Origin of the sequence: Kitasatospora sp. CB01950, assembly GCF_001905465.1 — a bacterium.
Taxonomy (GTDB): domain Bacteria; phylum Actinomycetota; class Actinomycetes; order Streptomycetales; family Streptomycetaceae; genus Kitasatospora.
This window is the reverse complement of the sequence record NZ_LISX01000009.1, coordinates 36,731-94,138: the sequence shown is the minus strand read 5'-3', so window position 1 is coordinate 94,138 and position 57,408 is coordinate 36,731. Positions and strand designations below refer to the sequence as shown.

The 57,408-nt window shown below is 73.3% G+C and carries 48 protein-coding genes and 1 riboswitch (1 of these 49 running past the window's edge); of the genes, 26 read left to right on the top strand and 22 right to left on the bottom strand.

All coding sequences use genetic code 11. The features are described 5' to 3' along the window. Positions 1-1,003: the 3' portion of a DUF4190 domain-containing protein gene (locus AMK19_RS22650; RefSeq protein ID WP_073814737.1), read on the top strand. Its footprint begins 497 nt before the window's first position; only the last 1,003 of its 1,500 coding nucleotides appear in the window; its start codon lies beyond the left edge, outside the window; its stop codon occupies positions 1,001-1,003. 82 nt (positions 1,004-1,085) lie between these two features. On the opposite strand, the gene AMK19_RS22645 is transcribed toward AMK19_RS22650, so the two are convergent. The 5 genes from AMK19_RS22645 to AMK19_RS22625 form a co-directional block, all read right to left on the bottom strand. Then, positions 1,086-2,462, bottom strand: coding sequence for a cobyrinate a,c-diamide synthase (locus tag AMK19_RS22645; RefSeq protein ID WP_073814736.1), 1,377 nt, complete (start codon positions 2,460-2,462; stop codon positions 1,086-1,088). A gap of 4 nt (positions 2,463-2,466) precedes the next feature. Then, entirely contained in the window at positions 2,467-3,063 is a 597-nt protein-coding gene (cobO, locus tag AMK19_RS22640) for a cob(I)yrinic acid a,c-diamide adenosyltransferase (protein WP_073814734.1), read from the bottom strand. A gap of 6 nt (positions 3,064-3,069) precedes the next feature. Next, the gene (locus AMK19_RS22635) at positions 3,070-5,076 is read right to left on the bottom strand and encodes a putative cobaltochelatase (RefSeq protein WP_241844539.1); all 2,007 of its coding nucleotides are present in this window, start codon (positions 5,074-5,076) and stop codon (positions 3,070-3,072) included. 44 nt (positions 5,077-5,120) lie between these two features. Next, positions 5,121-6,668 (bottom strand): cobyric acid synthase, encoded by a 1,548-nt coding sequence (locus tag AMK19_RS22630; protein WP_073814732.1) that lies wholly within the window; start codon positions 6,666-6,668, stop codon positions 5,121-5,123. An 82-nt stretch (positions 6,669-6,750) separates the two neighbouring features. Next, positions 6,751-7,695: a cobalamin biosynthesis protein gene (locus tag AMK19_RS22625; protein WP_073814731.1), complete on the bottom strand. Its 945-nt coding sequence runs from the start codon at positions 7,693-7,695 to the stop codon at positions 6,751-6,753. A 31-nt stretch (positions 7,696-7,726) separates the two neighbouring features. Further along, a riboswitch (cobalamin riboswitch) is annotated at positions 7,727-7,856 on the bottom strand. Between the two features lie 173 nt (positions 7,857-8,029). Between AMK19_RS22625 and AMK19_RS22620 the strand changes: the two genes are divergently transcribed. The 5 genes from AMK19_RS22620 (at position 8,030) to AMK19_RS22600 (ending at position 13,407) form a co-directional block, all read left to right on the top strand. After that, positions 8,030-8,539, top strand: a complete 510-nt coding sequence (locus tag AMK19_RS22620) for a hypothetical protein (protein WP_241844526.1) — start codon at positions 8,030-8,032, stop codon at positions 8,537-8,539. Positions 8,540-8,697: 158 nt separating this feature from the next. After that, positions 8,698-9,333 carry an RNA polymerase sigma factor gene (locus AMK19_RS22615; RefSeq protein WP_073814729.1) on the top strand — a complete coding sequence of 212 codons (636 nt, stop codon included), beginning with the start codon at positions 8,698-8,700 and terminating at the stop codon, positions 9,331-9,333. Then, positions 9,330-10,385 carry a CU044_5270 family protein gene (locus tag AMK19_RS22610; RefSeq protein ID WP_073814728.1) on the top strand — a complete coding sequence of 352 codons (1,056 nt, stop codon included), beginning with the start codon at positions 9,330-9,332 and terminating at the stop codon, positions 10,383-10,385. The genes AMK19_RS22615 and AMK19_RS22610 overlap by 4 nt, the downstream gene beginning before the upstream one ends. A gap of 192 nt (positions 10,386-10,577) precedes the next feature. Next, the gene (locus AMK19_RS22605; protein ID WP_073814726.1) at positions 10,578-11,690 is read left to right on the top strand and encodes an alpha/beta fold hydrolase; all 1,113 of its coding nucleotides are present in this window, start codon (positions 10,578-10,580) and stop codon (positions 11,688-11,690) included. 217 nt (positions 11,691-11,907) lie between these two features. Further along, a complete protein-coding gene (locus AMK19_RS22600) occupies positions 11,908-13,407 on the top strand; it encodes a hypothetical protein (RefSeq protein ID WP_241844525.1) in 1,500 nt (499 codons plus the stop codon). Positions 13,408-13,559: 152 nt separating this feature from the next. Here AMK19_RS22600 and AMK19_RS22595 read toward each other — a convergent pair whose 3' ends face one another. From AMK19_RS22595 to AMK19_RS22545, 11 genes are all read right to left on the bottom strand, one after another. Continuing rightward, positions 13,560-14,438: a CDP-alcohol phosphatidyltransferase family protein gene (locus AMK19_RS22595; RefSeq protein WP_380474399.1), complete on the bottom strand. Its 879-nt coding sequence runs from the start codon at positions 14,436-14,438 to the stop codon at positions 13,560-13,562. Next, entirely contained in the window at positions 14,425-15,102 is a 678-nt protein-coding gene (locus tag AMK19_RS22590) for a phosphatidylserine decarboxylase (protein ID WP_073814721.1), read from the bottom strand. The genes AMK19_RS22595 and AMK19_RS22590 overlap by 14 nt, the downstream gene beginning before the upstream one ends. Before the next feature lie 437 nt (positions 15,103-15,539). Then, positions 15,540-16,742 (bottom strand): acyl-CoA dehydrogenase family protein, encoded by a 1,203-nt coding sequence (locus AMK19_RS22585; RefSeq protein WP_073814719.1) that lies wholly within the window; start codon positions 16,740-16,742, stop codon positions 15,540-15,542. 136 nt (positions 16,743-16,878) lie between these two features. After that, on the bottom strand, positions 16,879-17,376 hold the full coding sequence (locus tag AMK19_RS22580; RefSeq protein ID WP_073814717.1) for a MaoC family dehydratase: 498 nt from the start codon (positions 17,374-17,376) through the stop codon (positions 16,879-16,881). Positions 17,377-17,380: 4 nt separating this feature from the next. Beyond that, the gene (locus AMK19_RS22575; protein ID WP_073815101.1) at positions 17,381-18,364 is read right to left on the bottom strand and encodes an HpcH/HpaI aldolase/citrate lyase family protein; all 984 of its coding nucleotides are present in this window, start codon (positions 18,362-18,364) and stop codon (positions 17,381-17,383) included. Between the two features lie 20 nt (positions 18,365-18,384). Next, complete coding sequence (locus AMK19_RS22570; protein WP_073814715.1) at positions 18,385-20,409, bottom strand: protein meaA; 2,025 nt, start codon at positions 20,407-20,409, stop codon at positions 18,385-18,387. After that, complete coding sequence (gene ccrA / locus AMK19_RS22565) at positions 20,409-21,746, bottom strand: crotonyl-CoA carboxylase/reductase (RefSeq protein ID WP_073814713.1); 1,338 nt, start codon at positions 21,744-21,746, stop codon at positions 20,409-20,411. The genes AMK19_RS22570 and ccrA overlap by 1 nt, the downstream gene beginning before the upstream one ends. Positions 21,747-22,118: 372 nt before the next feature. Further along, the gene (locus tag AMK19_RS22560; RefSeq protein WP_073814711.1) at positions 22,119-23,030 is read right to left on the bottom strand and encodes a TetR family transcriptional regulator; all 912 of its coding nucleotides are present in this window, start codon (positions 23,028-23,030) and stop codon (positions 22,119-22,121) included. A gap of 194 nt (positions 23,031-23,224) precedes the next feature. Continuing rightward, positions 23,225-25,009: a 3-hydroxyacyl-CoA dehydrogenase family protein gene (locus tag AMK19_RS22555; RefSeq protein WP_073814709.1), complete on the bottom strand. Its 1,785-nt coding sequence runs from the start codon at positions 25,007-25,009 to the stop codon at positions 23,225-23,227. Between the two features lie 440 nt (positions 25,010-25,449). Next, a complete protein-coding gene (locus tag AMK19_RS22550; protein ID WP_073814707.1) occupies positions 25,450-26,943 on the bottom strand; it encodes an MFS transporter in 1,494 nt (497 codons plus the stop codon). A gap of 117 nt (positions 26,944-27,060) precedes the next feature. After that, positions 27,061-27,693 (bottom strand): TetR/AcrR family transcriptional regulator, encoded by a 633-nt coding sequence (locus AMK19_RS22545; protein WP_073814705.1) that lies wholly within the window; start codon positions 27,691-27,693, stop codon positions 27,061-27,063. A 206-nt stretch (positions 27,694-27,899) separates the two neighbouring features. On the opposite strand from AMK19_RS22545, the gene AMK19_RS22540 reads away from it, so the two are divergent. After that, positions 27,900-29,210, top strand: coding sequence for a glutamine synthetase family protein (locus AMK19_RS22540; RefSeq protein WP_083647213.1), 1,311 nt, complete (start codon positions 27,900-27,902; stop codon positions 29,208-29,210). 66 nt (positions 29,211-29,276) lie between these two features. Here AMK19_RS22540 and AMK19_RS22535 read toward each other — a convergent pair whose 3' ends face one another. The 3 genes from AMK19_RS22535 to AMK19_RS22525 all read right to left on the bottom strand — a co-directional run bounded on the left by AMK19_RS22535 (position 29,277) and on the right by AMK19_RS22525 (position 31,922). Further along, entirely contained in the window at positions 29,277-30,473 is a 1,197-nt protein-coding gene (locus AMK19_RS22535; RefSeq protein WP_073814703.1) for a hypothetical protein, read from the bottom strand. A 55-nt stretch (positions 30,474-30,528) separates the two neighbouring features. Then, positions 30,529-31,065 carry a SigE family RNA polymerase sigma factor gene (locus tag AMK19_RS22530; RefSeq protein ID WP_073814701.1) on the bottom strand — a complete coding sequence of 179 codons (537 nt, stop codon included), beginning with the start codon at positions 31,063-31,065 and terminating at the stop codon, positions 30,529-30,531. 98 nt (positions 31,066-31,163) lie between these two features. Then, positions 31,164-31,922, bottom strand: a complete 759-nt coding sequence (locus tag AMK19_RS22525; protein WP_073814700.1) for a DeoR/GlpR family DNA-binding transcription regulator — start codon at positions 31,920-31,922, stop codon at positions 31,164-31,166. A gap of 50 nt (positions 31,923-31,972) precedes the next feature. On the opposite strand from AMK19_RS22525, the gene AMK19_RS22520 reads away from it, so the two are divergent. The 6 genes from AMK19_RS22520 to AMK19_RS22495 all read left to right on the top strand — a co-directional run bounded on the left by AMK19_RS22520 (position 31,973) and on the right by AMK19_RS22495 (position 39,163). Continuing rightward, positions 31,973-32,362: a DUF4406 domain-containing protein gene (locus AMK19_RS22520; protein WP_241844524.1), complete on the top strand. Its 390-nt coding sequence runs from the start codon at positions 31,973-31,975 to the stop codon at positions 32,360-32,362. Next, the gene (locus AMK19_RS22515; RefSeq protein ID WP_073814696.1) at positions 32,359-33,027 is read left to right on the top strand and encodes an NUDIX domain-containing protein; all 669 of its coding nucleotides are present in this window, start codon (positions 32,359-32,361) and stop codon (positions 33,025-33,027) included. Before AMK19_RS22520 ends, AMK19_RS22515 begins: the two co-directional genes overlap by 4 nt. A gap of 137 nt (positions 33,028-33,164) precedes the next feature. Next, the gene (locus tag AMK19_RS22510; RefSeq protein WP_073814694.1) at positions 33,165-33,794 is read left to right on the top strand and encodes a hypothetical protein; all 630 of its coding nucleotides are present in this window, start codon (positions 33,165-33,167) and stop codon (positions 33,792-33,794) included. Between the two features lie 131 nt (positions 33,795-33,925). After that, on the top strand, positions 33,926-34,348 hold the full coding sequence (locus AMK19_RS22505; RefSeq protein WP_073814692.1) for a hypothetical protein: 423 nt from the start codon (positions 33,926-33,928) through the stop codon (positions 34,346-34,348). A 200-nt stretch (positions 34,349-34,548) separates the two neighbouring features. Beyond that, entirely contained in the window at positions 34,549-37,458 is a 2,910-nt protein-coding gene (locus AMK19_RS22500) for a glycoside hydrolase family 48 protein (RefSeq protein WP_073814690.1), read from the top strand. Between the two features lie 226 nt (positions 37,459-37,684). Next, complete coding sequence (locus AMK19_RS22495) at positions 37,685-39,163, top strand: S8 family peptidase (protein ID WP_073814688.1); 1,479 nt, start codon at positions 37,685-37,687, stop codon at positions 39,161-39,163. A gap of 111 nt (positions 39,164-39,274) precedes the next feature. Here the strand turns inward: AMK19_RS22495 and AMK19_RS22490 are convergent, their stop codons facing one another. Next, positions 39,275-40,177, bottom strand: a complete 903-nt coding sequence (locus tag AMK19_RS22490; protein WP_073814687.1) for a HipA family kinase — start codon at positions 40,175-40,177, stop codon at positions 39,275-39,277. Positions 40,178-40,293: 116 nt separating this feature from the next. Between AMK19_RS22490 and AMK19_RS22485 the strand changes: the two genes are divergently transcribed. From AMK19_RS22485 to AMK19_RS22445, 9 genes are all read left to right on the top strand, one after another. Further along, positions 40,294-40,734 (top strand): SRPBCC family protein, encoded by a 441-nt coding sequence (locus AMK19_RS22485; protein ID WP_073814685.1) that lies wholly within the window; start codon positions 40,294-40,296, stop codon positions 40,732-40,734. A gap of 119 nt (positions 40,735-40,853) precedes the next feature. Then, on the top strand, positions 40,854-42,017 hold the full coding sequence (locus tag AMK19_RS22480) for a glycosyltransferase (protein WP_073814683.1): 1,164 nt from the start codon (positions 40,854-40,856) through the stop codon (positions 42,015-42,017). A 234-nt stretch (positions 42,018-42,251) separates the two neighbouring features. Next, positions 42,252-43,760: a sugar transferase gene (locus AMK19_RS22475; protein WP_073814681.1), complete on the top strand. Its 1,509-nt coding sequence runs from the start codon at positions 42,252-42,254 to the stop codon at positions 43,758-43,760. Between the two features lie 2 nt (positions 43,761-43,762). Continuing rightward, positions 43,763-45,094, top strand: a complete 1,332-nt coding sequence (locus AMK19_RS22470; protein WP_083647210.1) for an O-antigen ligase family protein — start codon at positions 43,763-43,765, stop codon at positions 45,092-45,094. After that, positions 45,091-46,797 carry a lipid II flippase MurJ gene (locus AMK19_RS22465; RefSeq protein ID WP_073814679.1) on the top strand — a complete coding sequence of 569 codons (1,707 nt, stop codon included), beginning with the start codon at positions 45,091-45,093 and terminating at the stop codon, positions 46,795-46,797. The genes AMK19_RS22470 and AMK19_RS22465 overlap by 4 nt, the downstream gene beginning before the upstream one ends. After that, entirely contained in the window at positions 46,787-47,575 is a 789-nt protein-coding gene (locus tag AMK19_RS22460; RefSeq protein ID WP_073814676.1) for a polysaccharide deacetylase family protein, read from the top strand. Before AMK19_RS22465 ends, AMK19_RS22460 begins: the two co-directional genes overlap by 11 nt. Further along, positions 47,572-48,825, top strand: a complete 1,254-nt coding sequence (locus AMK19_RS22455) for a glycosyltransferase (protein ID WP_073814673.1) — start codon at positions 47,572-47,574, stop codon at positions 48,823-48,825. The genes AMK19_RS22460 and AMK19_RS22455 overlap by 4 nt, the downstream gene beginning before the upstream one ends. Positions 48,826-48,906: 81 nt before the next feature. Further along, the gene (locus AMK19_RS22450; RefSeq protein ID WP_073814671.1) at positions 48,907-49,545 is read left to right on the top strand and encodes a Wzz/FepE/Etk N-terminal domain-containing protein; all 639 of its coding nucleotides are present in this window, start codon (positions 48,907-48,909) and stop codon (positions 49,543-49,545) included. Next, positions 49,542-50,720, top strand: coding sequence for a GNAT family N-acetyltransferase (locus AMK19_RS22445; RefSeq protein ID WP_073814669.1), 1,179 nt, complete (start codon positions 49,542-49,544; stop codon positions 50,718-50,720). The genes AMK19_RS22450 and AMK19_RS22445 overlap by 4 nt, the downstream gene beginning before the upstream one ends. Here the strand turns inward: AMK19_RS22445 and AMK19_RS22440 are convergent. Both AMK19_RS22440 and ypfJ read right to left on the bottom strand, forming a co-directional pair. Then, a complete protein-coding gene (locus AMK19_RS22440) occupies positions 50,697-51,791 on the bottom strand; it encodes a glycoside hydrolase family 26 protein (RefSeq protein ID WP_073814667.1) in 1,095 nt (364 codons plus the stop codon). The two genes, AMK19_RS22445 and AMK19_RS22440, sit on opposite strands and share 24 nt — an antisense overlap. Before the next feature lie 122 nt (positions 51,792-51,913). Continuing rightward, positions 51,914-52,804, bottom strand: a complete 891-nt coding sequence (gene ypfJ, locus AMK19_RS22435) for a KPN_02809 family neutral zinc metallopeptidase (protein WP_073814664.1) — start codon at positions 52,802-52,804, stop codon at positions 51,914-51,916. Positions 52,805-52,993: 189 nt separating this feature from the next. On the opposite strand from ypfJ, the gene AMK19_RS22430 reads away from it, so the two are divergent. The 4 genes from AMK19_RS22430 (at position 52,994) to AMK19_RS22415 (ending at position 57,383) form a co-directional block, all read left to right on the top strand. Then, entirely contained in the window at positions 52,994-53,905 is a 912-nt protein-coding gene (locus AMK19_RS22430) for a hypothetical protein (RefSeq protein WP_073814662.1), read from the top strand. Between the two features lie 262 nt (positions 53,906-54,167). Beyond that, positions 54,168-55,766: a ribosomal protection-like ABC-F family protein gene (gene abc-f / locus AMK19_RS22425; protein ID WP_073814659.1), complete on the top strand. Its 1,599-nt coding sequence runs from the start codon at positions 54,168-54,170 to the stop codon at positions 55,764-55,766. 319 nt (positions 55,767-56,085) lie between these two features. Further along, on the top strand, positions 56,086-56,319 hold the full coding sequence (locus AMK19_RS22420) for a helix-turn-helix domain-containing protein (RefSeq protein WP_043912348.1): 234 nt from the start codon (positions 56,086-56,088) through the stop codon (positions 56,317-56,319). A 263-nt stretch (positions 56,320-56,582) separates the two neighbouring features. Beyond that, positions 56,583-57,383 (top strand): enoyl-CoA hydratase/isomerase family protein, encoded by an 801-nt coding sequence (locus AMK19_RS22415; protein ID WP_073814655.1) that lies wholly within the window; start codon positions 56,583-56,585, stop codon positions 57,381-57,383. Positions 57,384-57,408: the final 25 nt, after the last annotated feature.

The following is a 57,408-nucleotide window of genomic DNA, read 5'->3' as shown; positions in this document are numbered from 1 at the left end:
CTGCTACTTCGGCTTCATCGCCATCGGCCTGGGCGTCGGCGCGCTGCGCCAGATCAAGCGGACCGGCGAGCGCGGCAAGGGCCTGGCGGTCACCGGCATCGTGGCCGGCAGCCTCGGCATGGTGCTGTTCGTCCTCGCGGTCCTCGGCGGCCTCTTCAGCGCCGACGACTTCTCGGACGACTCGGACCGGACTCCCTCGCACACGTCGGAGACCTCGAACACGGGCAGCCTCTCGGCGAACTCGCCGTTCCGGCTGAACGTCGGCCAGTGCTTCAACAAGACCACGCCGGGCATGGTCCGGGCCACCGACTGCACGTCCACGCACTTCGGCGAGACCTACGCGACCAAGCCCACCAAGCTGCAGAGCGGCGACTACCCGGGCGAGGACGCGCTGCGGGCGGAGGCCGAGGACACCTGCCTGGACGCCGTGGACAGCTACGTGGCCGACACCTGGTCGATCCCGGAGCAGGTCAGCACCTTCTTCTTCTACCCGGACAAGGCGGCCTGGAAGATCTCCTCCGCCCACCGCGTCGTCTGCTTCCTGGGCAACCAGGACAAGTCCGAGCGCAGCGGCTCGCTGCAGAAGATGCCCAGCAGCCTGTCCAACAACCAGCGCGACCTGCTCGACGCCACCAACCAGTTCGACAAGGTCTGGGCCAAGGGCCCGGACGAGGACGTCGAGATCGAGGACGACCCGCAGGCGTTCCGCAGCTGGGCGAAGGAGATGAACGCCGCCGCGAGCAAGCAGGCGAGCATGCTCTCCTCCGCCCACCTGGCCGGCGTCGACAAGGCGACCGTCGACCGCCTGATCGGCAAGTCCAAGACCGCCGCGGACCACTACCTGGCGGCCTCCAAGTCCACCGACAACGCCACGCTCCGCCGTGAACTGGACGCCGCCTACGACAACTTGGGCGACGACGAGATCATCTCGCTGCGCCGCTCACTGGGCCTGGCCACCCAGCAGGAGGAACCCGCCAAGCACCCGAACAGCAAGGCCGTCTGACCGACCGCCCGGCCGCGCGAGCACCCCGCCCGCGCGGCCGACGCCGTCAGAAGCCCAATGCCGTCGGCGCGCGGCCGCCCAGTCAGCGCCCGGCCGCCCAGTCGGCGGCGTGCCGGACCAGCCGGGCCGGCAGCGCCGGGGCGCCCGTCCAGTGCAGGTGCAGGTAGGAGGCGTGCACCGAGCCGTGCAGGTGGCCCTCGGTGTGCGGTCCGGCGGGCGTGCGCCAGCCCCAGGCGGGGGACGGCCCGGCCACCGGGTCGGTGACGGTGCGGTGGAACTCGTGCCCGCGCACCCGGGACCCGGCCGCCGCCAGCGGGGAGTCCGCGAGCGCCACCGCCTCCCGGTAGCCGAGGGTGAGCCGGGACGTCATCCGGGCCGTCGCGTCCAGCACCCCGCACATCGGCAGGCCGTCCAACTCCCGCCCCAGGTACAGCAGTCCGGCGCACTCGCCGATCACCGGCGCGCCGGTCGCGGCCAGTTCGGCCACCGCCGTGCGCAGCGACGCGTTCGCGCTCAACTCGGCGACGTACACCTCCGGGAAGCCGCCGCCTATCACCAACCCCGCCGTCCGCTCCGGCAGTTGCTCGTCGTGCAGCGGGTCGAACGGCACCACCTCGGCCCCGGCGGCGGCCAGCAGTTCGGCGTTCTCCGCGTACGAGAAGGAGAACGCCGCCCCGCCCGCCAGTGCGATCCTCGGCCGGGGCCCGGCGAACCGCTCGACCTCGTCCGCCGCGTCCCACGGCTGCGCGTTCAGCGGCGGCGCGGAGCGGGCCAGGGCCAGGACGGCGTCCAGGTCGACGGAGGCGGCGACGAGTTCGCCCATCTCGTGGACCGCCCGCAGGGCCTCCGCCGAACGCTCCACGGCCGGCACCAGGCCCAGGTGCCGGGACGGCGTGTCCACCGCCCGGGCCCGCCGCACCGCGCCGAGCACCGGCACCCCGGAGCCCTCCTCCAGGGCCTCCCGCAGCAGCGTCTCGTGCCGGTCCGAGGCGACCTTGTTGAGGATCACCCCGGCGAGGCGCACCTGCGGGTCCCAGGACGCGAAGCCGTGCACCAGCGCCGCCACCGACCGCGACTGCGAGGAGGCGTCCACCACCAGCACCACCGGTGCCCGCAGCAGCTTCGCCACCTGCGCCGTCGACGCCAACTCGCCCTGCCCGGCCGCCCCGTCGTACAGGCCCATCACGCCCTCGACCACCGCGACGTCCGCCCCGGCCGCGCCGTGCGCGAACAGCGGCGCGATGCGGTCCGGGCCGCTCATCCAGGCGTCCAGGTTGCGGCCCGGACGCCCGGCGGCCAGCGCGTGGTAGCCGGGGTCGATGTAGTCCGGGCCGACCTTGTGCGGGGACACCTTCAGCCCGCGCGCCGCCAGTGCCGCGATCAGGCCGGTCGCCACCGTGGTCTTGCCCGAGCCGGAGGACGGGGCGGCCACCACCAGCCGAGGAATGCTGTCGTTCAACGATCTACCACTCAATACCGCGCTGGCCCTTGCGGCCCGCGTCCATCGGATGCTTCAGCTTGGTCATCTCGGTGACCAGATCGGCCAGTTCGAGCAGCTCGGCGGGCGCGTTGCGGCCCGTCACCACCACGTGCTGACTGCCCGGCCGCTCCCGCAGCACCTCGACCACCTCCGCCACGTCGATCCACCCCCAGTGCAGCGGGTAGGTGAACTCGTCCAGCACGTAGAACCGGTACGTCTCGGCCGCCAGGTCGCGCTTGACCTGCTCCCAGCCCTCCCGGGCCGCCTCCTCCGAGGACTCGATGTCGCGCTGCACCCAGGACCAGCCCGAACCCATCTTGTGCCACGCCACCGTGCCGCCCTGCCCGGACTCGCCGAGCACCCGCAGCGCGTTCTCCTCGCCGACCTTCCACTTCGCCGACTTGACGAACTGGAACACCCCGATCGGCCAGCCCTGGTTCCACGCCCGCAACGCCATCCCGAACGCCGCCGTCGACTTCCCCTTGCCGGGGCCGGTGTGCACCGCCGTGATCGGCAGCGTCCGCCGTTGACGGGTCGTCAGACCGTCGTCCGGAACGTTCTCCGCAACTCCCTTGGGCATGTTCGCTCACGCCGCCTTTCGCATCATCGTCGTCCGGGTCTCGCGCACCAGCGAGGCCACCCCTTCGGCCCGCAACTCGTCCAGGCTCACCGCGTCGCCGTTCAGGTGCGCCGCCAACTCCCGTGCCAGGCCCAGCCGGACGGGGCCCGACTCGCAGTCCAGCACCACCGCGGCCACGCCCTGGCCGGCCAGCAGTCCCGCCGCCCGGTGCGAACGCGCCACCGCGTCGCGCGCGCCCGTCGCCCGGCCGTCGGTCACCACCACCAGCAGCGCCCGCCGGTCCGGGTCGCGCAGCCGCTCCACCCGCAGCACCTCGTGCGCCCGCAACAGGCCCGCCTCCAGCGGCGTCCGGCCGCCCGTCGGCAGCTGCTCCAGCCGGGCCGCGCCCACCTCCACCGAGGAGGTCGGCGGCAGCGCCAGCTCCGCGCCGGAGCCCCGGAACGTCACCATGCCGATCTTGTCGCGCCGCTGGTACGCGTCCATCAGCAGTGACAGCACCGCGCCCTTGACGGCGGTCATCCGCTGCCGGGCCGCCATCGACCCCGAGGCGTCCACCACGAACAGCACGAGGTTCGACTCCCGCCCCCGGCGCACCTGTTCGCGCAGATCGTCCCGCCGCAGCACCAGCGCCCGGCCCGCGCGCCCGCGCGCCACCTGGTGCGGCGCGGCCGCGCGCAGCGTCGCGCTCAGGTGCAGCCGCGCCAGCCGCCCCTGCGGCCGGCGCGCCCGCACGGTGTGCCCGGCGTCCGTCTCGGCCGCCGAACGCCGACCCTGCGCACCGCGGCCGGTGCCGTCCACCTTGAACAGCCGCGTCCGGTAAGGGTGTTCGGACGCCACCGGCGACGACTCCCGGCCCGGGCCGGGCCGTTGCTGCGGCGGCGCGGGCGTCTCCGTCGAACCCTCCGCCGAACTCTCCGCCGAACTGTCCGACGCGGCAGGCCCGTCGGGCTCGGACGGTGCGGGCGAGCCACCGCCGCCCGGGCCGCCGCCGGGGCCGTCGTCGTCCGGGCCCTCGCCGTTGTCCTCCGGCTCCTGGGGTTCCTGGTGCTCCGCGAGGGTCCGGTCCAGCTGCTCCTGGTCCAGGCCCGGCGCGTCGAACGGGTTGCGCCGCCGCCGGTGCGGCAGCGCCAACCGGGCGGCCGTCCGGACGTCCTCCTCCAGCACGTCGGTGCGCTCCGCCCACGCGGCCAGCGCCACCGCCGTGCGCGCCATCACGATGTCCGCCCGCAGGCCGTCCACCTCGAACGCCGCGCACACCGCCGTGATCTGTCGGAGCGCGAGGTCCGACAGCTCGACCGTCGGCAGCAACTCCCGTGCGGCGCCGATCCGTTCGGCGAGGGCGAGCTCCTCGCCGGCCCAACTCGTCGCGAAGGCGGCCGGATCGGCGTCGTAGGCGAGCCGGCGGCGCACCACCTCGGCGCGCTCGTCCGCGTCCCGGGTGGCGGCGATCTCCACCGTCAGGCCGAACCGGTCCAGCAGCTGCGGCCGCAGTTCGCCCTCCTCCGGGTTCATCGTCCCCACCAGCAGGAACCGCGCGGCGTGCCGCACCGAGACGCCCTCGCGCTCCACGTACGAACGCCCCATCGCCGCCGCGTCCAGCAGCAGGTCCACCAGGTGGTCCTGGAGCAGGTTCACCTCGTCGATGTACAGCACGCCGCGGTGCGCCTTGGCCAACAGCCCGGGCTCGTACGCCTTCACGCCCTCGGCGAGCGCCCGCTCCAGGTCCAGTGACCCGACCACCCGGTCCTCGGTGACGCCCACCGGCAGCTCCACCAGGAACGCCGGACGCTCCGCCGTGCCCCGGTCGGAGTGCGGCCCGTCCGGGCACTGCGGGTCCGGCGACGCCGGGTCGCAGGCGAAACGGCAGCCCGCCACCGTCGCGATCGACGGCAGCAGTCCCGCCAGGGCGCGCACCATCGTCGACTTCGCGGTGCCCTTCTCGCCGCGCACCAGCACGCCGCCCACCGCCGGGGACACCGCGTTCAGCAGCAGCCCCAGCCGCAGGTCGTCCATGCCGACGATCGCCGTGAACGGGTAACGGACATCGGTCAGTTCACTCACTTCGAACCCTCCATCTCCACCGGGGCCGGAGCCCCGGGAGGCACGAACGGCAGACCCGCCGGCGCCCCGTTCTCGATCAGCTTCCACAGCGCGTCCGTGTCGGCGTGCTCCGCCACCAAGTCGCCCAGCGCGTCCAGTTGTTGCTCGCGCGCCGCCGCGAACGAGGTGTCCGGGGCCGGCACGAACGCCCGCCCCGCGGCGTCGGCGACCGCGGCCAGGAATCTCCGGCGGAAGGCGTCGTTCTCCAGCACCCCGTGCCAGGTCGTCCCCCACACCGGCCCGACCCGGCAGCCGTCCAGCGCGTCGCCCGCCCCGTCCGTGACGAACGCCCCGCCGCCCTCCACCGTCACCACGCCGTGGTGGATCTCGTACCCCGCCACCCGCTCACCGAGCGCCACGCCCGTCGGACGGGCCAGCACCTTCTCCGCACCGAACACCACCCGGGTCGGGAGCAGCCCCAGACCGTCCACGGCGCCGGACCCGGACTCCACCTCGTCGACGATCTCCCGGCCCAGCATCTGGTAGCCGCCGCACACCCCGAGCACCGGCAGCCCCGCGGCGACACGCCGGCGCAGCGGCTCCACCAGGCCCCGGCCGCGCAGCCAGTCGAGGTCCGCGACGGTCGCGCGCGTCCCCGGCAGCACCACCAGGTCCGCGTCCGCCAGTTCCTCCGGACGGGTCGCCCAGCGCACCAGCACGCCCGGTTCCTGCGCCAGCGCGTCCACGTCCGTGAAGTTCGACAACCGGGGGAACCGCACCACCGCGACCCGCAGCACCTCCGCGCCCACCGGGCCGCCCGCCGCCGGACGCGCCGCCACCGAGGCCAGATCCAGCGAGTCCTCCGCGTCCAGCCACAGCCCCTCCAGCATCGGGAACGTCCCCAGCACCGGACGCCCCGTCAACTCCCGCAGCATCTCCAACCCGGGCGCGAGCAGCCGGGCGTCACCGCGGAACTTGTTCACGAACCAGCCCGCGACGAGGGACTGGTCGTCCGCCGAGAGCAGCGCGAGCGTCCCGAACATCGACGCGAACACCCCGCCGCGGTCGATGTCCCCGACCACCACGACCGGCAGCCGGGCCGCCGACGCCAGGCCCATGTTCGCGATGTCCCGGTCCCGCAGGTTGATCTCCGCCGGAGAGCCCGCGCCCTCGCACACCACCACGTCGAACCGCGACCGCAGATCCGCCAGACACTCCAACGAGCGCTCCAGCAGCACCGGCTTCCGGTCCCGGTAGTCCAGCGCCCCGACCTCCGCCACGGCCCGCCCCATCAGCACCACCTGGCTCCGGCCGCCCGCACCCGGCTTCAACAGCACCGGATTCATCGCCGCCTCCGGCTCCACCCCCGCCGCCTGCGCCTGCATCGCCTGCGCCCGCCCGATCTCCGCCCCGTCGGCCGTCACGAACGAGTTCAGCGACATGTTCTGCGCCTTGAACGGAGCCACCCGCACGCCCTGCCGCCACAGCCACCGACAGATCCCGGCCGTCACCACGCTCTTCCCGGCATCCGAGGTCGTCCCGGCCACCAACAACGCACCGCTCACGGACGGCCTCCTTCGGAGGAGAGAGGAAAGGAAGGGAGAACACGCCGGGCGACCGGCGCGGTGCGAGGACGCGACGGCGCGGTCACCTGCGTCCGGCCCGGGCGAGGGCCAGGCAGCGTGCGCCGGCGGTGACGGCGAGGGCGAGCACGCCCACGCGGCGGGAGAGACGGCAGGCGCGTTCGATGTCCGGGACGGCCACCGGGGGGCGGCCCGCGCCCAGGACCGGTCGGTGCTCGACGCGCTCGCCGTAGCGGAGGGTGCCGCCCAACCGGACGTCGAGGGCGCCGGCGAACGCGGCCTCGGCCTGGCCGGCGTTCGGGCTGGGGTGGGCGGAGCCGTCCCGCCGCCAGACCCGCCAGGTCCGTGCGGGGGAGTCGGACGCGGCGACGGTGAGCAGCGCCGTGAGCCGGGCCCCCGGCCACCCGGCGACGTCGTCGAGGCGGGCGGCGGCCCAGCCGAAACGGCGGTGGCGCGGGGACTTGTGGCCGACCATCGCGTCCAGGGTGTTCACGGCCCGGAACGCCAGCAGCCCCGGAACGCCCGCGATCCCGCCCCACACCAGCGCGTTGACGACCGCGTCGGCGGTGTTCTCCGCGACGGACTCCACCACCGCCCGCGCGATCTGCTGCTCGTCCAGCCCGGACGGGTCGCGCCCGCACAGGTGCGGCAGCCGTTCCCGCGCGGCCGTCAGGTCACCGGCGGCGAGCGACCGTTCGATCGTCCGGGCCTCCCGGGTGAGCGACGTCCCGCCGAGGACGGTGAACGTCGCGGCGGCCGTCAACGCGGCCTCGGCGAGCGGGGCGCGACGGGCGGCCCCGGCGGCGAGCGCTGCTCCGCCCGCGACGGCGCCGACGGCGAGCGCGGTGTGCAGCGCGCCCGCCCCGCGGTGGTCGCGCCACAGCCGGCCCTCCAGCCGGGCCGCGGCGGTGCCGAACAGGGCGACGGGGTGTCCGCGCCGGGGGTCTCCGAGCCGGGCGTCCGCGAGATACCCCGCGACCGCGCCCACCAGGTACGGGGCAGCCCGCATGGCGTTGTGTCCTCACTCAGGGTCCGCGCCCTGGATCGACGGAACGAAGGCCGGAGTCTCCTGACTTCCGGTCACCCCCGCGCGGGGTGAACGGTCACAGTGGCGGGACCGCGCCGGACTCGCACCGGCTTCCTCTGCTTGCCTCCGTTTGGCCCGAAGATCCCACCACGCCCGCTTCGGGCCAGTCAACCGAGGCCCCGGAGGGTTTGGTCACACCCCGACAGCCGGCCGCCCGCCGCCGGGGCCGAGGTCAGGCACCGGCCGACGGGCCCAGGGCAGGCCCTAGGATGCAGCCACATTCGCTGCCCGGACGGGCGGGACAAGGGGAGGAAACGTGCGACAGGCAGTCCGGCGCGCCGCGCAGGGCGCCGCGGTGCTGGCCGCTGTGGCGGCGGTCTCGGGGTGCGCGGTGCAGAGCGACGCCGTCGCCGGGATCTCCGTGACCGAGGACGGCCGCCCGCTGGGCGTCCTGCTGGTCTGCGGCCACCGGATCGACGGAGCCACCCTCTCCACCAGCGAGGGCAGCCACGAGGAGACGATCGGGAACTGGACCGCCCACGCCGCCCTCGGTCCCGGGCTGAGCACCTGGACCCTGGACGCGCCCGCCGAGGGCTGGGAGACGGGCAGGTCGGCCACCCCGCTCGACGCCGGGACCACCTACCACCTCCGAGGCTGGACCAAGGACAACTCCCGGTCGTCGACCGCCACCGCCTTCACCCCGGAGGACCTGAAGCAGCTCACTCCGGGAACCGTCCGCTACGACGGCACCGCCTCCGACGGCAGCGGCACCACCCGCACCGTCCCCGTCGAGGAGTTCCGCGCCACGGCCTGCGCGAAGCGCTGACCCCGCACCCCCACCCGGCCGCCCGCGTTGCGCCGCGAACTCCCGGAAGCAGTCGCCGAGTTCGCTCTCCGACTGCTCCTCGGCCCGGAACGCCGCCGGCCCCCCGGACGGTGACCTGCGTCACGGGAACCGGCGCCCCGGTCCGGACAAGGCATGACGTGAACCATCCACACTCCCGGCTGCGGGCCGGGAATCCCGAAGCGTTCCGCGACCTGTTCCGGGACCACTCCTCGCTGGTGTACCGCCACGCCGTACGCGTGACCGGGAACTGGGCCCTGGCCGAGGACGTGGTCTCGCTGACCTTCCTGGAGGCCTGGCGCCTGCGCGGGAAGCTCCGCGACGAGGGCGACAGCCCGCGCCCCTGGCTGATGGGCATCGCCGTGAACGTACTGCGCAACACGACGCGCGCCGCCCGCCGCCACAGCGCGGCCATGGCCCGGATGCCCGCCGCCGATGTCGTCCCCGACTTCGCGGACGAACTCGTCGGCCGGATGGCCGACTCCGAGGAACTCGCGGCCGCCCGCAAGGCCCTGGCCCGACTGCGGCGCTCCGAACGCGAGGTCTTCGCGCTGTGCGTCTGGTCCGGGCTCGGCTACGCCGAAGCGGCAGCCACCCTCGGCGTGCCCGTCGGCACCGTGCGCTCACGCCTGTCCCGCGCCCGCACCCGACTGCGCAGACTCGCGGACGAGGAACTTCGCGCCGCGAAGAAAAAGCTGGAACCCCTCCCGATCCCCGGACAAGTACAGGGCAGCCGCGACACCGCGGCCCGGCCGTACAAGGAGACGCACCGATGATCCGCACCCCGCGGCGGCGCAACGAACCGCTCGACCACGCGGAACTGGCCCGCCTCCTGCCCGCACCGGCCGACCCCCGCCTGGCGGACGACCGCCGGCACCTGCTCGAGGAGCACCTGATGAACGAGATCCACCGGTCCGACCCGGCCTCCGCGCCCGCCCCGGCACGGCGCTCGCTGCGCCGCACCGTCCTGATCGCGACGCCGGTCGCCGCGGCCGCGGCCCTCGCCCTGGTCGTCGCCCTGTCCGGCGCGCCCGGCGGCTCCGCGGTCGCGGCTCCGCGGCCGGTCCAGGCGCCCGTCGTGCAGATCGAGGAGGGCAGCACCGTCCAACTCGCCTCGACCGTCCAGGAGATCGCCGCCGCCGCGACGGCGAACCCCACGCCCAAGCCCGGACCGGGCCAGTACATCTACATCAAGAGCCGGGTCTCCTTCCAGGCCTCCAGCTACAACGGCGACACCGGGGAGTCCGCCACCTGGGTCCAGCCGCTGCACGACCGCGAGGTGTGGAAGTCCCCCGACGGCACCAAGGGCCGGCTGGACGAGCCGGGCTACCAGGACAAGGGCGGCATCCCGCTGGGCAGCAACGATCCCCGCAAGCAGCAGACCTACAAGTGGCTCGCCGCCCAGCCCGCCGACCCCGACGCGCTGCTGAAGTTCGCCTACTCGACGGCGAGCGGCACCCGGGACCGCGACCAGCAGGCGTTCAGCGAGATCGGCTCCATCATCCGCGAGCAGCTCGTGCCCTCCGACCTCGCCGCCGCCCTCTACGAGGCGGCCGGCAAGATCCCGGGCGTCGTGGTGGTCGAGCACGCGAAGGACGCCTCCGACCGCGACGGGATCGCGCTGGCGCGCCTGGACCCGCAGACCGGCGAGCGGTCGGAGTGGATCTTCGACCGGCAGACCCACCAGTACATCGGCAGCCGCGGCGTGCAGGTCCGGGAGGTCAACGGCATCAAGCCCGGCACCGTCGTGGAGCGCACGGCCATCGTCACCCGCGCGATCGTCGACGCCGACAAGCAGCGCCCCGGCGCCGGGCAGCCCAAGGCCTGACGACCCCGCAGGCGGCGACCGGACCCGCGCCGGCCGCCGCCCACCGCCCCGCCCCGGACGTCCGCGGCGGGGCGCCCGCGTTCCGCCCCGACGGGGGCCGGGCGTCACCCCCAGCGGGTCCCCGGCTCGCCGGACCGCGCGCGGGCGGGTGGACTGGGGTGGCACAGGACCGTCAGCACCCGGGAGACCGCCATGCGTTGGGGAACCGCCGCCGTTGTCGCAGCCGCTGCCGCAGGGACCGGGGTCGCGGCGTTCCTGCTGGTCGGCCGGAAGGTGTCGGACCGGGTGGTGCAGCCGGGAACGGCGGAGCCGCCGCCCGCGGTGAAAGTGGTGGAGCTCGGCCCCGGCCGGGTCGCACTGACGGCCACGGCGGACACGCTGCGGCGCGGCCACTACGCGCTGGAGTGGGGCGAGCGCGGCCACGCGGTGGTCGGCGAGGTGCTGGGCTCGGGGCACGGGCGGGTCACGCGGCGGCTGGAACGGGCGGAGAGCGGGACGCTGGCGGTCGGGACGGAGGTCCGGCTGACACCGCGGGTGCTGGTCGGCGACCCGCGGACCTCGCTCGGTCTGGACTTCGCCGAGACCGCCGTGGCCGGCGAGCTCGGCGCGTTCCCGGCGTGGCGCACCCCCGGCATCCGCGGCACCTGGGCGGTGCTGATCCACGGCGCGGCCGCGGACCGTTCGCAGGCGCTGCCCGTGCTGCCGCTGCTGCACACCCTGCGGATGCCGTCCCTGACGATCACCTACCGGGGCGACGCCGGCGCCCCGGCCTCGCCGGACGGCCTGGGCCACTTCGGCGAGACCGAGTGGCAGGACGTCGACGCGGCGATCCGCGCCGCGCTGGACCACGGCGCGGGGCGGGTCGTGCTGTGCGGCTGGTCGATGGGCGCGACGATCGCGCTGTCCACCGCGGCCCGCTCCGCGTGGCGGGAGCGGATCGCGGGCCTGGTGCTGGACTCCCCGGTGCTGGACTGGTCGGAGTCGGTGCGCCGGGCCGCCGCCCACGCCGGCGCCTCCCCGATGCTCGCCGAGCTCGGCGCCCTCTCCGCGCAGGGCCGCACCGGCGTGGACCTGGCCGGATTCGCCCGGATCGGGTCCGGCGCCGACCTGCCCGCGCCCGCGCTGCTGCTGCAGAGCCCGGACGACCCGATCAGCCCCTGGGCGGCCGCGCAGCGGCTCGCCGAGGAGCGCCCGGACCTGGTCAGCCTGCACGCGGTGCCACACGCGCAGCACGCCGCGCTGTGGAATGCCGACCCGGCGCGGTACACCGAGGCGCTGCGCCGCTTCCTCGTCCCGCTGCTGTGAACCGCCGGAGGCCGGTCGGCGGGAACCGGAACCGGTCCCGCCGCGTCCTCATTTCGGAGTGATCACGGTTCCCGCCATGTCCATGCAGAGAAGCGGAGTGGTTCGCCCCGCTTTGACACCACTTGTCCGTCCACCGTTCGAACGGTTCGGACAATGCGTCGAGACAGCCCGGCAGTCGATGTGACAGAAGGCCCGTGCAAGGGGAAGACTGCACGGCGTGACGTCTCGGAACCCGCGCGACCGTGATGCCCCGCACCCGCCCCGCCGCATCGGTGCGACGGTGACCCGTCTGCCCGGAACGGCCGTCGGGCGTGCGGAGGGCAACGTACCCGCAGCCAACCGCCGCCGGGTACCCGCCAAGCCCGGACGGGGCCGAGTGCCCGTCCCGGACGGCTTCCCCGCACCCGCCGAACTCGCCCCGCTGGCCCGTCGGATGCTCGCCGACGCGGTCCGCGTCGCCCGCTGGGCCGGCGAGCTCACCGAGGTCGACAAGCGCGGCGAACTCCTCCCCGAGGACGCCCGCGCCGCCGGCCGCGCCCTCGCCATGACGGTCGGCGCCGCCGCCAACGCCTGGGGCCAGGCACTGCTGGTCGGCCTGGTCGAGCTCCGCGACGGCGGCGCCGGTCCGGGCTGGCGGCTGCACGCCTGGGAACGCGACGACGAGGCGGTGATCCGCGGCTGGTCCGCGCTGTTCGACGCCTGGACGCTGCTCGCCCCGGTGCCGCCCGCCGTGCTGCGCGGCGTGTTCGCCCAGCTGGCCGGCCAGGCCGTCGACCAGGCCCCGCAGCTGCTGTCCTTCCTGCACCTGGTGGACGGGCCGGTCGCCGACAGCGAACTGCTCGAACTGCTGCGCCGCGGCCTGGACGAGCGCCGCCTCGGCACCGGCGACAGCAGCACCTTCCCGCTCTCCCCGGTCCCGCACGCCGCCTCCGCGGTCTCGGCGGTCCGCGGCACCTGCCGGGAGCCGCAGATCGACACCCCGCACGCGCCCGCCGACGTGGCCGCCGTCCTGGACTGGATGCTCGACGGCCTGGCCGCCGTCGGCGCGCTCGGTCGCCAGGACGAGGCCGCCGAGCTCTCCCCGCTCGGCCACTGGGCGGTGCGCGCCAAGCTGGAGGAGATCTGCACCGTCGCGCAGACCGCCGCCGGGCACATCGAACAGAGCGCTCTCGAACTGCTCAGCGCCTGCGCCGACTACAGCCCGGGCCCGGCCCGCGCCGAGTTCCGCGCCTGGGTCGCCGCCCGCCCCGCCGACCGGGCCGTCGCCGAACTCCTGGAGGCCGCCCGCGGCGAGGACGCGCTGGTCCGCGGCCTCGCCTTCGAAGCGCTGCGGGTGGTGGCCGGCTCCACCGCCGAGCAGGGCGTCCGGGCCGCCGTCGAGGAGGCCGTGCTGCGGCCCTACGCGCTGCTCTGGCTGGCCGAACAGCTGGACGAGGGGGGCGCCTCCCCGGCCGACGTGCTGGGCGCGGAGGACGCCGCCTGGCTCTGGGTGGACACCGCGGCCGCCGTGCTCGACCACGGCGAGACCGACCTGCTGGTCGGCCACGTCGAGGGCGCGTCGGCGGGCGAGCCCGTCCGGCTGTTCCACCGCGCCCGCCAGTCCGGCCACCCGCGCGCCGCGAGCGTCCTGACGGCCGTCGCCTCCGTCCACCCCGACCCGGCCGTGGCCCGCGCCGCCCGCCGCAGCGCCTTCTCGGTCCACACCGGCGGCGCGTAGGCGCGCTCTGCGCTCCGCGCTGTCGAGAATCGCCGGTGTCCTGCGCCCCGGCAGGGGCGCGGGGAACTGCGCGAAGCGGAACACGGCAATCAGAAAGCCGCCCTCCCGGAGAATCTCCAGGAGGGCGGCTTCATGCGTATCGGGTTCCGGGGCTAGCCCCGGTTCTCGGCGCGGCGGGCGCGGACCACGCCCACCTTCTCGCCGACCTTGCGGCGGATGACCAGCAGCGGCGCCATCGCGGCCAGCGCGATCTGGGCGAGCGCGCCGATGTGCATCAGGGTGTCGCCGCCGGGCAGGCCCGCGGCCCAGGCAGCCAGGCAGCCGATGGAGACCACGATCCAGGCCACCGTCGCGGTGGCCAGCACGCCCTGCGGCTTCGGGTACTCGATCCGGCTGACCATCAGGTAGGCCACGCCGAAGATCAGCAGCAGGCCGGGCAGGAACGGCGGGTCGAGCAGCACGATCGCGATGACGGTCATCGCGCCCATCGGGCAGGGCATGCCCTGGAAGATCCCCGGCCGCATCTTCACGGCCGAGAACCGGGCGAGCCGCAGCACCACCGCCAGCAGGACGGTCAGCGCGATGAACGCCGACAGCTGCTGGTTGGAGCCGGAGGAGACCAGGCCCCACACCGCGACGAAGTACGCCGGCGCGATGCCGAAGCTGATCAGGTCGGCCAGGTTGTCGAGCTCGGCGCCGAGCGCCGAGGAGCGCAGCTTGCGCGCGACCAGGCCGTCGAAGAGGTCGCACATCGCGCCGATCAGCAGCAGCGTGACGACGGTGGCCGCACTGTGCTTGACGGGCGCGTTCGACTCACCGGTGAGGTGCGGCATCAGGATGCCGGTGGTGGTCGAGTAGATGGCCAGGAAGCCGCAGACGGCGTTGCCCAGCGTCAGGAAGTCGGCGGTGGACAGGTGCTGGGGGGAGCGGGGCGCGCGGAGTTCGCGGTCCCGCGCCCAGCGGCGGCGGCGCAGGTCGGTGGATTCCTCGTCACCGAGGCCCACTAGGGTTTCCGGATCAGTCACGGTCAAGGCGAGTCACCCCGGCGGTGGTCTTCTGGCCGACCGTGACGCCGACCTCGACGCCCGCCGGCAGGTAGGTGTCGACGCGGGAGCCGAAGCGGATCAGACCGACCCGCTCGCCCTGCTCGACCTTGGTGCCGGCGTCCATGTAGGGGACGATGCGGCGGGCCACGGCACCCGCGATCTGCACCATCTCGATGTCGCCGAGCTCGGTGTCGAAGTGCCACACGACGCGCTCGTTGCGGTCGCTGTCCTTGTTGAACGCCGGGACGAATCCACCGGCGATGTGCTCGACGGACGTCACGGTGCCGGGCAGCGGCGCGCGGTTGACGTGGACGTTGAGCGGGCTCATGAAGATCGCGACCCGGGTGCGGCCGTCCGGCCACTCGTCGATGGACTGGACCACGCCGTCGGCCGGGGAGATCACTCTGCCGGCGCCGATCTCACGCTCGGGGTCGCGGAAGAACCACAGCATGCCCGCGCTGAGCGCGCAGGCCGGCACGGCCGCCAGGGCCCACTTGCCGGAACGCCGGGTGAGGGCGGTCGTCACGGCGGCGGTGGCCAGCGTGGGAACGAACCAGGGGGTGGCACCGCGCGCGATGGTGACGCGGGGACGCCGACCCTCGGGGGCGAAACCCTGGGCGGAGGAGTGAGGGGACGGGCTGATGGGCATCGAGGACCTTTAGTCGCGGGCCCCGCGCGGGGACACAGAATGGCCCCTGGACGGGGGCCACCGCGGGGATCGAGTTGTCTGGGACGGCTGCTGTCCCGGTGGATGCTATCGGGACCTGCCGGTATCTGGGCAAGCCGCCTGCTAGTGGAACTACGCCTGCCTGCCGAGTCGTGCACCTGCTATGTGTACGACCGTAACCGGACCGAGTCCGGTTCCCCAAGAGGTCCCGGGTCACGGGTGATTCACGTCTCAGCGACACGCCGGTCACGGGCAGTGCGCGGAAGCGGCCGTCCGGCGCGTACCTGGGGAAACGCGCCGGACGACCGCGTCGAGTGCCGTGCCCGCCCCGGTCCGGCCGACCGGGCCGGGGGGACGGGCGCGGCGGGGCCGGCGGCAGGCCCGCACGCCTGCCTCGCGGCCCGTTGCGGGGGACTGCCTCAGTCGGCGAGCCGGTACTCCTCCAGCAGGCGACGTCCCACGATCATCTTCTGGATCTCCGCCGTACCTTCACCGATCAGCAGCATCGGGGCCTCCCGGTACAGCCGCTCGATCTCGTACTCCTTGGAGAATCCGTAGCCGCCGTGGATCCGGAAGGAGTCCTCGACGACCTCCTTGCAGTACTCGGAGGCCAGGTACTTGGCCATGCCGGCCTCCAGGTCGTTGCGCTGCCCGCTGTCCTTCTTACGGGCGGCCATCACCATCATCTGGTGCGCGGCCTCGACCTTGGTGGCCATCTCGGCGAGCTTGAACTGGATCGCCTGGTGCTCGGCGATCTTCTTGCCGAAGGTGGTGCGCTGCTGCGCGTAGGCGATGCCCAGCTCGAACGCCCGGCGGGCCACGCCGCAGCCGCGGGCGGCCACGTTGACGCGGCCGACCTCGACGCCGTCCATCATCTGGTAGAAGCCCTTGCCGGGGACGCCGCCGAGGATCCGGTCCGCCGGGATGCGGACGTCCTGCAGCACCAGCTCGGTGGTGTCGACGCCCTTGTAGCCCATCTTCTCGATCTTGCCGGGGACGGTGAGGCCGGGGACGGTCTCGTTCGGCCCGAAGCCCGGGGTCTTCTCGATCAGGAAGGTGGTCATGTTCTTGTAGGGCGTGTTGCCGCCCTCGTCCGTCTTGCAGAGCACCGCGACGACGGACGAGGTGCCGCCGTTGGTCAGCCACATCTTCTGGCCGTTCAGGACGTAGAACTCCCCGTCCTTCACACCCTTGGTGGAGATCGCCGAGACGTCGGAGCCGAGGCCCGGCTCGGACATCGAGAAGGCGCCGCGCAGTTCGCCGGCGGCCATCTTCGGCAGGAAGTGGTCCTTCTGCTCCTGGGTGCCGTGCGCGTTGATCATGTGCGCCACGATGAAGTGGGTGTTGACGATGCCCGAGACGGACATCCAGCCGCGGGCGATCTCTTCCACCACCAGGGCGTAGGTGAGCAGCGATTCGCCGAGGCCGCCGAACTCCTCGGGGATGGTCAGCCCGAACAGGCCGAGCTGCTTCATGCCCTCGACGATGGCGGTCGGGTACTCGTCCTTGTGCTCCAGCTCGGTCGCGACCGGGATGATCTCCTTGTCGACGAACTCCCGCACGGTGGCGAGGATGTCCCGCTGGATCTCGGTCAGGCCGTCGGTCTGTGCGAGGCGTCCCATCGTGCGGCTCCGTGAATGCTCAGAGGGTTGGGGTGGTGAGGGGGCCCCGCGGCGCGTGGCTGCCGCAGGGCCCCCGGGACCGGGTAGGGGCTGGGCCGATGACGGCGGCCCGCCCTTCCGGGGTCTGGAGTGGGCGTCAGGCGAGCGGCTCGGGGCGGCCGGGCTGGTCGCCGCCGCGCTCCTTCAGGTACTGCTCGGTCGGCACCATCACCTTGCGGCGGAAGACGCAGACGACCGTGCCGTCCTGCTTGTAGCCCTTGGTCTCGACGTGGACGATGCCGCGGTCGGGCTTCGAGGTGGGGTTCTTGTCGAGCACGGTGGTCTCGCCGTAGATGGTGTCGCCGTGGAAGGTCGGCGCGATGTGGCGCAGCGACTCGACCTCCAGGTTGGCGAGCGCCTTCCCGGAGACGTCCTCGACGCTCATGCCCAGCAGCAGCGAGTAGATGTAGTTGCCGACCACCACGTTCTTGCCCTGCACGGTGGTGGTCGCGTAGTTGGCGTCCAGGTGCAGCGGGTGGTGGTTCATGGTCAGCAGGCAGAAGAGATGGTCGTCGTACTCGGTGACGGTCTTCCCGGGCCAGTGCTTGTAGACCGCGCCGACCTCGAACTCCTCGTAGGTGCGTCCGAACTGCATCGCGTCACGCTCCAGCCGTCTTGGTCTTGTCGGAAACGGGCTGTTCGAACTTGGTGGTGCGCTGCATGCCCGCGGCGCGGCCCTTGCCGGCGATGACCAGGGCCATCTTGCGGCTGGCCTCGTCGATCATCTCGTCGCCGAGCATCGCCGAGCCCTTGGCGCCGCCGGCCTCGGAGGTGCACCAGTCGTAGGCGTCGAGGATCAGCTCGGCGTGGTCGTAGTCCTCCTGGCCGGGCGAGTAGATCTCGTTGGCGGCGGCGACCTGGTCCGGGTGCAGCACCCACTTGCCGTCGAAGCCGAGGGCGGCGGAGCGGCGGGCGACCTCGCGGTAGCCCTCCTGGTTGCGGATCTGCAGGTAGGGGCCGTCGATGGCCTGCAGGTCGTTGGCGCGGGCGGCCATCAGGATGCGCATCAGGATGTAGTGGTAGGCGTCGGCGCCGTAGCCGGGCGGCTGCTCGCCGACCACCAGGGACTTCATGTTGATGGAGGCCATGAAGTCGGCCGGGCCGAAGATGATGGTCTCCAGGCGCGGCGAGGCGGCGGCGATCGCGTCGACGTTGATCAGGCCCTTGGCGTTCTCGATCTGCGCCTCGATGCCGATCTTGCCGACCTCCAGGCCGACGGTCTTCTCGATCTGGGTGAGCAGCAGGTCCAGGGCGATCACCTGCTGGGCGTCCTGCACCTTGGGCAGCATGATGCAGTCCAGGTTGTGGCCGGCGCCCTCGACGACGGTGATGACGTCGCGGTAGGTCCAGTGCGTGGTCCAGTCGTTGACCCGGACGACGCGGGTCTTGCCGCCCCAGTCGCCGTTGTTGAGGGCGTCCACGATGGTGTGGCGGGCGCTCTCCTTGACCAGCGGGGCGCAGGCGTCCTCCAGGTCCAGGAAGACCTGGTCGGCGGGCAGGCCCTGGGCCTTCTCCAGGAAGCGCGGGTTGCTGCCCGGTACGGCCAGGCAGGAACGGCGCGGACGGAGACGGTTCACAGTCATTGAGGGGAGTTCCTTCCGGGTCAGCTGGTCGCGGCGGTGGTCGCGGCCCACGGCTGAAGCCTGTTGGCCAGCCGGATCTCGTCCACGATCCGGCCGATGATGGTGGTGATGCCGAAGTCCTTGGGTGTGAACACGGCGGCGACTCCGACGGCCTTGAGAGCCTCGGCGTCCGCTGCCGGGATGATTCCACCCACGATCACCGGCACATCCTCCACCCCGGCCCGGTCCAACCGCTGTATGACGTCGGGCACAAGCTCCGGGTGCGCGCCGGACAGGATGGACAGGCCCACGCAGTGCACGTCCTCGGCGACGGCGGCCGAGACGATCTGCTCGGGTGTCAGACGGATGCCCTGGTAGACCACCTCGAAGCCGGCGTCGCGCGCCCGCACGGCGATCTGTTCGGCGCCGTTGGAGTGCCCGTCCAGGCCGGGCTTGCCGACCAGCAGGCGGAGCTTGCCGGCGCCGAGTTCGGCGGCGGTGGCGGCCACGGCCTCGCGGACGGCGGCGAGTTCGCCGCCCGGCTCGGCGGCGACCGCGACCGGCGCGCCGCCGACCCCGGTGGGGGCCCGGTACTCGCCGAACACCTCGCGCAGCGCGAACGACCACTCGCCGGTGGTGGCGCCGGCCCGGGCGCAGGCCAGGGTGGCGGCCATCAGGTTCTCCTCGGTGGCGGCCACCTCCTTCAGGCGGGCCAGCGCGACCTGCACCGCGGCCTCGTCCCGACGGCCGCGCCAGGCCTCCAGGTTGGCCAGCACGGAACGCTCGGAGGCCGGGTCGACCACCATGATGGCGGTGTCCAGATCGGCGGTGAGCGGGCTGTCCTCGGTGGTGTCGAAGCAGTTGACGCCGATGATCCGGTCCTCGCCGGCCTCGATCCGGGCCCGCCGGGCGGCGTGCGAGGACACCAGGTTGGACTTCAGGTAGCCGGACTCGACGGCCGGGATCACCCCGCCCATCCCCAGCACCTTGGCGATCTCCGCCTCGGCGCCGGCCAGCAGTTCCTCGGTCTTCGCCTCGACCACGTGCGAGCCGTTGAACAGGTCGCCGTACTCCAGCAGGTCCGACTCGTACGCCAGCACCTGCTGGATCCGCAGCGACCACTGCTGGTCCCACGGCCGCGGCAGGCCCAACGCCTCGTTCCAGGCCGGGAGTTGGACGGCCCGCGCGCGGGCGTCCTTGGACAGCGTGACGGCCAGCATCTCCAGCACGATGCGCTGGACGTTGTTCTCCGGCTGCGCCTCGGTCAGGCCCAGCGAGTTGACCTGCACGCCGTAGCGGAACCGCCGCTGCTTGGCGTCCTCGATGCCGTAGCGCTCCCGGGTGACCTTCTCCCAGAGCCGGGTGAAGGCCCGCATCTTGCACATCTCCTCGACGAAGCGGACGCCCGCGTTGACGAAGAAGGAGATCCGGCCGACCACCTCGCCCATCCGCTCGGCCGGGACCTGCCCGGAGTCGCGGACGGCGTCCAGGACGGCGATCGCGGTGCACATCGAGTACGCGATCTCCTGGACCGGAGTGGCCCCGGCCTCCTGCAGGTGGTAGCTGCAGATGTTGATCGGGTTCCACTTCGGGAGGTGCGCCACCGTGTAGGCGATCATGTCGGTGATCAGCCGCACGGACGGGCCGGGCGGGAAGACGTGCGTCCCGCGCGACAGGTACTCCTTGACGATGTCGTTCTGGGTGGTGCCGGTGAGCTTGGCGATGTCCGCGCCCTGCTCCTCGGCGACCACCTGGTACAGCGCCAGCAGCCACATGGCGGTGGCGTTGATGGTCATCGAGGTGTTGGTGCGCTCCAGCGGGATCCCGTCGAACAGGGTCCGCATGTCGCCCAGGTGCCCGACCGGCACGCCGACCCGGCCGACCTCGCCGCGGGCGAGGACGTGGTCGGAGTCGTAGCCGGTCTGGGTCGGCAGGTCGAAGGCCACCGACAGGCCGGTCTGCCCCTTGGCGAGGTTGCGCCGGTACAGCGCGTTGGAGTCGCTCGCGGTGGAGTGGCCGGCGTAGGTGCGCATCAGCCAGGGGCGGTCGCGTTCCTGAGCGGCCATCAGATGTTCCGGAAGCGGTTGATCGCGGGCAGGTGCTTCGCGCGCAGCTCGTGGTCGCGCACGCCCAGGCCCTCCTGCGGGGCCAGGCAGAGGACGCCGACCTTGCCCTGGTGCTTGTTGTGGTGCACGTCCAGGGCGGCCTGGCCGGTCTCCTCCAGCGAGTAGACCTTGGAGACGGTCGGGTGGATCTTGCCCTTGGCGATCAGGCGGTTGGCCTCGAACGCCTCGCGGTAGTTGGCGAAGTGCGAGCCGACGATGCGCTTCAGCGACATCCACAGGTAGCGGTTGTCGTACTGGTGCATGAAGCCGGAGGTGGAGGCGCAGGTGACGATGGTGCCGCCCTTGCGGGTGACGTAGACCGACGCGCCGAAGGTCTCCCGGCCGGGGTGCTCGAAGACGATGTCGACGTCCTCGCCGCCGGTGAACTCGCGGATCTTCGCGCCCAGGCGCTTCCACTCGCGCGGGTCCTGGTTGTTCTCGTCCTTCCAGAACTTGTAGCCCTCGGCGGACCGGTCGATGATCGCCTCGGCGCCCATGGCCCGGCAGACGTCGGCCTTGGCGTCGTTGGAGACCACGCAGATCGGGGTGGCGCCGCCGGCCAGCGCGTACTGGGTGGCGTACGAGCCGAGGCCGCCGCTGGCGCCCCAGATCAGCACGTTGTCCCCCTGCTTCATGCCGGCGCCGTTGCGGCTGACCAGCTGACGGTACGCGGTGGAGTTGACCAGGCCCGGGGAGGCGGCCTCCTCCCAGGTGAGGTGCTTGGGCTTGGGCAGCAGCTGGTTGGTCTTCACCAGCGCGAGCTGGGCCAGGCCGCCGAAGTTGGTCTCGAAGCCCCAGATGCGCTGCTCCGGGTCCATCATCGTGTCGTTGTGGCCGTCGGGGGACTCCAGCTCGACCGACAGGCAGTGCGCGACGACCTCGTCGCCGGGCCGCCAGGCGTTGACGCCGGCGCCGGTGCGCAGCACCACGCCCGCCAGGTCGGAGCCGACCACGTGGTACGGCAGGTCGTGGCGCTTCGTCAGCGGGGAGAGCCGGCCGTAGCGCTCCAGGAAGGAGAAGGTGGAGACCGGCTCGAAGATCGAGCTCCACACGGTGTTGTAGTTGACGGCGCTGGCCATCACGGCGACCAGGGCCTCGCCCGGGCCGACCTCGGGCAGCGCGACGTCGTCCAGGTGGAGCGACTTGCGCGGGTCCTTGTCCCGGCTGGCGAGGCCGGCGAACATCTGCTCCTCGTCCTTGTGGAGCGTCACGGCCCGGTAGGACTCGGGCAGCGCGAGGCCCGCGTAGTCGGCGGACGTGGCGTTGCCGCTGAGGATCGCGTCGAGAATTTCCTGCATGGCTGCCTCCGAAGGCGTACCTGTGCGAGGGACACAGGGCGTCTGGGGGAGCCGGGAGCGGACACCGGCTTCGCTGAGGGTCTGAGGGGTGGGGTACTGCGGTGGTGCGACGGATCGGGTGGAGTCGCAGGTACACGTCCCCCGGGTCGGAGGGACACCGGACGACGGCGCGCCGAGGTGGGGAGCCGCGGCGCCGCGACCGGTGGCAACAAGGTAGTGGCACCCTGTGCCACTCGTAAAGACACGGGGTGCCAACTTCTTGCGTGAGCCAGAACACGCCGGCCGGGGGTTTCCCGGAACGCCCGAAGGCCCGTTCCCGAAATGCGGGAACGGGCCTTCGATTCTGCCTTCGACCTGCGGAAACTGCCTTGATTACACGGGGCTTCGGCCCGCCAGGGCGGCCCGAATCGAATCCACCACGGTCTCCAGCGGGGCGTCCGTGCGGGCCACTGTGATCAGTACCTCACCACTCGGGCTGGCACTGAGTGCGCTCAGGGCCGGGGAGTCCTCCGGCACCACTCCGTCACCACTGGCACCGGGTGCCACAGTGGTGCCGCGGCGGCGGGCACCGCTCGGCGGGGTCGGCCAGAACGTCCCCCGGATCACCTCGAAGGAGTGGTCGAGCTGCGCCTCCACATCGCCGTGCCCGCCGGCCCGCAGCCAGCGCCGCAGCACGTGGTTGTGCGCCGCGACCACCGCCGCCGCCGACACCTCGGCCAGCATCGAGTCGTCGTCCCCGCCGCGCTGCCAGCTCGGCGGGGTCTGCTCGGCCGCGTCGAACCGGCCCAGCAGGTACCGGGTGAACAGCCGCTCGTACCGGGAGACCACCGCGATCTCCCGCTCGCGCAGCGCCGACACCTGGCGGATCAGCTGGTAGCGGGCCACCGACATGTCCGGGGTGGAGGCGTACATCCGCAGCACCTCCTTGATGCCCCGGCACACCACGTCCAACGGGTGCTCCTCCGGCTCGGCGCTGGCCAGCAGGTCGGCCACCCGCACCAGGGTGTCGTCGTGGTCGGGGAAGATCGCCTCCTCCTTCGACCGGAAGTACCGGAAGAAGGTCCGCCGGGCCACCCCGGCGGCGGCCGCGATCTGATCGACCGTCGTCTCCTCGTACCCCTGGGTGGCGAACAGCTGCATGGCCGCCGCCGTGAGGTCCTGGCGCATCTGCAGCCGCTGGGCGGCGGCCCGGCGACTGCCTGCCCCGGACTCCACCCCCGGCCGCGACTGGTCGGGCCCGGCGGCCGACTGCTGCTGCTGGGAAGGCGAGGTCTGGCGATCCATGCCCGGAACGCTACACGCACCCGGTGCCGCCCCCGCCGGCCTGGCCCTGCGCACCGGCGCCGAAGGCGGCGCCACGGCGGGCCGGGGCCACCGCGAGGAGACCGTCCCGGCACCCCAAGGGGGCCTCGGCGCAGCCGGGTTGACGCCTTCGGAGGGCGACGGACGGGGGCTCGGCGAGGACGCCGGACGGCCCGTCATCGCCGTGCGTGGTCGCGGAAACCGCGGCCGGTCTTGCGGCCCAGGCAGCCCGCCGCCACCAGGTGCTCCAGCAGCGGCGCGGCCGCCAGACCCGGCTCCCGGAACTCCTGGTGCAGCACCTTCTCGATGGTCAGCGACACGTCCAGGCCCACCACGTCCAGCAGCTCGAACGGGCCCATCGGGTAGCCGCAGCCCAGCTTCATCGCGGTGTCGATGTCGTCCACCGTCGCGTAGTGCTCCTCCAGCATCCGCACCGCGTCGTTCAGGTACGGGAACAGCAGCGCGTTCACGATGAAACCGGCCCGGTCGCCGCACTCCACCGGGTGCTTCTTCACCTTCCCGCACAGCTCCAGCACGGTCGCCGTGACGTCCTCCGCGGTCAGCACCGTGGAGACCACCTCGACCAGCCGCATGGCCGGCGCCGGGTTGAAGAAGTGCATGCCGATCACGTCCTGCGGGCGGGACGTCGCCGTCGCGCAGGAGATCACCGGCAGCGAGGAGGTGGTGGTCGCCAGCACCGCGCCCGGCTTGACGACCTTGTCCAGGGCGCCGAACAGCTCGCGCTTGACCGCGAGGTCCTCCGCCACCGCCTCCACCACCAGGTCCACGTCCGCCAGATCCTGGTAGCCGGACACCGGAGTGACCAGCGCCAGCGCCGCGTCCCGGGCCTCCTCGGACAGCCGGCCGCGGGACACCGAACGCTCCAGCGACTTCGCCAGCTGCGCCTTCGCCCGCTCCGCCTTCTCCTGGCTGCGGGCCGCCAGCAGCACCGGGAAGCCCGCCTTCGCGAACACCTCCACGATGCCGGTCGCCATCGTCCCGCTGCCGCACACGCCGACGCTGCGCACCTCGCGGCCGGCCGGACGCGCAGCGGCCTCCGCAGCCTCCGCGGTCCTTTCGGCGACCGGCCGGGACGAGCCCGGGGCCTCGTAGGTGTAGAAGCCGCGGCCCGACTTGCGGCCCAGCAGGCCCGCCGCGACCAGTTGGCCGAGGATCGGCGCCGGGGCGTGCAGACGGTCCTTCGACTGCTCGTACATCGCCTCCAGCACGGTGCGGGCGGTGTCCACGCCGATCAGGTCCAGCAGCGCGAGCGGGCCCATCGGCAGGCCGCAGCCCAGCCGCATCGCCGCGTCGATGTCCTCCCGGGTGGCGTACCGGGACTCGAACATCGCCGCGGCCTGGTTCAGGTACGCGAACAGCAGGCCGTTGGCGATGAAACCCGCCCGGTCGCCGGCCGCGACCGGCTCCTTGCCGAGGTCGCGCGCCAACTCGGCCACCTGCTCGGCGGCCTGGGGCGAGGTCAGGACGGTGCGGACCACCTCGACCAGCTTCATGCTGTGCACCGGGTTGAAGAAGTGCACGCCCAGCACCCGCTCCGGGCGGGCCGTGGCCGCCGCGATCCGGGTCACGCTCAGCGCGGTGGTGCCGGTCGCCAGCACCGTCCCGGGCGGGCAGATCCGGTCCAGCTCGGCGAACAGGGCGCGCTTGAGCTCCAGGTCCTCCGGGACCTCCTCGATCACCAGGTCCGCCTGCGCGGCCGCGGTCAGCTCGTCGCCGACCTCGATCAGCGAGAGCAGCGCGGTGCGCTCCTCGGCGGTCAGCCGATCACGCGCCACCGCCCGGGCGGTGGACGCCTCGATCCGGGCCAACGCCCGAGCCGCCTGCGCCGGACCGGCTTCCACGCCGATCACGCGCCGGCCGCTCCGGGCCACCGCCACGGCCACCCCGGCACCCATGGTGCCCAGGCCGACGACGGCAACAGTGGGGAAGGGACGCTCCATTGTCCAGACTCCTTGTCATGGGCCCGCGCCGACGGCCCCCGCCACGACCCGGACAGCCGGGCACGCGTGACGGGGGAGGGTGTGCCGACGGCACGGGAGAAATGGGGAACGGAAGAAGAACAGCGGCGACCCCGCGCTACGGACCGGTCCGCTCCGGTTCCGTTCGAGGGGCAGTGCCGTGGTGCTCAGGCGCTCCGAAAGGTCATGAAGCGACGCCGACGTGCACACGGGAGAAGAAGCGCAACCCGCCGGTGCGGCTCCCGAAGCCCGGCGCTGGTGCGTGCGGACACTGTAGCCCAGCTACTCGCGGGTAGGAAGGGGCAATCGCGCTTCGCCCGAGGGCGGTTGACTCTGCGGTGCCCTGAAGGAATTCGGTCGCTGATACGCGGAACGGCCCCGCCCGGAGGGTTCCGGGCGGGGCCGTTCGGCTGTCGCGGGGGTCAGTGGGCCATGACGGGGACGGCGTCCTCGGCGGTGGCGGGGGAGTCGTGGTGTTCGGGCTTGCCGGCGGTGATCAGGGTGAAGGCGGTGATGCCGGCCAGGACCAGGATGCCGAAGGCCCACCAGATGGCGGTGGAGTAGGAGTGGACCTGGATCTGCAGGGCGAAGAGCTTGGGGTCGGTGGTGGCCGCGGCGGCCTTGTGGGCGTCGAGGTACGCGGTGCCGGCGCTGTGGGCGACGGTGGAGAGGAGGGCGGTGCCGATCGCGCCGCCGACCTGCTGGGAGGTGTTGACCATCGCGGAGGCGACGCCGGCGTCGCGGGGCTGCACGCCGAAGGTGGCCAGGCTCATGGCGGGCATGAACGCGGTGCCCATGCCGAGGCCCATCAGGACCAGGCCGGGCAGGATCTGCCAGTACGAGGTGTTCACGTCGATCTGGGTGAGGATCAGCAGGCCGAGCGAGGCGACCAGGAAGCCGGGCGCCATCAGGTAGCGGGCCGGGACCCGGGTCATCAGGCGGGCGCCGATCTGGGTGGAGCCGGTGATCATGCCGGCCACCATCGGGAGGAAGGCGAAACCGTTGACCAGCGGCTTGTAGCCCAGCACGCCCTGCATGTAGAGGGTGAGGAAGAGGAACAGGCCGAACATGCCGATCACGGCCATGCCGAGCGAGAGGTAGACGCCGCCGCGGTTGCGGTCGGTGATCACGCGCAGCGGCAGCAGCGGGGCGGAGACCCGGCTCTCGACGACCACGAACGCGGCGAGCAGCACGGCGGCGGCGACGAACAGGCCGATGGTGCTGGAGTCTCCCCAGCCCTGGCTCTCGGCGCGGGTGAAGCCGTACACCAGGGAGACCAGGCCGGTGGTGACCAGCAGCACGCCCGGGATGTCGAGGCGGTTGCGGTTGAGGCCGACGGCGGGCTCGCGGATGACCATGATCGCGCCGGCCAGGGCGACCGCGGCGAACGGGATGTTGACGTAGAAGGTCCAGCGCCAGTTCAGGTACTCGGTGAGCGCGCCGCCCAGGATCAGGCCGATCGCACCGCCACCGCCGGCGACGGCGCCGAAGATGCCGAACGCCTTGGCGCGCTCCTTGCCGTCGCTGAACATGACGGCGAGCAGCGAGAGCGCGGCGGGCGCGAGCAGCGCGCCGAAGACGCCCTGCAGGGCGCGGGCGCCGAGCAGCATGGCGGTGTTGACCGCGGCGCCGCCGATCGCGGAGGCGGCGGCGAAGCCGACCAGGCCGACCATGAAGGTCCGGCGGCGGCCCCACAGGTCCGCGACGCGGCCGCCGAACAGCAGCAGGCCGCCGAAGGCCAGCGCGTAGGCGGTGATCACCCACTGGGTGGTGCTGTCGGCGAAGCCGAGGTCTTCCTTGGCGCGGGGGAGCGCGATGTTCACGACGGTCGCGTCGAGGACGACCATCAGCTGTGCCAGCGCGATGAAGACGAGCGCCTTCCACCGGCGCGGGTCCGGCTGGAGGGTTTCGGACATGGAGGTACCCACCTGTGAGTGCAAGAGAACGTGCGGAACGTGCGGAGGCATGCAGCCGCCCCGTTCGGGCGGTCTGTCGTAAGTCGTATGGGTGGAACGGGAGTTGAGCCGGATGCGTCAGGCGCGCCGGGAGAGTTCCTCCAGGGTCACGGCATGGCCGGGCAGCGGGGACGGGGTGGCGGTGCGCAGCCCGTCCAGCAGCAGTTGGAGGTGACGGTGGACCAGCGGGCCCAGGTCGAGACAGGCGGCGCCGGGGAGCGGTCGGGTGAGCTGGGACATGGCGACCACGATGTCGCCGGCTCCGACGTCGGTACGGAGCAGTCCGTCGGCCTGCGCGCGGGCGACCAGGTCCTCGGTGGCCTGTCTCATCTCGGCGCGGGCGTCGGCGAGTTCGGGGTCGTCGGGGTCGATGGTGCCGGTCAGCAGGGAGCACAGCGCGCCGATCCGCTCGTCGGCGGCGGCGTGCACGAAGCGGCTCACCGCGGCGAAGGAGTCGGGCTCCTCGGCGGCGGCCGCGTGCGCGTGCGCCACGACCCGGTTGATGACGGCGAGCGACACCTGCTGGATCAGCGTCCGGCGGTCGGCGAAGTTGCGGTACAGCGTGGCGTTGCCGACGCCGGCCCGGCGGGCGATCTCGTCGAGCGGGGCCAGTGCCCCGTACTCGACGAAGGCCTCGCGGGCGGCGGCGACGATCCGTTCGCGGTTGCGGGTGGCGTCCGAACGCCGGCGGGGAGCGGCGACGGTGGTCATGGTGCGCTCCCTTCGAGCGGGCGGAGAACGGGGTGGGGCGAGCGGGGAGTAACTCCCCGTTTCGCTGCGACGGAGGTTCAAACGGGGAGAGGGTCCCCGGAATTTCATCATCCGATGTGACCTGCGTCACTTTCAGGTTTCCACGGACGGGTGACGTCCCGGCCGAGTCGCCCGGACACCGCATCGCCGCAGGCCAGCATGGGCGCATGAGCACCGAGAAGCCCCGCGCCGAGCGCGCCGCCGAGGCCCGACTGGCCGCCACCAGGATCGAGGCCGAGGGCGTCGACGGCGTGATCGTCGGCTGGGTCGACAACGCCGGCGTCACCCGGGTCAAGACCGTCCCCGTCCGCGGCCTGGAGAGCGCCGCCCGCTGGGGCGTCGGCGCCGCGCCCTGCTTCGACGCGTTCCTGGTCGACGACTCGCTCGCCCCGTCCGGCAGCCCCGTCGGCGACCTGCGCCTCGTCCCCGACGTCGCCGCGCTGCACCGGCTCGCCGCCCAGCCCGGCTGGGCCTGGGCCCCCGGCGACCGCTGGACCCAGCAGGGCGAACCGCACCCAGGCTGCCAGCGCCAGTTCGCCCGCCGCACCGCCGAGGCCCTCGCCGAACGCGGGCTCACCGTCAAGGCCGGCATCGAGGTCGAGTGGATCGTCGAGGGCGGCGGCGACGGCCCCGCGTACGGCATGCGCCGCGTGGTCGCCAACAGCGACTACCTGCGCGACCTGCTGCGCACCCTGCGCGAGCAGAAGCTGACCGTGCTCCAGCTCCACCCCGAGTACAGCGACGGCCAGTTCGAGCTGTCCGTCGCCCCCGGCGGGCCCGTCGAGGCCGCCGACACCGCGCTGCTGGTCCGGCACACCGTCCAGGCCGTCTCGCTGCGGCACGGCCTGCGGGCCAGTTTCGCCCCCGTCACCGCCCCCGGCGGCGTCGGCAACGGCGGCCACCTGCACCTCAGCCTGTGGCGCGACGGCCAGAACCTCGGCCACGGCGGCAGTGGCCCGCACGGCCTCACCCGGGAGGCCGAGGCGTTCTTCGCCGGGGTGCTCGCCGAACTGCCCGCCCTGCTCGCCCTCGGCGCCCCGTCCGTCGCCAGCTACCTGCGCCTGGTGCCCGGCCACTGGTCCGGCCCGCACCGCTGCTGGGGCCTGGAGAACCGGGAGGCCGCGCTCCGGCTCATCACCGGCTCCGCGCCCGAGCAGGCCAACGCCGAGGTCAAGTGCTTCGACGCCGCCGCCAACCCCTACCTCGCGGTCGGCGGCGTCCTCGCCGCCGGGCTGGCCGGCCTCGGCGCCGCGCTCAGCCTCCCCGCCGAGACCACCGGCGACCCCGACGGCGTCGCCGAACGCCTCCCCGCCCGCCTCGACGAGGCCGTCGACGCCCTGCGCAAGTCCGAGGTGCTGCGCACCGCGATGGGCGAGCCGCTCTGGCAGTCCGTGATCGACGTCCGGGAGGCCGAGATCGCCCGCTTCGCCGACCACGAGCCGGCCCGGATCATCGAGGCCGTCCGCTACCGCTACTGACGTTCCGTCGGTTCGCCGGACCTGGCGGGCGGCGTTCCGACGGGGCCGCCCCGCCGCCGAGCCCGATCAGTTCGCCGGCGGCACCGTCCAGCCCGGGCACATGGCGATCGCGGTCAGCCGGTCGAGCGACACCAGCGGCGCCCGGCCGGCGTCGGCGTCGTCCGCGCCCGCCGGGTTCACGGCCGTCACCCGGACCCGGTTGCCGTCCGGGCGCAGGATGTCGACGACCGTCTCGGTGGCGCCCTGGGCGTTCGGCACCGGGCGGTTCTCGACGCTGCGGATGCGGGTGTCGTCGGGCAGCACCGGGGCGTCCGCGAACCAGGTCCGTACGGTCTCGTCGGCCTCCTGCTGCGCGAAGTGCAGGACGACCCTCCGGTCCTGGTCGGTCAGCGTCGCCGTCTGCTCCGGGCCGGAGGTGCTGGACAGCACCTTCAGGCCGGGCGGCAGCAGGTCGGGGCGTTGCACCGGGGCGTCGACCGGGAGCTTCGGCAGGGTCCGGCTCAGCGGCCCCGCGAAGGCGCGCCAACCCGGGTCGGTGGCCAGCGTCCAGAGCCGGGTGACGGACAGCAGCGGCTTCGCCCGGGGACGCCCGTTCGCCGTGGCGTAGCCGGTCGAGCTGACGACGACCTTGAGCCCGTCCGCGGTGTCCCACTGGACCGCGGTGCGCCCCCGCCGGGCCGATGCCTCGGTCCATTCGACGACGGTCACCTTGCTGCCGTCGTCCTGGGCCGCCTCCTGGCAGATCACGCTCTCGAGCGAGTACGCCGGGCAGGAATTCTCCGGCGGCGGGCCGCCCGCCCGGTAGATGTCCACCGTCAGCTGGGTCGGACCGTCGCCGTCGTCCAGGGTCAGCGACGCCCACGCCCGGGTGGTCGGGAACGCGGCCGACCCGACCGCCGACCCGTCGGAGCGGAGGATCTTCAGCTCCGCCGGCAGCCGCTCCGCCACCGCCGAGACCAGGTGCGCCTCCTGCGGGATACGGGCGGCACCGGAAGGATCACTGACAAAGGGGGAGGGTGTGGCGGACGTCGCCGGGCCGACGCCGTCCGTGTACAGGTCGCCCGGCAGGACCGCCGCCGTCGCCCCGCTCACCAGCAGCACCGCCGCGGCCGCCCCCAGCGTCAGCCGACGGCGCTGACGGCGGCGGCCCCGGGTCGCGCCGCCTGCGGTCAGCGTCGGGGTGTCGGGGACGAAGCTCTCGCCGGTCTCGCGGAAGACCTGGCACAGCCGGTCCTCGAAGTCGTGCTCGGGCAGTGCGGGCATGCGTGATCACCGTCTCCGGGGGCTGAAGGACAAAGACAAGGGGACCGACCGGACGTCAGTGCGCGGCGAGGTCGGTGAGGCCGTCGCCCAGCAGGGCCCGCAGCCGGGCCAGCGCCCGCGAGGCCTGCGACCGGACCGCGCCCGGGCGACAGCGCAGGATCTCCGCCGTCTCCTCGACGCTGACGTCCTCCCAGTAGCGCAGCACCAGCACCGCGCGGTCCCGGGGCGGGAGTTCGCCCAGCGCCTGGAGCAGTGTCATCCGCAAGGTGCTGTCGCCGTCCGGGCCCGGCAGGTCCGGAACCTCCGCGATCGGACGCTCGCCCGAGCTGCGCCGCCGATGGTGGTCGATGAACTGCCGGTACAGCACCCCCTGTGCGTAGCCCGCCGGATTCTCGATCGCCCGACCGCCGAACAACCGCCCCGGCCGCCGCCACACCACGTACATCCGACTCAGCGTCTCCTGCACCAGATCCTCGGCGAGATGGGTGTCGCCGCCCGTCAGCAGACAGGCCGACCGATAGAGCGGGCCGGAGCGGTTCGCGGCGAATTCCGCATACTCCAGTTCGGCGCTGCGCCCAGCTGCTCCTGCCACGTTCGCTGTTCTCCCCCGGGTCCGTACCTCGTCACCCTTCAGACGGAACAGGGTGGCAGCGGTGTCACGGGGTGGGCGCGAAAACTTTTTCCCGACTCTCAGCGGGCCGTCAGGAGCTCCACTCCGTCGGCCGCGAGGCGCTCCAGCACCGGGTGGGTCGGATCCGCGTCGGTGACCAGGCCGCCGATGCGGGGCCACGGCAGGACGCGGAACGGGGAGGCGGCGCCGATCTTCTCGGCCGAGGCGAGGATCCAGGTCTCGGCGGCGCGGGCGGCCAGGGCGCGCTTCATGGCGGCCTCGTCGGCGTCGCCGGTGGTCAGGCCGGCCTCCGGGTGGACGCCGGTGACGCCGAGCAGGCAGAGGTCGGCGGAGACGTTCTGGGCGGCCTCGACGGCGGCGGCGCCGCACGCGACGGCGGAGTGCTTGAAGATCCGCCCGCCGAGGAGGAAGAGCTCGGCGCGGGGGTGCTCCAGCAGGGCCGCCACCACGGTCGGGCTGTGGGTGATCACGGTGCAGTCGAGGTCGGCCGGGAGCAGGCCGGCCACGGCGAGCGCGGTGGTGCCGCCGTCGAGGATCAACGTGCTGCCGGGGCGGACGAGTCCGACGGCCGCCGCCGCGACCCGGCGCTTGCCGTCGGGGGTCACCGACTGCCGCTCCGCGTAGCCGACGACGGCGGGCGAGGCGGGCAGCGCCCCGCCGTAGACCCGCTGGCACAGGCCCTCGGCGGCCAGGTCGCGCAGGTCGCGGCGGACGCTGTCCTCGGAGATGCCGAGGTCGGCGGCGACGTCCTTGGCCACCACCTTGCCCTCTCGGGCGAGCAGGGCCAGCAGGTGGTCGCGTCGTTCAGCAGCCAGCATTTCTTGTTCTCTCCTGTTCTTGCATGTTTCTGCGTGTATGGTAGCGGCCCATGACCGACACCGACGTACCTATGCTCGTCCTGATCGCCGGACCGTACCGCTCCGGCACCGACGGCGACCCGCAGGCGATGGCCGCCAACCTGGCCCGGCTGGAGGCCGCCGCCTGGCCGGTCTTCGCGGCCGGACACCTGCCGGTGATCGGCGAGTGGATCGCGCTGCCCGTGCTGCGCTCGGCCGGCGCCGGACCGACCGACCCGCTCGCCGACCAGGTGCTGTACCCGGCCGCCGACCGGCTGCTCGCCCACTGCGACGCCGTGCTCCGCCTGCCCGGCGACTCGACGGGTGCCGACCAGGACGTCGCCACCGCCCGCCGCCGCGGCCTCCCCGTCTACCACGACGTCTCCGAACTCCCGCGCCGCGCACCGCAGGTGACACGATGACCGGCCGCCCCGGCATCGACGTCCCCGACCACCGGGGCCGCACCGGACTGGACCGGGCCGGACGCGAGCTGCGCGGCAACCCCGATGTGGTGGTGCGCGAGGTCGAACTCACCTCGCAGGGCTGGCACGTCCTGCGCCGCACCACCTTCGACCACCGCCGCCGCGACGGCAGTTGGACCAGCCAGCAGCGCGAGACCTACGACCGCGGCAACGGCGCGGCGGTGCTGCCGTACGACACCGACCGCGGCTGCGTCCTGCTCACCCGCCAGTTCCGCTACCCGGCGTACGTCAACGGCCACCCCGACGGCCTGCTGATCGAGGCCGCCGCCGGCCTGCTGGACGACGACGACCCGGCCACCGCGATCCGCCGCGAGAGCGCCGAGGAGCTCGGGGTCGAACTCGGCCCGCTCACCCACGTGTTGGACGCGTACATGAGCCCCGGGTCGGTGACCGAGCGGCTGCACTGCTACGCCGCGGCCTACCGCCCCGCCGACCGCACCGGCCCCGGCGGCGGGCTGGCCGAGGACGGCGAGGACATCGAGGTACTCGAACTGCCCTTCGCCGAGGCACTCGCGATGACCCTGGACGGGCGGATCGCCGACGGCAAGACCGTCCTGCTGCTCCAGTGGGCGGCGCTGCACGGCCCGTTCGCACCGACCCGCTGAACCGTGCAAGAACGTGCAGCTTGCCGGAACGGCCCGTTCGGCGGCGCCGACTCCCTAGAATCGGCCCGCCCGGCGCGCACCGAGCACCATCCGGACGCCTCCGGCCAGTTGACGGCACTTCGAGGCGAGGGGGGCGGATGGCGGGCGAGGAGATACCCGGAGCACGGGACGAGCTGCGGCGGCGCGGGGAGCGGCTGTTCGCCGAGTTCGCCGCCCTGCTGGAGACGCTGGCCCCCGGGCTCGCGCCGGCGGTCCGGCTGCCCGAGCACCCGGACATCACCGCCTTCGGCAACCCGCTGTCCTTCGGCCACCACCGCCAGGTGGCCTTCGACCGCCCGCCGACCGACCCCGACCTGCAGGCCCGGGCCGAGGCGGCACTCGCCGACTGGCAGACCACGGTGGAACGCACCGGGACCGGATCCGCCGTGCTGCACGCCTGGCGCGACGGCATGACGCTGCGCCTGCACTTCCACCCCACGCGCGGCCTGACCCTCTGCCGGGCCGACCTGGAGCCGATGGCCCTGCACCACCCGGAGGTGTTCGTCCGCCCCGAGCCGCTCCTCGCCCCCGAGGACGTCCGTCCCGGCCACGAACTCTGCCCCGAGTGCGAGGGCCTCGGCCGGTGCGAACGCTGCTGGGGTCGGGGCTGGACCATGGGCGGCGTCACCTGGGGCGGCCGCACCGAGGGCCGCGCCCGCTGCGGCGACTGCCACGGCAGCCGGGCCTGCCCCTTCTGCCGCGGCGCAGGCGAACGCCCGGCCCGCTGACCCCGACCGCCGGGCAGGCCGCCGGCGGGCGGCCCGGGCCGGGCCACCCGCTCCCGCGCGCAATGCGGTGGCCGCCGCCTCCCGCTTGGCAGGATGGTGGGCCCGACCGCAGCTCAGAGGGGTCCGAGACGATGCCCACGCCCGCCGATCGCCTGGAGGCGGCCCGCAGTTCGGGCGACCCGGACGTGCTGCGTGCGCTGGTGGCCGTCGGGCTGCCGTTCGTCGACCAGGCGCTCGCCGAGAATCCGCGCACCCCGCAGGACGCGCCGGCGGCGCTGGCGGCGGCGCCGCGCGGCAGGTGCACCGCCTGGAACGACAACCGGCTGCTGCGGCTGCTGGCCGAGCATCCGAGCGCGGACGCCCCGGTGCTGGACGTCGTGCTCGCGGCGGTGGCGGAGCAGCTCGCGGCGGGGCAGCGGCCGTACGCGGCGGTGATCGCGTTGGCGGCTCGGGTCGAGGTGCCGGCCGGGCGGGTCCGGGCGCTCGGGGAGTCGGCCGGTGCGTCGGCGCGGGTGCGCGGGCGGGTGGCCCGGGTGCTGGCCGGGCGTCGGTAAGTTTCACACCGCCCGGCGGGGCGCGAGTGGGTGCGCTCCCACGGTCGAAGCATCAGTATCGGCCTTGTGTAAGGGAGTTAGCCGTGATCCAGGCTGCGCACTCTCTTGACACCCGCCACCCCGCTCCCGATATTTGGGAGCGCTCCCACCCCAGGACTCCACCCCAGGACTCCCCCACCCACCCCCACCGAGGAGCCGTCATGTCTCCACCCCGCAACCGGGCCACGGCGCTGAGCGCCGCCCTCCTGCTGCTCACGGCCGGCCTGTCCACCGCCGTGGCGGTGCCCGCGTCGGCCGCCGCCGTCCAGTGCTCCGTCGACTACACGGTCAGTGACTGGGGCACCGGCTTCACCGCCAACGTGGCGATCAACAACAAGGGCACCGCCGCGCTCAACGGCTGGACGCTCACCTACACGTACGCCGGCAACCAGACGCTCTCCGGCGCGGGTTGGAGCGGCACCTGGAGCCAGTCCGGCAAGAACGTCAAGGTGGTCAACGCCGACTGGAACGGCGCGATCCCGGCCGGCGGCTCGGTCAGCGCGGGCGCCAACTTCTCGTACAGCGGCACCAACGCGGCCCCGACCTCGTTCGCGGTCAACGGAACCGGCTGCACGGGCGCGCACGCGGCCCCGACCACCACCCTGACCAGCCCGGCCCCGGGCGCCAACTACCAGGCGGGGGCGGCGATTCCGCTCTCCGCGACGGCGAGCGCGGCGGACGGCGCGAGCATCGGCAAGGTCGAGTTCTACGACAACACCACGCTGCTCGGCACCGCCACCGCCGCCCCGTACACCTTCAACTGGACGGGCGCGGCGAGCGGCAGCCACTCGATCTACGCGAAGGCGTACGACAGCCTCGGGGCGAGCAGCGAGTCCACCCCGGCGGGCATCACGGTGGCGTCGGGGCCGGCCGTCACGGCCACCCCGCTGACGCTGTCGGTCAACCAGGGCAAGACCGGCAGCTTCACCGTGAAGCTGTCCGGCCAGCCGAGCGCGAACGTCACCGTCACCACCACCCGCACCTCGGGCAACACCGGGCTGTCCGTCAGCTCCGGGGGGACGCTGACCTTCACGCCGAGCAACTGGTCCACCGCGCAGACCGTGACGCTCACCGCGGACGCCTCGTCCACCGGCTCGGCGACCTTCACCTCCGCCGCCACCGGCTACACCTCCTCGGCGGTCACGGTGACCGAACTGGCCGCCGCCTCGGGCGTGTACAACGACCGGTTCCTGCAGCTCTACAACAAGATCAAGGACCCGGCGAACGGCTACTTCTCGCCCGAGGGCATCCCGTACCACTCGGTGGAGACCCTGCTGGTGGAGGCCCCGGACCAGGGGCACGAGACCACCTCGGAGGCGTACTCGTACCTGCTCTGGCTGGAGGCCCAGTACGGGCGGGTGACGAAGGACTGGTCGAAGTTCAACTCGGCGTGGACGCTCATGGAGACGTACATGATCCCGGGTCACGCCGACCAGCCCACCAACTCGGCGTACAACGCGTCCAAGCCGGCCACCTACGCCCCCGAGCACCCGCTGCCGAGCGACTACCCGTCGGCCATGGACTCCGCCGTCACCCCGGGCAACGACCCGATCGCCGCAGAGCTGAAGAGCGCGTACGGCACCGACGACATCTACGGCATGCACTGGCTGCAGGACGTCGACAACGTGTACGGCTACGGCAACGCGCCCGGCAAGTGCGAGGCCGGGCCGACCGACACCGGGCCGTCGTTCATCAACACCTACCAGCGCGGCGCGCAGGAGTCGGTGTGGGAGACCATCCCGCAGCCGACCTGCGACAAGTTCACCTACGGCGGCAAGAACGGCTACCTGGACCTGTTCATCAAGGACAGCTCCTACGCCAAGCAGTGGAAGTACACCGACGCGCCGGACGCCGACGCCCGCGCCATCCAGGCCGCGTACTGGGCCGACACCTGGGCCAAGGCGCAGGGCAACGGCCCGCAGGTGGCGACCACGGTCGCCAAGGCGGGCAAGATGGGCGACTACCTGCGGTACTCGTTCTTCGACAAGTACTTCAAGAAGGTCGGCAACTGCACCGGCCCGACCACCTGCGCGGCCGGCAACGGCAAGGACTCCGAGCACTACCTGCTGTCCTGGTACTACGCCTGGGGCGGTGCCACCGACACCTCGGCCGGCTGGGCCTGGCGGATCGGCGACAGCGCGGCGCACGGCGGCTACCAGAACCCGATGGCCGCGTACGCGCTGGTCAACGACCCGGCGATGGCCCCGAAGTCGAGCACCGGCAAGACCGACTGGACCACCTCGATGGGCCGCCAGGTCGAGTTCACCCAGTGGCTGCAGTCCAGCGAGGGCGCCATCGCGGGCGGTGCCACCAACAGCTGGAACGGCAGCTACGACACCCCGCCGGCCGGCACCCCGACGTTCTACGGCATGTTCTACGACGAGGCGCCGGTCTACCACGACCCGCCGTCCAACCAGTGGTTCGGCTTCCAGGCCTGGGGCCTGGAGCGGATGGCCGAGTACTACTACTCCAGCGGCGACGCCAAGGCCAAGGCCATCCTGGACAAGTGGGTGACCTGGGCGCTGTCCCGGACCACCTTCAACGCCGACGGCAGCTACAAGATCCCGTCCACGCTGTCCTGGAGCGGCAAGCCGGACACCTGGAACGCCGCCTCCCCGGGCGCCAACACCGGCCTGCACGTGAGCGTGGTCGACTACACCAACGACGTCGGCGTGGCGGGCTCGTACGCCAAGCTGCTGTCCTACTACGCGGCCAAGTCCGGCAACACGGCGGCGAAGACCGCCGCGCAGAAGCTGCTGGACGGCATGTGGGCCAACAACCAGGACACCATGGGCATTTCGGTGCCGGAGACGCGGACCGACTACAACCGGTTCAAGGACTCGGTGTCGGTGCCCGGCGGTTGGACCGGCACGATGCCCAACGGTGATGCGATCAACAGCAGTTCGACGTTCCTGTCGATCCGCTCCTGGTACCAGCAGGACCCGTCGTTCGCGAAGGTGCAGAACTACCTGAGCGGCGGCGCGGCACCGACCTTCACGTACCACCGGTTCTGGGCGCAGGCCGACATCGCCACGGCGATGGCCGCCTACGGCGAGCTGTTCGGCGGCTGACCGCCCGTCCGCAACCGCGCGGCTACGGGCGCCCGGCGGCGGCCCGCAGCCGCACCACAGTCCGAGTGCCCGGTCCGACCGACAGCGGACCGGGCACTCGCCCGTTCTAGGCCGATTGTTTTACTACCTCTTGATTTTTGTCATATGAGCTGAATAGTCTCCCGGCCATTCGCGCGCTTTCGATCACCTCGATCGCGCCCGCCGACTCTCGGGAGGGTCAACCCCTATGAGCGTTCCCCGGATCCGCCGCTCCGCACTCCTCGCCGCAGGTCTCGCCCTGGTCACGGCCGGCGCCCTCGCCGGACCCGTCGGCAGCGCCGCCGCGGCCACCGCCTCGGCCGCCACCGGGCAGCCGATGAACTATGTGGTCAACACCAAGGCCAACCACGGACAGACCCAGAAGGCGGAGCGTGAGATCCGGGCGGCCGGCGGCAGCATCGTCGCCTCCTACGAGCAGATAGGCGTGGTGATCGCCCGCTCCTCCGACCCCGGCTTCGCCGCCAAGCTCCGCCAGTCGAAGACCATCGACTCGATCGGCGCCAGCCGCACCGCCGGCATCCAGGCCTCCACCGACGTCCAGGTCGGCGTCGAGGAGACCGTGCCGACCGGCGCCACCGCCGACGGCAGCGAGCCGCTCTGGGCCAACCAGTGGGACATGCGGCAGATCGGCGTCGACCGGGCCCACACCGCGACGCTCGGCAGCCGCGACGTGGTGGTCGGCGTGCTCGACTCCGGCATCGACGCCGCCCACGAGGACCTCGCCGCCGCCGTCGACCCGGCGCTCTCCGCGTCCTGCCTGAGCGGCCGCCCCGACACCGACTGGCAGTCCTGGCAGCCCACCAGCAGCCACGGCACCCACGTGGCCGGCACCATCGCCGCCGCGAAGAACGGCAAGGGCATCGAGGGCATCGCCCCCGGCGTCCGGCTGGCCGCCGTCAAGGTGGTCGACAACGGCGGGTTCATCTACCCCGAGTACGCGATCTGCGGCTTCGTCTGGGCCGCCGAGCACCACTTCACGATCACCAACAACAGCTACTACGTCGACCCGTGGATGTTCAACTGCGCCGGCGACCCCGACCAGGCCGCCGTCGCCGAGTCCGTCCGCCGGGCCGTCGACTACTCCCGCCGGGGCGGAGTGCTGAACGTCGCCGCCGCGGGCAACGAGAACATCGACCTCGCGCACAAGACCGTCGACGTCAGCAGCCCCGACGACACCGACCCGGCCGAGCGGCCGATCGACGCCAGCTGCCTCAACCTGCCCGCCGAACTGCCGGGCGTGATCGGGGTGTCGGCGATCGGCTCGAAGGGCGACAAGTCCTACTACTCCAGCTACGGCCTGAACAAGGTCGCCGTCTCCGCCCCCGGCGGCGACGCCACCGCCTTCCAGGCCCCCAACACCCCCGACCGCAAGGGCGGCGTGCTCTCCACCGTCCCCGGCAACAAGTACGCCTACATGTCGGGCACCTCGATGGCCTCCCCGCACGTGGCCGGCGTCCTCGCCCTGCTCGCCTCCACCCACCCGGGCGCCAATGCCGACCAGCTGCGCAGCCTCCTGGTGAAGCAGGCCGACCCGCACGCCTGCCCCACCGGTGTCTTCAACCCCGGCGGCACCGGCCTCTACAAGGCCACCTGCGAGGGCACCGAGGCCAACAACGGCTTCTACGGCGCCGGCATCGTCAACGCGGCCAAGGCCGCCGGCAAGTAACACCCTGCCCGCAGTCGGGCCACCGGCCCCGTCCGGCCTTCGGGCCGGGCGGGTGTCGGTCGCTCCGGTCGTGGGTGCCGTCGGCCGGTGGTCGGCTCTGCCGACCGCAGGTCAGTCTTCGGGGGCGATGTGGCGGGACCAGTCCGGCTCCACGGAGGCGAGACCGGACCGGTTGGGGACCTGCTTGAGCCAGGCGGGGCGGGCGGCTGTGCGGGCGGCGGCGGCGCGCTCCTCGGCGGCGCGGATCTGGGCCGGGGTGGCGAAGCCTTCGGGCAGCCAGGCGGCCGAGTCGGCGACCCGGGCGGCGAGGTGTTCCACGTACGCGGTCCGGACGGCGGACGGCGAGTCGAAGCCCGGCTCGTCGGCCAGCCAGGCGTCCGGCACCAACGCGGTGACCTCGGCGAGGAGTTCGGGCGTCACCAGGGGTGCGAGCGCGGCGTCCGCGGCGGCCACGTCCGGGCCGTAGCCGCCGAGCGCGTGGCCGCTGAGGTCGTAGCGCTTGTGCACCGAGGCCGCGGCCGAGGACCAGCGGTGGTGGAAGATCAGCCCGGCGCCGTTGTCGATCAGCCAGAGCTTCCCGTGCCAGACCATCAGGTTGGGGTTGTGCACGCTGCGGTCGACGTTGCCGGTCAGCGCGTCCAGCCAGACGATCCGTCCGGCCTCGGCGGGGGAGACGTCGATCATGCCGGGCTTGAAGTCGCGGGCGCCCGGCAGCAGGTCCATGCCGAGGTTGCGGCCGGCGCTGGCCCGCAGCAGGTCCTGGATCTCCTGGTCGGGTTCGTCCGCCGCGACCGCCGGGTCGAAGTCGACCAGTACCAGCGGCGGCACCCGCAGTCCGAGCCGTCGGGCCAGCTCGCCGACCACGACCTCGGCCACCAGCGCCTTGACGCCCTGCGCCGCGCCGGTGAACTTGACCACGTACGTGCCCAGGTCGTCGGCCTCCACCACACCGGGAACCGATCCGCCCGCGCGCAGCGGGTCGACGTACCGCAGCGCCGTCACCTCATCCAGCATTCGCCCACCCTAACGCGAGCCCGTTCCGGGTTTGGCGGGGACAGGTCGCGATGGTTGGCTTGGCGGCGACGCCGAGTGCGGATGCGCAGACGGCCGGACCGAGGAGAAGTGAGCAGATGGGCAAGGTGCACGCCACCACCGGGCGGACGTACGGGGCCGACCCGGCCCGGGTGTACGAAGCGCTGGCCGACTACGCGGTGACCCGGCCGAAGCTGCTGCCCGTGCAGTACAGCGAGTACGAGGTGCGGGCGGGCGGCACCGGCGCGGGCACCCAGGTGCACTGGAGGCTCCAGGCCACCGAGAAGCGCGTCCGGGACTGCCTGTTCACGGTGACGGCGCCGAGCCCGGACACCCTGGTGGAGACCGACGCCAACTCCTCGATGGTGATCACCTGGACGGTCGCGGCCACCGGCGAGAGCGGCAGCAAGGTCACCGTCGAGGCGACCTGGACCGGTGCGACCGGCATCGGCGGCTTCTTCGAGCGCACCTTCGCCCCCAAGGGCCTGAACCGGATCCACGACCAGGTCCTGGCCAACCTGGCGGCCGAACTCGGCTGAGCCGCACAGCGATTCGGACACCCGTACGGCATGTCAGCCGTGCGGGTGTTCTGCTTCCTCGTACGGGTGAAGTGCGCCCGGTCGGCCATGTCCGCCAACTTAGGCTCCGGGCCGTGCAGATGACGATCCTTCATGTCTCCCAACCGGTCGAAGGCGGCGTGGCTCGGGTGGTGGTCGACCTGGTGCGCGGACAGCGCGCGGCCGGCTGCCGGGTCCTGGTGGCCTGTCCGCCCGGCGGCCGGCTCGCCCAGGAGGCCGCCGCGGCCGGCGCCCGGGTCCTGGACTGGCCCGCCGAACGCTCACCCGGACCCGGCACCGTCGGCGAGGCCTGGCGGCTGCGCCGGATCCTGCGCCGCACCGCACCGGACGTGTTGCACCTGCACAGCGCGAAGGCCGGGCTGGCGGGCCGGCTGGCCGCCCGCGGCTGCGCGCCCACGGTGTTCCAGCCGCACGCGTGGTCGTTCGCCGCGGTCGAGGGCCGGCTCGCCCTGGTCGGCCTGCGCTGGGAGCGGTTCGCCACCCGGTGGTCCCGCAGCCTGCTGTGCGTCAGCGAGCGGGAGAAGGCGGACGGCGTGGCGGCCGGGCTGGTCGCGGACTGGCGGGTGGTGCCCAACGGCGTGGACCTGACGCACTTCACGCCCGCCGACCCGGCGTCCCGGCGGGCGGCCAGGATGACCCTGGGCCTGGAGCAGTCCGTCCCGCTGGCGGTCTGCGTGGGCCGGCTGTGCCGCCAGAAGGGCCAGGACGTCCTGCTGGACGCCTGGCAGCGGGTGCAGATCCGGCTGCCGGAGGCCCGGCTGGTGCTGGTCGGCGGCGGCCCGGACGCGGACGCGCTGGCCGCGCGGGTGCGGACGCTGCCCGACCCGTCCCGGGTGCGGCTGGTGGGCGACGTGGCGGACCCGCGGCTGTGGCTGGCCGCCGCCGACCTGATGGTGCTGCCCTCGCGCTGGGAGGGGATGGCGCTGGCGCCGCTGGAGGCGATGGCGTGCGGACGGGCGGTGCTGCTGACCGACGTCGCGGGGGCGCGGGAGTGCGTTCCGCCGGGTGAGCTCGGCCGTTCGGTGGTGCCGCCGGAGAATTCCCGAGCGATGGCCGAACGGCTGGTCGAATTGCTTTCCGACCGGATCGAATGCGAACGGCTAGGCCTGCTGGCGCGCGAGCATGTGGCAGATCATCACGATATCCGGCAAGTAATCTCGCAGGTGGCGGCTATTTACCGGACTATTGTTCGGAGCCGGGTGGTCCCGGTGGGCCGTGCATCGCGTGTCCCGCAGCGATTCTGATCGTTTGTCAGGCCGTGGGGGCCCACCCGCACTGGTGTGGCCTTCCTTCCTGAATGTCTGATTATTAGGCGGGTGGAATGAAATGGCATGTCAGCTGCCTGTGCTGGTAAGGGCGTTCGGTAATGTCTGATTCTGCCTGCTTCGTCCCTTTTTCCGCCGGGGAAATGATCGACCGTCAATTGTGGCAGCAGGTGCATACCTGGACGGGTTCACAGCAGGGGAGTTCGTGCGCTGATGAGCATTGACCACGAGAGTGTGCCGCGGTCGGCCGACGTGCTGGCCGGTCCCGGCCGCGACCGCCACGGTGCCGGACTCCTCGACCGACCGCGGTCCCGGGCGCTGCCGCCCCGGACCTCGGCCGGCGTCGGCCGACACCGCGGCGGGCTGCACTCCCGGGTCGCCCTGCCGTTCGCGCTCGCCGGCGCCGACACCCTGGCGGTCGCGCTGGCCGCCACCGCCACCGCACCGGACGCCGCCCGGCCGACCGCCACCGCCCTCCTGCTGCTGCCCGCCCTGCTCCCGCTCAACCTGGCCGGCGGCCTCTACCGCAGCCGGCTCAGCCTCTCCGCCCTCGACGAGTTCCCCGCCCTGGCCGCCCGCGCCGCCGTCGCCACCGCCTTCGCCGTCACCGCCGACGCCTGCCTGACCGGCCACTGGACCGACCTCGGCGCGATGGGCCCGATGCGGCTGCTCGCCCTGCTGCTGCTGATGCTCCCGCTCGCCGCCCTCGGCCGCGCCTACGTCCACCACCTCACCCGCCGGGCCCGCCGCCGCCGTCCCAGCCCGGTGCTGATCCTCGGCGCCGGCGAACTCGGCCAGCGGATCGCCGACGTGCTCATCGCCCGCCCCGAGTACGGCCTGCGGCCGGTCGGCTACCTCGACCCCGACCCGGTGCTGCTGCCCCCCGGCGGGCCGCTGCCGGTGCTCGGCGGCCGCGAGGTGCTCGGCCGGGTGCTGCGCCGCCACCGCATCCACCACGTGCTGGCCACCGGCGGCGCCGCCGACGACGCCGCCACGCTCGCCACCCTGCGGCACGCCGCCCGGCTCGGCTGCCAGGTCTGGCTGCTGCCCGGCCTGCGCGAGTTCGACTCCGTGCAGGGCGCCGCCGGCGACCACCTGTGGGGCTTCCCCTGTCTGCGGCTCGGCGCCCCCGCGATGCGCCGGCACGGCTGGGTCGTCAAGCGCGCCTTCGACATCGCCGCCGCCGGCCTCGGCCTGCTGCTGATCTCCCCGCTGCTCGCCGCCTGCGCCCTCGCGGTGCGCTGGGAGACCGGCCCGGGCATGCTCTTCCGCCAGCAGCGCACCGGCCTCGACGGCCGGATCTTCACCCTCCTCAAGTTCCGCACCCTGCGCCCCAGCAACGAGCACGAGTCGGCCACCCGCTGGAACATCGCACAGGACCACCGGATGGGCCCGGTCGGCAGGTTCCTGCGCAAGACCTCGCTGGACGAGCTCCCGCAGCTGTGGAACGTGCTGCGCGGCGACATGAGCCTGGTCGGCCCGCGCCCCGAACGCCCCTACTTCGTCATGCGGTTCGGCCAGGCCTACCCCGAGTACGCCGACCGGCACCGCGTCCCCGTCGGGCTCACCGGACTCGCCCAGGTCAACGGCCTGCGCGGAGACACCTCCATCGAGGACCGGGCCCGCTTCGACAACCGCTACATCGAGGGCTGGAACCTCTGGCAGGACGCCAAGATCCTGCTCCGCACCGCCGCCCTCGTGGTCCGCCCGGACGGGAGCTGACCGTGGCCGTCGCCCTCCGACTCCCGCTCGCCGCCGCGCGGCCGACCGGCATAGCCGCGCCACGGCCGAGCTGGCTCGCCGCCGCCACCGTGCTGCTGGTCTGCGTCCCCACCGGGGAGAAGGACGTCACCGCCGCCGTCCACGTCACCCCGGCCGACCTGGCCTCGCTGGCCCTGGTCGCGCTGACCGCCGTCGGGCTGCTGCGCGGCCGGCTGCCCCGGCTCGACCCGGCCGCCGCCCTGCTGTTCGGCGCCGTGGTGCTGGCCGCCGCCGTCGCCACCGTGCACTCCGTCGACCCGGCCGCCAGCCTCACCGGCTTTGTCCGGCTGACGCAGATCTTCGTGCTGGTGCCCGCCGCCGTGCTGCTCGCCGTCCGCGACCGGCACGACCAGCGGCTGGTGCTCGGCTCGTTCGTGCTGGCCGCGCTGATCGAGGGCGCGGTCGGCGTCCTCCAGTACCTGACCCGCACCGGCGCCTCCTACACCGGGCAGCCGATCCGTGCCGTCGGCACCTTCGGCGCGCTCGACATCATGGCGATGTCCGGCGTGGTCTCCTTCGGGCTGCTGGCCGCCCTCGCCCTGGCGCTGGCCGAACGCGGCCCCGGCGGCAGCCGGCCGCTGCGCCGCGCGATGTGGGCGAGCGCCGCCTTCCTGGCCTTCCCGCTGGCGGTGTCGTTCAGCCGGGGCAGCTGGATCGCCACCGCGGTCGCCGCCACCGTGCTGCTGCTGCGCGCCGACGCCCGACTGGCCGTCAAGGGCGCGCTGGTCGGCGGGGCCGCCGCCGTGGTGCTGATCGGCGGGCTCGGCCTCGGCGCGTCCGGCGTCACCGAACGGCTCAGCTCGATCGGCTCGGTCTCCGCCGCCCCCGACCAGTCCGTCTCCGACCGCTACGACCTGTGGGCCACCGCCGGCCGGATCTGGCAGGACCACCCGGTGGCCGGCGCCGGACCCAAGGCGTTCCAGCAACTGCGCGACAGCCACGCCCCGCTGCGGCTCTCCTCCGGCAGCGACGCCGCCGACTCCACCATCGGCTTCCAGCGCGAACCGCTGCTCTCCCCGCACAACATGTACTTCCTGGTGCTCAGCGAACAGGGCCTGCTCGGCGTGCTCGCCTACCTCGCGCTGTTCCTGACCCTGCTGCTGGGCTGCCTGCGCCGCGCCGGCGGCCCCGGGCTGGCCGCCCTCGCCCTGCTCTGCTGGGTGCTCTGGGACTTCCTGTACGCCGACATCGGCGGCACCACCACCGTGCTGACCTCCGTGGTGCTCGGCCTCGCCGCCCGCACCGCACTGCCGGGGCCCGCCCACTCAGACTCCTCTGGAGCGTACGGCGCATGACGACCGAACAGCCGGTGGCCGCCGTCACCACGACCGTCCCGGCCCCGCGCGGCGACGGCGACACCGCCCCCAGGGGCGGCTTCCTGGCCAAGGCCTTCGGCGTGACCGCCCTGCTCAGCGCCGCCGGCTCCGGCCTCGGCCTGCTCCGCGACCTGCTGCTGGCCCGCTACTTCGGCGCCAACCAGGGCACCGACGCGTTCCTGGTCGCCTGGACGGTGCCGGAGACCGCCGCGCCGCTGCTGATCGAGGACGCGATGGCCTTCCTGATGGTCCCGGCCTTCAGCCTGGCCCTGGTGCTGCGCGAGGAACGTCCCCAAGGCCCGGACCCGGTACGGCAGTTGACGCGTACCACGCTGCCCTGGCTGCTGCTGGCGCTGTGCGGGCTGTCCGGCACCGTCGCGCTGTTCGCCCCGCAGCTGGTCGACCTGCTCGCCCCCGGCCTGGCCGACCCCCGGCTCGCCGTCGCCTGCACCCGGATCACCGCCGTCACCGTCGTCCCGTTCGGCGTGGCCGGCTACCTGGCCTCCGCGCTGCGCGCGCTGCACGCGTTCACCGCGCCCGCCGTCATCTACGTCATGTACAACCTGGGCATCCTGGCGCTGCTGCTCAGCGGCCACCGGCTGCTCGGGGTGCGCTCCGCCGCGCTCGGCGTCGCCCTCGGCAGCCTGCTGATGGCGGGCGTGCTGGTGGTGCCGTTCGTCCGTCGGCTGCACGCCCGCCGCCGGCGCTCCCGGCCGCGCGGCGCCGGGCGTGGGCTGGTGCTGATCCCGCTGGCGCTGCTGCCGGTGGCCGCGTTCTCGCTGACCCGGCAGTCCCAGGTGTTCATCGAGCGCTACCTCGGCTCCGCGCTGCCGCCCGGCACCATCTCGCACCTCAACTACGCCGCCAAGGTCAGCCAGTTGGCGATGACCTCGGCGATCCTCATCGTCACCGTGACCTTCCCCGTGGTGGCCCGTGCGATGGCCGCCGGCGACCTCACCGCCGCCCGCGACCGGGTCGAGAAGGACCTCGGCCAGGCCGCCGCGCTGGTCCTGCTCGGCACCGCCTTCCTACTGGCCTGCGCCCCCGCCGTGGTCGCCCTGCTGTTCCAGCGCGGCGCGTTCGGCCCCGCCGACACCGAGGCCACCGCCGCCGTCATCCGGGTGTACAGCTTCGGCCTGCCCGCCCAGGCGATGATCGGCGTGATGGTCCGGCCGTACTTCTGCGTCCGCCCGGTGGTGCGGCGCGCCGACGCCCCGCGCGCCGAGGGCGACCGGACCACCTGGCTGGACTGGTACCCGGTCGGCGCGATGACGCTCGGGCTGGTCGTCACCTTCACCCTCGGCGTCACCCTCACCCCGCAGTTCGGGGCGCCCGGCCTGGCCGCCGGCAACGCCGTCGGGATCACCTTCACCGCGGCGCTGCTGATGCGCGGCCTGATGCTGCGCGGCATCGCGCTGCGCCTCGGCCTGGTGCTCGGCGGGCAGGCCCGGCTGCTGGCCGCCGCGATCGCCGCGGCCGCGATCGGCTCGCTCACCATCCGGGCGGCCGCCGCGCCGCTGCCCGCCGCCCTGCTCGGCGGCGCCACCGTCCTGCTGGTCTTCGCGGCCCTCGGCACGCTGTTCGGCGTCCCCGAGGTCCGCGGCCCGGTCCTGGCACTCCTCGCCAGGGCCCGGCGACCGCACGCCCCCGCATCCGCCGAAGGGAAGCCGCATGGCCGTTGAAACCTGTCTTCCGTCGCAGGCGCTCGCGCCCCGGCTCGCACCCTGGATCCTGATGTACCACTCGGTCGCCGAGGAGGACGAGGATCCCTACCAGCTCACCGTCAGCCCGGAACGTTTCGCCGAACAGATGGACTGGCTGCACCGCTCCGGGCGGCGCGGCGTCAGCGTCCGCGAACTGCTGGCCGCCCAGGCCCGCGGCCGGGAGTCCCGGCTGGTCGGCCTGACCTTCGACGACGGCTACGCCGACTTCGCCCGGCACGCCGTCCCGGTGCTGCGCGAGCACGGCTTCACCGCCACCGCCTACGTCATGCCCGACCTGCTGGGCGCCGCCAACCACTGGGACGCCGAAGGCCCCCGGAAGAAGCTGCTGACCGTCGACCAGGTCACCGAACTCGCCGCGTCCGGCTGGGAGATCGGCTCGCACGGCCTCGGCCACCAGGCGCTGTCCGGGCTGCCGCCCGCCGCGCTGGAACGCCAGACCAAGGAGAGCCGGCACAAGCTGGAGGACCTCGTCGGCGGGCCCGTCACCGGCTTCTGCTACCCGTACGGGGCCGTCGACCTGCCCGCCACCCGGGCCGTCCGGGACGCCGGCTACGACTACGCCTGCGCCATCGAGCACTCCTCGCTGACCGGCCGGCACGCCCTGCCGCGCTGCTACGTCGGCGACCGCGACGGCGTCTGGCGGCTGCGCGCCAAGCACGGCCGGCACCGCTGGCGCGAGGCCGTCACCGGGCTGCGCTGGGCCCCGCCGAAGGCCGCCGCGGGGGAGCGGCGGTGAGAGTCCTGCACATCGTCACCGGCCTGCACGCGGGCGGCGCGGAACGCCAACTCGCGCTGCTGCTACGGCACTTGCCGACCGACCAGCGGCACGAGGTGGCCACCCTCGGCAACCCCGGCACGGTGGCCCGCGAACTGCGCGCCGCCGGCTTCGCCGTCCATCACCTCGGCATGCGCGGCAACCGCGACCTCGGCGTGCTGCCCCGGCTCACCCGGCTGATCCGCACCGGCCGCTACGACCTGGTCCACACCCACCTGTACCGGGCCATGCTGTACGGCCGGCTGGCCGCCCGGCTGGCCGGGGTGAAGCGGGTGCTCGCCACCGAGCACTCGCTGCAGGCCGGAGTGATCGAGGGCCGGCCCACCTCGCCCGGCGTCAAGGCGCTGTACCTGGCCGCCGAGCGGCTCGGCGGTACCACCCTGGCGGTCTCCGGGCAGGTCGCCGCCGCACTCGACGCCTGGGGCGTGCCCGCCCACCGGGTCCGGCTGCTGCCGAACGGCGTGGACGCCGCCCGGTACCGCTTCCGGCCCGCCGAACGGGACGCCCACCGCGCCGGACTGCGCGCCGAACTCGGCCTGCCCGGCGACGCGTTCGTGATCGGCGGAGTCGGCCGGCTGGTGCCCGGCAAGCGCTTCCACGTTCCGCTGGAGGCGCTCGCCGCACTCCCGGAGTCCGCCCGGCTGCTGCTGGTCGGCGAGGGCCCCGAGCGCGCCGCGCTCACCGCCCGCGCCGAGCGGCTGGGCGTCCGCGAGCGGCTGGTGCTCACCGGCGAACGCGACGACGTGCCCGAACTGCTCACCGCGATGGACGTGCTGGTCTCGCCGTCCCGCGAGGAGACCTTCGGGCTCGCCGCCCTGGAGGCGCTGGCCGCCGGCCTGCCGGTGCTGCACTCCGCCTGCCCGGCGCTCGCCGAACTGCCCGCCTCCGCCGCCCCGCACGCCCGCCTGCTGCCGTCCGAACCCGACCGCTACGCCCGGGAGCTGACGGCGGCGGCAGCCGCCCCGCCCGGCCCCGTCCCGGTGCCGCCCGCCGTCGCGCACTACGACATCACCCGGATCGCGGCCGAACTCGCCGCCCTCTACCGGGAGTCGGCCGGCGCGCTGCCCGGACCACGGGCCTGTCCGGCCGACGCCGCCGGGCGCACACCGCCGGACCGCCCCGCCCGGACGCCACGCCGGAACGGCCGAACGCACCCGGCGCGCGGCCGTTCCGGCGAGACGCCCGGCCGGGCGTCCGACACCGCGCGCTGATCCGGCACCTCGCGCCGATCCGACAGCCCCGGCCGGACCGACCCGGCGACCCCCGTTCCCTCATCTCCTGGAGCCCTCCCGATGCCCGATCTCCGCGGACGCGCCCGCGCGCTGGCCCGCCGCTGGTGGCCGATGGCCCTCGCCGTCCCGCTCGGCGCGGTCGCCGGCGCCGGCTACGCCGTCGTCTCGCACCCCTCCTACGCCTCCTCCGCCTACGTGGTGGTGGTCCCGCAGGGCCAGGGCGAGAACGCCAACGCCGTCAACTTCGCGCAGGCGTACGGCCGGCTCACCGGCCAGCCGCAGGTGCTGATCGGCGCCGCCGCCGAGACCCACCACTCGGTGGCGACCCTGTCGGCGCTGGTGCGCGGCACCACCTCCCCGGACGCGCCGGTGATCGAGATCACCGGCACCGGCCCCCGCCCCGAGGAGGCCGTGCAGAACGCGGCCGCGGTCGCCAGGTCGCTGATCGCGTTCGGCAACGCCGGCAGCAAGGAGACCGGCGTCAAACTCGTCCAACTCGCCGCCGCCGCCGAACCCGACGCCCCCGCCTCACCGTCCGCCGCCCTGGACACCGCGGTCGGCGGCGCCGCCGGCGTGCTGCTCGGCACCCTGGCGATGCTCACCCGCCGCAAGGGCGCCCCAGCCCCCGCCCCCGCCGCCGCCGGGGCCGTGCTGCCCGCCCAGGCCGAGACCTCGCCGACCGAAGGGGTGTACCGGTGAAACTCCGTCAGCAGACCGCCGGCGGCCGGGTGCCCGCCCAGGCCGACCGCCCCGCCGCCGAACGCGACCAGTGGAGCTCCGAAGTCCTGCGCACCGACGACGCCCTGGAGCGGCACGCCGAGGAGTGGGACGACCTGCACCGCCGCTGCGCCACCGCCACCGCCTTCCAGGCCGCACCCTGGCTGCGCTCCTGGTGGCAGAGCTACGGCCGTCCCGGCGCGCTGGTCCTGGTGCTGGTCCGCCGCGACGGCCGGCTGGTCGCCGCCGCCGCACTGCGCCGCCGCGGCCCGTTCGGCGGCCTCACCAACCTCGGCGCGGGTCTGGTCGACTTCACCGACGTGCTGCTCGACGACGAGTGCGCCGACCGGGCCGCCGCCGAACTCGCCGCCGCGCTGCCGCTGCGCCGCCCCTGGCACAGCCTGGAACTGCGCGAGGTCCACCCCGAGGCCGCCGTGCAGCGGGTGTTCGCGCACTGGCGGGGCCGCCGCCACCGGTTCGCCGACTCGCTGTGCCAGTACCTGCCCGCCGTCCCGATGGACGAGCTGCTGAAGCGGCTGCCCGGCAAGACCGCGCAGCGCAGCCGGGTCAAACTGCGCAGGATCGCCCAGGCCGGGGTCGTGGTGCACTCCGCCACCGCCGACGAAGTCCCGGACACCGTCCGCGAGTTGCTGCGCCTGCACCGGCTCCAGTGGCAGGACCGCGGGGTCACCCCCGAGCACCGCACCGAACGCTTCGCCCAGCACCTCACCGAGTCCACCGCCGGACTGGTCGCCACCCGCAGGGCGGCCATACACCGCTTCGAGCTCGACGGGGAACTGCTGGCGGTCAACCTCGTCCTGCTGTGCACCCCGTTCGGCGGCCTCTACATGTACGGCGCGCACCCCAAGCTGCGCGAACGCCTGGACATCGCCGGCCTGCTGTTCGGCGCCGCACTGGACGAGGTCCGGGCCGCCGGGATTCCGCAGCTGAGCCTGCTGCGCGGCCAGGAGCCGTACAAGCAGCGCTGGCGGCCCGACCGGCTCCCCAACCAGCGGCTGGTGTTCGGCCCCGGCCGGCTCGCCCCCTTCGCGGCCGTCCGGGCGCTGCGGGTGCGGACCAGGATCGCCGCCGTGCACCTGCTGCGGACCAGGCTGCCGAAGCTGAAGGAGACGCTAGTGCGCGCCAGGCTTCGGTGACGGCTTGACCGGCCCGGCCGCCCCCGCCCCCGCCCCCGCCGAGCCGGACATCAACTGCCGGTAGACCGCCGCCGACCTCGGGTTGTCCTGGCACTGCCAGAAGCCGTGCGGGCAGTAGTCGGTGACGGTCTGGTAGGCGGTGTCGTGGGTGCGCATCCACTCCACCATCCGCCGCACGTACTCCGGGTTGTCGCCGTTGCGGAACAGCCCCCACTCCGGGTACGAGACCGGCTTGCCGCGCTTGGCCGCGAACTCCACCTGGTCCTGCAGCCCGTACGGCTCGGTGACGAACTCGTCGAAGGTGGCGCCTGCGGGCATGTCGTAGCTGTCCATCCCGAGGATGTCGACCACGTCGTCGCCCGGGTAGCAGCGCGTCCAGGGGATCGCGTCCAGCCCGCGGGTGGGGGTGAAGTCGAAGGTGAAGTGCTGACCGGGCACCGACCGCATCACGCCGACGATCCGCCGCCAGTACGCCTTCCAGGCGGACGGGTCGGGCTTGCAGCGCGAGGTGTAGGTGACGCCGTTCATCTCCCAGCCCAGGGTGAGCACGGTGTCCGCGCCGCCCAGCGCGACCAACTTGCGGGCCAGTCGCAGGAAGTGCTGGTCGAACTCGCCCTTGTTGCCGCGGGCGAGCAGACCGGCCACCTCGTCGTCCGGCAGGTTGGCCTCGTTGGGCACCAGCATCGGCACGCCCAGCACCAGCCGCCGGCCCGGGTCGGCCTGCCGCCACTGCGACCACAGACCGAGCACCGCCGGCTCGCCCTCGACGTCCTGCCAGCCGTTCCCGGCCAGGTAGGTGTGGCCGACCTGCATGTTGGCGTTGTTCAGCCAGGACGCCATCCGCGCGATGTTCGGGATGTACTCGTTCCAGGAGCCGACGAACGCCCCGAACGGCACCTCGTGCAGGGCCCGTTGCACCATCGGACGGGGCGCGGCGCCGCGTGGCTGGATGGCGTCCGACGAGAGGGCCGCGTGCCGCTCGGTCTGGCTGAGCGGCGTGCCCGAGGGCACGCTCGCGGTCGTCATCAGCAGCAGAGCGGCGGCAGCCAGGGTCAGACGGCCGAGGCGCATGGGCTCACTCCGAACGAGGATCGGTGACAACTCCGGCCTCCGGAGCCTAACCTGACAGACCGTCAGAAAGGCCGCAGGTCACCCCATCGAGTCATCCGCGCCGGTCCGCCGTACCGGGCCGGTCAGCCAAAGGTGTTGCACTTGTTCGGGTCGCCGCTCCGGTAGCCGGCGGTGAACCACTGGGTGCGCTGCGCCGAGGAGCCGTGCGTCCAGGTCTCCGGGTTGGTGCTGCCGGTGGCGCGCTTCTGGATCCGGTCGTCGCCGACCGACTCGGCGGCGTCCAGCGCCCGCGCGATGTCGTCGTCGGTGAGCTTGGTGATCAGCGGACGGCCGGTGGAGGCCTGCGGGGTGGTGGTGGCGTGGTGCGTCCACACGCCCGCGTAGCAGTCGGCCTGGAGCTCCAGCTTCACCGAGGCGCTGTCCGCGCCCTGCCGGTCGTTGCCGACCTTGTTCATCGTGCCGAGCAGCGTCTGCACGTGGTGCCCGTACTCGTGCGCCACCACGTACGCCTCGGCGAACGGGCCGCCCTGGGCGCCGAGTTGGCGGCCCATGTCGTTGAAGAAGCCGAGGTCGAAGTAGGCCTTGTGGTCGCCCGGGCAGTAGAACGGCCCGACCGCGGAGGTCGCCGGGCCGCAGGCGGTCTGCACCCGGTCGGTGAACAGCACGGTCGGCGCGAGCGAGTACTGCTTGCCGCGGTCCTTGAACTCGGCCTGCCAGTAGTTCTGCACGCTGTTCACCACGCCCAGGATCCGGCAGTCCTGCCGCTTGTTGGCGTCCGCGCCGGTCTTGCAGTCGGCGCCCAGCTGGTTCGAGCCGCCGGCGGCGTTCCCGGGCGGCGGCGCGCTGTGCGAGTTCGACGAGCTGAACAGGCCCGGGTCCAGGCCGAACACCAGCGCCACCACGAGGCCGAGGATGCCGACCGCGCCACCGCCGATCGCCAGCCCGCCGCCCGGAATGCCCCGGCGGTCCTGCACCTGCGAGTCGTCGAGCTGGGCGTCGTCGTCGAATTGCATCCCTGTCTCACCTCTGTAACAGTCCATCGGCCGGTCGAAGCCGTACCCTAGCGGGCCGACCCGACCGGAAGGGGTCCCGCCGACGCAGGTGGGACACGGTGGTGCCGGAGCCGAACCACGCCCACGCAGGCGGCGTGGCGCGTTCGAATCCAGCTGAATTCCGTCAGGGTCGGACGGTACGCTCCGGCCGTGTCCTTCAATCCGCTGCGCAGTCTGTCGCCCCGATCGGTCCTGCCCGCCGCCGCCGCACTGCTGGTCCTCGCGGCCGGCGCAGCGGCGCACGCCAACCGCCCGCAGCCGTTCGGGGACAAGGTGCTGCCCGGAGTGGCGGACGCCAGCCCCGTCGGCGCGCAGTCGACCGGCGCCGGCGACCTGCAGCTGAGAACCGGCCCCGGCGTGGAGGCCTACTCGCGCACCACCGGCGAGCACCTGTGGTCCTACCGCCGGGACGGCAGCACCGCGCTCCACCTGGCCATGGTCGGCGAGGACGCCGCAGTGGTCTGGGACGACGGCATGGTCACCTCGGTCAACCCGGCCGACCACTCGGTGCGCTGGCACCGCGGCGTCCCCGGCCTCGCCGACTGGCTGCGCGCCGACGGCGAGCCCGGCGCGGCCGACCGCACCGACGAGCAGCACCAGCAACTCGCCGTGCAGCGCGCCGCGACCGTCCTGCACCCGTCCCCCGACCCGGACGCCGACGCGTTCATCACCGTGGTCACCCCCGGCCTGCTGATGGGCTTCCGCGACCGCGACGGCGACCTCCGCTTCAACTCCCGCCCCCCGGCGGGCTGCACCTTCGACCCGGCGCGCACCGCGCAGAGCGACGACGCGGCGCTGATTCCCCGGGTCTGCCCGCCCACCAGCAGCGCCGGCGCCCGCCAGCTGCCCGGCGGCGTCATGGTGTTCTCGCTCACCGCGCCCGGCAACTTCCTCAACACCGGCCCCGACGTGACGATGCGCGCCCTGGACGGCCACCGGATCGCCGTCGACGACGGCCCGGTGATCGGCACCTGGGTGTACGACACCACCCGCGGCGCGAGGGAGAGCGGCTGCGGCACGGCGGTGCCGTTCGCGGCGGTCGGCCCGGCCTGCGAGAAGTAGCGCTTCGCGGGACGCGAGCGGGGAACCGCGCGACAAGCGCACCTCACGTCCGCAAGGTCGCGGTCACGTGCAGGTCATTGTCCTGCGTCGCGATCTTTGCGGTGGGTGCCTTCCGCTTCGCGCGGTTCTCCCCCGGCCCCGGCGGGCCGGGAGGTACCCCCACGCGCCCCCGGTTGCGCTCGCTCGTCGGGGTGGTTCGGCCCTCCCGTAGACTGGAGCGAATGGCTGAGTGCCATACCCACGTCTAGGAGTGACCCCAGCCATGATTTCCGCGAACGCCCTGGAACTCCGTGCCGGCGCCCGCATCCTGATCGAGTCCGCCAGCTTCCGGATCGCCCCCGGCGACCGTATCGGTCTGGTCGGCCGCAACGGCGCGGGCAAGACCACGCTCACCAAGGTGCTCGCCGGCGAGGGCCTCCCGGCCGGCGGTACCGTCACCAACTCCGGCGAGGTCGGCTACCTCCCGCAGGACCCGCGCACCGGTGACCTCGACGTGCTCGCCCGGGACCGCATCCTCTCCGCCCGCGGCCTCGACACCGTGCTGAAGAAGATGCGCGAGAACGAGGAGCGGATGGCCAACGGCAAGGGCTCCACCCGCGACAACGCGATGAAGAAGTACTCCCGGCTGGAGACCGAGTTCCTCACCAAGGGCGGCTACGCCGCCGAGGCCGAGGCCGCCACCATCGCCGCCGCGCTCGGCCTGCCCGACCGCATCCTCGGCCAGCCCCTGCACACCCTCTCCGGTGGTCAGCGCCGCCGCGTCGAGCTGGCCCGGATCCTCTTCTCGGACGCCGACATCCTGCTCCTCGACGAGCCCACCAACCACCTCGACGCGGACTCCATCGCCTGGCTGCGGGACTTCCTGAAGACCTACAGGGGCGGCTTCATCGTCATCTCGCACGACGTCGACCTGGTCGAGACGGTCGTCAACAAGGTCTTCTACCTGGACGCCAACCGCTCCGCCATCGACGTCTACAACATGGGCTGGAAGCAGTACCAGCAGCAGCGCGAGGACGACGAGAAGCGCCGCAAGCGCGAGCGCGCCAACGCGGAGAAGAAGGCCGCGACCCTCAACTCGCAGGCCGACAAGATGCGTGCCAAGGCCACCAAGACCGTCGCCGCGCAGAACATGGCCCGCCGCGCCGAGAAGCTGCTCTCCGGCCTGGAGCAGGTCCGCCAGTCCGACAAGGTCGCCAAGCTGCGCTTCCCCGACCCGGCGCCGTGCGGCAAGACCCCGCTCACGGCCGAGGGCCTGTCGAAGTCGTACGGCTCGCTGGAGATCTTCACCGACGTGGGCCTGGCGATCGACCGCGGCTCCCGGGTCGTCATCCTCGGCCTCAACGGCGCCGGCAAGACCACCCTGCTGCGGATGCTGGCCGGTGTGGAGCAGCCGGACACCGGCGAGGTGATCCCGGGCCACGGTCTGAAGATCGGCTACTACGCCCAGGAGCACGAGACGCTCGACCCCGAGCGCACGGTGCTGGAGAACATGCGCTCCGCCGCCCCCGACACCGACCTGGTGCAGATCCGGAAGATCCTCGGCTCCTTCCTGTTCTCCGGCGACGACGTCGACAAGCCGGCCGGGGTGCTCTCCGGCGGTGAGAAGACCCGGCTCGCGCTGGCGTCGCTGGTGGTCTCCAGCGCCAACGTGCTGCTGCTCGACGAGCCCACCAACAACCTCGACCCGGCCAGCCGCGAGGAGATCCTCGGCGCCCTGCGCACCTTCACCGGCGCGGTCGTCCTGGTCACCCACGACGAGGGCGCGGTCGACGCGCTCCAGCCGGAGCGGATCATCCTGCTCCCCGACGGCGTCGAGGACCTCTGGAGCCCCGCCTACCACGACCTGGTGTCGCTCGCCTGAACCGCGTGTAGACGCCGGATCCGTCACCGGTACGAGAAGAACTGGTCCACCGTCCACTTCGGGAACGCCCGGACGGGCGCACCCGTTGGCTCTGTACGCCCGGACCGCCGCTGCCCGGCCCGCCCGGGCTGAGCAGCGGATTCGTTCACCGGAACGAATCACGGAGGGGCGCGCACACCCTCCGTGAGCGCCCTGGTGCGGAGCGAACACCACCGGACGCGCCCGCTTTCCCACGACGGACCTTGTCGAATGGGTGGCCAGGAGCCTTGCAATGGGTGATCATGGGAATCTGACTGATCACCTCTACGAGGAGGCACGGGTGGCCGAGACTCTGAAAAAGGGCAGCCGGGTGACAGGCGCCGCGCGTGAGAAGCTCGCGGCCGATCTCAAGAAGAAGTACGACTCCGGCGCGAGCATTCGCGCCCTCGCGGAGGAGACGGGCCGTTCCTACGGCTTCGTCCACCGGATGCTCAGCGAGTCCGGGGTCAACCTTCGAGGTCGCGGCGGTGCCACTCGCGGCAAGGGCAAAACCGCTGCGGCCGCCGGTTCCTGACGGTCCATCAGCTCCGGCGGGCGGCGCTCGAGCAGCCCGACCGCCCCTGCTGCACCAGCACGCTGCTCGCAATGCACAATGTTCCACACGGATCGGCGGCCGGGTTCTCCCGAGCCGCCGACCGCCGTTTCCGGGCCCTTGTGCCCGTTAATTCGCGAGCATTCCACCGGCATTCCTGTACGCCGATCCAGTGCTTTGTTACTCTCCAGTAGCCCGTCGGGGTCGGCGGGCGTCCCTGCCCTGTCGCTGGAGGTAGCCCCGCCATGACCACCCACATTCCCGACGCCGACCGCACCGCGTGGGAACAGGCCGGCGTCCGCCTCGACCTCGACGGCGAACTCGCCACCGTCACGCTCTGCGACCCCGAGCGCCGCAACGCCCAGACCCCCGCCATGTGGCGCGCCCTGGCCGCGATCGGCCGCGCCCTGCCCGGCACCGTCCGGGTCGCCCTCCTCCAGGCCGAGGGCTCCTCCTTCTCCGCCGGCCTCGACCGCGCCATGTTCACCCCCGAGGGCATCCCCGGCGAGACCTCCTTCCTCCGGCTCGCCGCCTCCTCCGACGCCGAACTCGACGACGCCATCGCCTTCTACCAGGAGGCCTTCACCTGGTGGCGCCGCGCCGACCTGATCACCGTCGCCGCCGTCCAGGGCCACGCCGTCGGCGCCGGCTTCCAGCTCGCCCTCGCCTGCGACCTCCGCGTCGTCGCCGAGGACGTCCAGTTCGCCATGAAGGAGACCTCCCTCGGGCTGGTCCCCGACCTCACCGGCACCAAGCCCCTCACCGACCTCGTCGGCTACGCCCGCGCCCTCGAAATCTGTGCCACCGGCCGCCGCGTGGGCGCCGAGGAGGCCGTCGCCACCGGCATCGCCAACGTCGCCGTCCCCGCGTCCGAGCTGGCCGCGACGGCCGCCGACCTCGCCGCCGCGCTGCTGGCCGCGCCCCGCAACGCCGTGATCGAGACCAAGGCCCTCCTCCAGGGCGCGGGCGACCGGACGTACGACCAGCAGCGGGCTGCGGAGCGAGAGGCGCAAGCGCGCCGGCTTCGGGACATCGCGGGGATGTAGCGGGCGCGAAAACAGGGGTGCGTGG

What these genes read in the sequence shown, in the direction of transcription:
- cobO (WP_073814734.1), bottom strand. Translation starts at nt 3,063, where the DNA reads ATGCCCAAGGGAGTTGCGGAGAACGTTCCGGACGACGGTCTGACGACC.
- AMK19_RS22490 (WP_073814687.1), bottom strand. Translation starts at nt 40,177, where the DNA reads ATGCTGGATGAGGTGACGGCGCTGCGGTACGTCGACCCGCTGCGCGCG.
- AMK19_RS22585 (WP_073814719.1), bottom strand. Translation starts at nt 16,742, where the DNA reads ATGGGACGCCTCGCACAGACCGACGGCCTGACCGAGATCCAGCGGGAC.
- AMK19_RS22525 (WP_073814700.1), bottom strand. Translation starts at nt 31,922, where the DNA reads ATGCTGGCTGCTGAACGACGCGACCACCTGCTGGCCCTGCTCGCCCGA.
- AMK19_RS22510 (WP_073814694.1), top strand. Translation starts at nt 33,165, where the DNA reads ATGGCGGGCGAGGAGATACCCGGAGCACGGGACGAGCTGCGGCGGCGC.
- AMK19_RS22550 (WP_073814707.1), bottom strand. Translation starts at nt 26,943, where the DNA reads ATGTCCGAAACCCTCCAGCCGGACCCGCGCCGGTGGAAGGCGCTCGTC.
- AMK19_RS22465 (WP_073814679.1), top strand. Translation starts at nt 45,091, where the DNA reads ATGACGACCGAACAGCCGGTGGCCGCCGTCACCACGACCGTCCCGGCC.
- ccrA (WP_073814713.1), bottom strand. Translation starts at nt 21,746, where the DNA reads ATGCAGGAAATTCTCGACGCGATCCTCAGCGGCAACGCCACGTCCGCC.
- AMK19_RS22450 (WP_073814671.1), top strand. Translation starts at nt 48,907, where the DNA reads ATGCCCGATCTCCGCGGACGCGCCCGCGCGCTGGCCCGCCGCTGGTGG.
- AMK19_RS22590 (WP_073814721.1), bottom strand. Translation starts at nt 15,102, where the DNA reads ATGCCCATCAGCCCGTCCCCTCACTCCTCCGCCCAGGGTTTCGCCCCC.
- AMK19_RS22610 (WP_073814728.1), top strand. Translation starts at nt 9,330, where the DNA reads ATGATCCGCACCCCGCGGCGGCGCAACGAACCGCTCGACCACGCGGAA.
- AMK19_RS22560 (WP_073814711.1), bottom strand. Translation starts at nt 23,030, where the DNA reads ATGGATCGCCAGACCTCGCCTTCCCAGCAGCAGCAGTCGGCCGCCGGG.
- AMK19_RS22575 (WP_073815101.1), bottom strand. Translation starts at nt 18,364, where the DNA reads ATGACTGTGAACCGTCTCCGTCCGCGCCGTTCCTGCCTGGCCGTACCG.
- AMK19_RS22555 (WP_073814709.1), bottom strand. Translation starts at nt 25,009, where the DNA reads ATGGAGCGTCCCTTCCCCACTGTTGCCGTCGTCGGCCTGGGCACCATG.
- AMK19_RS22540 (WP_083647213.1), top strand. Translation starts at nt 27,900, where the DNA reads ATGAGCACCGAGAAGCCCCGCGCCGAGCGCGCCGCCGAGGCCCGACTG.
- AMK19_RS22570 (WP_073814715.1), bottom strand. Translation starts at nt 20,409, where the DNA reads ATGGCCGCTCAGGAACGCGACCGCCCCTGGCTGATGCGCACCTACGCC.
- AMK19_RS22605 (WP_073814726.1), top strand. Translation starts at nt 10,578, where the DNA reads ATGCGTTGGGGAACCGCCGCCGTTGTCGCAGCCGCTGCCGCAGGGACC.
- AMK19_RS22415 (WP_073814655.1), top strand. Translation starts at nt 56,583, where the DNA reads ATGACCACCCACATTCCCGACGCCGACCGCACCGCGTGGGAACAGGCC.
- AMK19_RS22625 (WP_073814731.1), bottom strand. Translation starts at nt 7,695, where the DNA reads ATGCGGGCTGCCCCGTACCTGGTGGGCGCGGTCGCGGGGTATCTCGCG.
- AMK19_RS22535 (WP_073814703.1), bottom strand. Translation starts at nt 30,473, where the DNA reads ATGCCCGCACTGCCCGAGCACGACTTCGAGGACCGGCTGTGCCAGGTC.
- AMK19_RS22520 (WP_241844524.1), top strand. Translation starts at nt 31,973, where the DNA reads ATGACCGACACCGACGTACCTATGCTCGTCCTGATCGCCGGACCGTAC.
- AMK19_RS22515 (WP_073814696.1), top strand. Translation starts at nt 32,359, where the DNA reads ATGACCGGCCGCCCCGGCATCGACGTCCCCGACCACCGGGGCCGCACC.
- AMK19_RS22580 (WP_073814717.1), bottom strand. Translation starts at nt 17,376, where the DNA reads ATGCAGTTCGGACGCACCTACGAGGAGTTCGAGGTCGGCGCGGTCTAC.
- AMK19_RS22460 (WP_073814676.1), top strand. Translation starts at nt 46,787, where the DNA reads ATGGCCGTTGAAACCTGTCTTCCGTCGCAGGCGCTCGCGCCCCGGCTC.
- AMK19_RS22480 (WP_073814683.1), top strand. Translation starts at nt 40,854, where the DNA reads ATGACGATCCTTCATGTCTCCCAACCGGTCGAAGGCGGCGTGGCTCGG.
- AMK19_RS22485 (WP_073814685.1), top strand. Translation starts at nt 40,294, where the DNA reads ATGGGCAAGGTGCACGCCACCACCGGGCGGACGTACGGGGCCGACCCG.
- AMK19_RS22440 (WP_073814667.1), bottom strand. Translation starts at nt 51,791, where the DNA reads ATGCGCCTCGGCCGTCTGACCCTGGCTGCCGCCGCTCTGCTGCTGATG.
- AMK19_RS22505 (WP_073814692.1), top strand. Translation starts at nt 33,926, where the DNA reads ATGCCCACGCCCGCCGATCGCCTGGAGGCGGCCCGCAGTTCGGGCGAC.
- AMK19_RS22495 (WP_073814688.1), top strand. Translation starts at nt 37,685, where the DNA reads ATGAGCGTTCCCCGGATCCGCCGCTCCGCACTCCTCGCCGCAGGTCTC.
- ypfJ (WP_073814664.1), bottom strand. Translation starts at nt 52,804, where the DNA reads ATGCAATTCGACGACGACGCCCAGCTCGACGACTCGCAGGTGCAGGAC.
- abc-f (WP_073814659.1), top strand. Translation starts at nt 54,168, where the DNA reads ATGATTTCCGCGAACGCCCTGGAACTCCGTGCCGGCGCCCGCATCCTG.
- AMK19_RS22635 (WP_241844539.1), bottom strand. Translation starts at nt 5,076, where the DNA reads ATGGACGACCTGCGGCTGGGGCTGCTGCTGAACGCGGTGTCCCCGGCG.
- AMK19_RS22500 (WP_073814690.1), top strand. Translation starts at nt 34,549, where the DNA reads ATGTCTCCACCCCGCAACCGGGCCACGGCGCTGAGCGCCGCCCTCCTG.
- AMK19_RS22545 (WP_073814705.1), bottom strand. Translation starts at nt 27,693, where the DNA reads ATGACCACCGTCGCCGCTCCCCGCCGGCGTTCGGACGCCACCCGCAAC.
- AMK19_RS22475 (WP_073814681.1), top strand. Translation starts at nt 42,252, where the DNA reads ATGAGCATTGACCACGAGAGTGTGCCGCGGTCGGCCGACGTGCTGGCC.